Source organism: Bacillus cereus group sp. MYBK195-1, assembly GCF_051916605.1.
In the GTDB taxonomy this organism is placed as follows: Bacteria; Bacillota; Bacilli; order Bacillales; family Bacillaceae_G; genus Bacillus_A; species Bacillus_A cereus.
In genome coordinates, this window is record NZ_JBQAGZ010000001.1 from 1,721,168 (window position 1) to 1,778,838 (window position 57,671).

Here is a 57,671-nt window from a genome sequence, read left to right on the forward strand (position 1 = left end):
CTTGCAAATTCGCAACCAGAAATCGAAAATAATCCGGCAATCGTTACGAATTTAATACAGAATAGTGAAGCATCAATCAAAGAGTTAAAACGAAACATGCAAATGAAATCAGGGGTGGATGTACTTAATTTTATTTTGGAAGACATCCAGCAATTAAAAAAAGTATTATTTAACCCGCAAAGTATCGCTGTTATTATGGCAGGAATGAATGCTTCAGCATGGATGAATGAAAAAATGGAGCAATGGCTAGGCGAAAAAAATGCAGCAGACACGCTTTCTCAATCGGTACAAAATAATATTACATCTGAAATGGGTTTAGCATTAATGGATGTCGCTGATGTGATTCGGTCATATCCAGAAGTTATTACGTATTTACAACATGTAGAAAATGAGAACTTTTTGGATGAAATAGTTCAGTTTAAAGGTGGAGAAGAAGCTCGAGATGCCATTCTAACTTTTCTAAATAAATACGGAATGAGATGTAGCGGAGAAATCGACATTACGAAAACGCGCTGGAGTGAAAAGCCAACTACAATTATCCCGATGATTTTAAATAATATAAGAGATTTTGAATATGGTGCGAGTAAGCGGAAATTTGAAGAAGGACTGCAAGAAGCTTTAAAAAAAGAAGAAGAGTTAGTAAATCGATTACAGCACTTACCGGGTGGAAAACAAAAAGTAGAAGAAACGAAGCGAATGATTCGTAATATCCGTAATTTTATCGGCTATCGTGAATATCCAAAATACGGTATGATTAATCGTTATTTCATATATAAGCAAGCGTTACTGAAAGAAGCTGAGCAACTTGTGCAGAGCGGTGTCATTCATGAAGTTGATGATATATACTATTTAACTTTTGAAGAACTTCACGAAGTAGTTCGCACGAATAAACTAGATTATGAGCTTATCCAAAAACAAAAAAATGATTACAAATTATATGAAAAACTAATGCCTCCTCGTATAATGACGTCTGATGGAGAAATCATTACAGGTAAATATAAACGAGAAAACCTCCCAGATGATGCGATTGTAGGTTTGCCTGTTTCTTCAGGAGTGATTGAGGGGAGAGCTCGCGTTATTTTAAACATGGAAGAAGCGAATTTAGAAGAGGGCGACATATTAGTTACAGCTTTTACTGATCCGGGCTGGACACCATTGTTTGTGTCTATAAAAGGGTTAGTCACTGAAGTTGGCGGACTTATGACGCACGGAGCAGTAATTGCACGTGAATATGGATTACCGGCAGTTGTTGGAGTAGAGAATGCTACGAATTTAATAAAAGACGGACAACGAATTCGGGTACATGGAACAGAAGGGTATATTGAAGTGTTGTAATGAAATAAAAGAACATCCGCTATTATAGTGGATGTTCTTTTATTATATAGCTGAATTATTTCTTTAAGCCAGCTGCATAAAAAGGCCCATGAACTGCGATTGTTGATAAAAAGTGAGCAATTTCCTCTGGTGTTTCTTTTTGCCCGTTATTTAGCCATTGCTGAATCACACCAATATGAGCAGATGCCATATTTGTCATTGGGTTCGGTCTTACATGGATCGCGGATGGTATGGTAGGGGTAAATATTTCGAACTTCACAGATACGGCACTGTTTCTATCTATTACATCCTTTAGTTTCTTCTTAATGATATCGGCGGTACTTTCATTAGTTGGACTAAAGGGAATCGGTGTATTCGCTCTCTTACTATTCTTCGGGGCACCGTTATTATCGTTAGCACCGGAAATGTTGTTACCATTTTATCAAGACTGGGTGTACGCATGGTTGCCAATGCGATTTATGATTGAAGGGCTTAGAGAAATATTCTTCTTCGGAAAAGGATTAAGCTGGAGTACACCTCTTACTGTGCTCGTTTGGATTGGTGCAGTAAGTCTGATGATTATTTTAGCGACTGCTTTCAAACGTAGTGGAGTAAAGGAACAAAAAACTGAAGTGAATGCATAAAAATTAATAAAGGAAAAACCGTTTCACTAGTAGTGGAGCAGTTTTTTATGTTGAAATACATGTAAGTGTACAAAATATATTGATATAATGAAAAGGGAGTTAGTTGTTTGTTGAACTAACTGTCCCTTAGCTAGGCTTGGGATGTAGAAATCCTCCTGAAAAACCTGTTGTACTATATAATGATTATCTCTGATATGCTTTAATTTTGTTAGTTTTTCTGCATTTTCTACCACACAACGTGAAATCGTAGAGGGTGTTGCAAAGTTAACAAAATATAAACATGCAAAAATAAATGCATAAAGAAATATAGTACTCAAGATTATTTTTAAAAAGTAAGGATTTCATAATAAAGCTCTTTGAAGAGGGGATAAACAAATAGACTAGTTTAAAATTGAACGTATGAAAAAGGAATGAGAGGAAGAGTAAAATGAAGCAGATTTCAATATTAATAGCGGATGATGAGGTGGAAATTGCGGAGTTAATTGGGATACATTTAGAAAAAGAAGGTTATCATGTTGTGAAAGCTACTGATGGAGAAGAAGCAGTTCTTATCATTCAATCGCAACCAATTGATTTAGTTATTTTAGATATTATGATGCCAAAAATAGATGGTTATGAAGTAGCAAGACAAATTCGTATCAAACATAATATGCCAATCATTTTCCTAAGCGCGAAAACATCTGATTTTGATAAGGTGACAGGTCTTGTACTAGGTGCGGATGATTATATGACAAAGCCTTTTTCACCAATTGAATTAGTTGCACGTGTAAATGCACAATTACGCAGATTTCTTACGTTAAATCAACCGAAAGTAGAGGAGAAGAAATCCGTTTTAGAAACAAGCGGAGTGGCTATTAATCTTGATCAACGAAAGGTAAATGTATATGGCGAACAAATTGAATTAACTCCAAAAGAGTTTGATATTTTATATTTATTAGCGAGTCATCCGAAGAAAGTGTACAGTGTGGAACACATTTTTCAGCAAGTGTGGACGGGTGATTATTACGATGGTGGAAGTACGGTTGCGGTACATATTCGTACTTTACGAAAAAAAATTGGGGAGGATACAAGAAAGGATAAGTTAATAAAAACGGTATGGGGGGTAGGTTATACGTTCAATGGCTAACATGATGAGAAGTTTTCGTTTTAAAATGATTGCCTTGTTTGCGCTAAGCATGGTATTAGCAGCTGGTGGAACATATATAATTTATAAAGTATTACAGCTTTATTATAGAACGATGGTACGTTACGAAGATTATTTAGCTCAATTTAGACCAATTGTAGATATTAAATTCTTTTTAATGTGTTTTATCCCACTATCTGTTGTATTCTTTTTCTTTTTAACAAAACCATACTTAAAATATTTTAATGAAATTTCTAACGGTATTCACCATCTTGCTAACGGTGATTTTACAAAGAGAGTTCATATTACTTCAAATGATGAATTTGGCGAGATTGCGCGTGAAATAAATATAGCGAGTGAAAAACTAAAAGAGGCTGTTGAGAGAGGTGACTTTGCAGAAAGTAGTAAAGATCAGCTCGTTGTTAATTTAGCTCATGACTTAAGAACGCCTTTAACGTCTGTTTTAGGTTATTTAGATTTAATTCTTAAAGATGAGAGTTTATCGAAGGAGCAAATTAAACATTTTTCTATGATTGCATTTGCGAAATCGCAGCGACTTGAAAGTTTAATTGATGAGTTATTTGAAATTACGCGAATGAACTATGGCGTGCTAAAGTTAGATAAAAAAACAATTAATATAAGTGAATTGCTTATACAATTAGATGAGGAATTATATCCATTATTGGAGAAACATCATTTAGAAGCTAGGTTGAATGTTAATCCTCATTTATATATTTATGGTGACGGGAATTTGTTAGCTCGAGTATTTGAAAATCTTGTAACAAATGCGGTTAGATACGGAGATACTGGCCAATTTATTGATATGAATGGATATATTGAAAATGGAGAGGTTATCATACAAATTATTAATTACGGAGATAGCATTCCAGAAGAAGATTTGCCCTATCTTTTTGACATGCTTTATACAGGTGATAAAGCAAGAACAGGGCAACAAGGTGGTACAGGCCTTGGGTTATTTATTGCAAAAAATATTGTTGAACAGCATAATGGAACGATTTCAGCAGAAAGTAATGTAATTAGAACAATATTTGAAGTAAGATTGCCAAAAGAAGAGAGTTCAAGAATTTAATAAAAATTTAATGTTTACCCCACTTTTTATTTAATTAGTTTTTTCTATCCTATACGTATGTTAGGTCAAGGAGGAACTGGTAATGAAAAAGTGGGGCTTTTTATATTGTACATAGTATGTACGAGGCTTTATATATCATTTTCAAAAACGTTCAAAAATTATTAAAGAAAAGGACGTACAGTTTCTAAAAGTAAAACACATGAAAAAGTGAGGATATTATGATATGAAGAAAGCAAAAAAACTAGTCATCGTTGGTATGGTCACAATTGGTTTAGGAGTAGGGTCGTATATGACATTTGCAGGAGAATCTGAACCAGTTGAAACTTATAAAACATATGAAGTGACAGAAAAACAAATAGAGGAGGAGCAAAAATTAGGCGGAGAGGTTATCCCAAATGGTATAGAAACAATTTCATTCGATCCAACAAAAGGTACGTATGAAATAGCTGTTAAAAAAGGTGATGAAATAAAAAAAGGGCAACTTCTTTTTAAATATAATGACCCAATTACTAAACAAGGTGTAACAGAAGCGGAAATGCAAAAGAAAATTGCGCAAAAAGAAGTAACATTGCATCAGAAACAAATGGATGCAGCGAAGCAGAAATTAAAAAAAGATAAAAACGCTGGTCTTCCTGAGGGAACGTTAAAAGCGTCAGAAATCGAAGTACAACAATTAGAATCACAAATTGAAATGAAAAGGTTTGAAGTAGAAAAAGCTGATGAAATGATTAAAGCAGCAAAAGAGAAAGTAAACACACTTTCAGTAACGAGCCCGGCTGATGGTGTAATTGATGACATCGTCAAAAATAATGATGCTGGAATGAGTGGGATTACGCTTCGTCACGCTGGTCCATTTAAAGTAAAAGGTCAACTGTCTGAATATGAGCTTGCGAGTGTGAAAGTTGGACAAGAAGTAATAGTTTCATCAAAAACTGTATCTGGTAAGACGTGGTCAGGAAAAGTTACAGAAATCGGATCTACACCAGTAAAGAATATGGATGAAAACAAAAGAGTTTCTAGCTATCCATTCACTGTTACATTAAACGAGAGTGAAGGATTACAAAACGGTTTCCACGTAAACGTGACAAATAAAACAGGCGAAGCAACAGGTACAATCGTTCCGAAAAGCAGTATGGTGAAAAAAGGTGACAAAGATGTTGTATTCGTTGTCAAAGATGGAAAAGCGAAAGAACAAGTAGTTACGGTTGAATTTGAAACGGATCATGAAGCAAAAGTTTCTGGAGTGAAAAAAGGTGTACAAATTATCTCTGAACCTATGAAAAATGTAAAAGATGGTATGGAGGTTAACACAAAATGATTCATTTAAAAGACATCACGAAATCTTTTCAAAACGGTACAGAGTCCGTCCAAATATTACATGGAATCGATGTAATACTGAATCAGGGGGAATTCACTTCCATTATGGGACCATCAGGTTCTGGTAAGTCAACCTTAATGAACATTATCGGTTGTTTAGATAAACCAACTGCAGGTACGTATGAGCTAGCTGGTCAAAACATTTCAACTATGTCTGAAACAGAACTTGCACACGTACGTAATAAAGAAATCGGCTTTGTATTCCAAAATTTCATGTTACTACCAAGGCTTACAGCCCTTCAAAATGTAGAATTACCTCTTATTTATGCAGGAGTTGATAAAAAAGAAAGACGCGAGCTTTCGTTAGCTGCTTTAACGAAAGTTGGGTTAGCTGAACGTGCTACTCATCTTCCAAGTGAGTTATCAGGTGGTCAAAAACAGCGTGTTGCTGTAGCGCGTGCAATTGTAAATAATCCGAAATTTATTTTAGCCGATGAACCAACTGGTGCACTTGATACGAAAACGAGTGAACAAATTATGGAGCTCTTTTACGAATTAAATAAACAAGGTTCAACGATTATTATGATTACTCACGATCGTGAAATCGGAGAAGCAGCAGCACGTCAAATTGTAATTCGTGACGGCAATATCGTACAAGATTGGAGAGAATAAATTTGAATACGAATGAAAATATACGCATGGCCATATCTTCTATTTTTGCGCATAAAATGCGATCTATATTAACAATGCTAGGTATTATTATTGGAATAAGTGCAATTATTACAATTATTTCAATGGGAGATGGACAGACTGCAAAGATGCAAAAGGAACTTGCAGAGAATCAGCATATGGATGAACTTAAAATAGAATACTTCAACCCGGATTTTCCGACAGAAAAAGCAAAAATTACACCACATATGGTAAAGCAATTGCAAGTGATACGAGGTGTAAAAGATGTGTATCCCAATGTGCATAGGGACGTAAAAGTATATACGGGATCAAAAAATGTTTCCTTTAGTTTAAATGGGGGAACAGGAAACTTTATGCAGGACTTTAAAATGAAGATGGTGCATGGGCGAGAGTTAACAACGGATGAACTGAAAAAGCCAATTCCTGTTGTAATTGTAGCTGAAGATTTATTTAAAACACTATTTGATACTTGGAAAGATTATTTGTATATAGATATAAAAGGAAAACCATATAAAGTTGTCGGGGTGTACAAATATGAAGACGGTTTTCAACGTCAATTTAAATTGTATGAAGGATATACATCTATCGACAATGCATCTTTAATTGCAGGGATTGAGGAATACGATACAGTGAAAATTAAGTTATCTTCTCCAAGTGAGCGAGAGGCTGTAGAAAAACAAGCTATATCTGTATTGAATGAATTGAAATCCCCAGAATTTGAGCATTCTTTTACAGTGGAGGATACGAAAGCATATGGTCAAAAAATAGAAGAGTCAACACGAACGATGAAAATAGTATTTGCTAGTATTGCTGGGATTTCCTTACTTGTAGGTGGTATTGGTGTGATGAATATTATGTTAGTATCCGTTACAGAGCGTACACGTGAAATAGGTATTCGAAAAGCGCTCGGTGCAACGAGAGGAAAAATATTAACACAATTTCTCATCGAAGCATGTATTTTAACGTCATTAGGCGGGGCGATTGGTTTTGGATTAGGTATGTTTTTTGCTTGGATCGCTTCATCAATAGGTGAATGGCCACTAGTTATTTCTGTAAGTCTTGGATTACTCTCAGTTGGAATATCGATGTCAATTGGTATTGTCTTTGGCATACTGCCGGCTAATAAAGCGGCTAAATTAGATCCGATTGAGTGTTTGCGATATGAATAAGTGAAAAGGTAATTTTTTAGTAAGGTGTTTTCAAAAAGTCATTGATGTAATGTCTTCTATTTCTGGAGGGCTGGCTGGTGACCTTATCTAGCTGTGCCCTTTGTCATATTTTACATCAATTATTTCCTGGAGGTTCAGATAAATGAATTTATTTGATATAGTTCAACGTAACATACGGCGTAATTTTAAAGAGTATATACTTTATTTTGTATCGTTAGCTTCAAGTATGCTTATCTATTTTATATTTGCATCACTTCGATATAGTACTCAAATAAAAAAAGAAATGGTTAATAATGTGATGATTAATAGTGTTCTTCAATCTTCAAAAGTGATTCTCATTATTTTTATAGCCATATTTATTATTTATTCTACTAATTTTTTTATAAGGAAACGTAAAAAAGAGGTAGGATTATATTCTTTACTAGGAATAACTAAAAAACAAATTGGTACGATGTTATTTTGTGAGACTATGATAATGGGAGGCTTTGCTTTAGTAGTTGGCATACTGATTGGCAGTATGAGTTTTAAGTTATTTTTAGAGCTGCTAATGAGTTTAATGAAATTAAATGTACCTATTCATTTTGAGTTATCTATAAAAGCAATAATAGACACGTTCATCGTCTTTTTATCTATTTTATTATATACAGCATGGAAAAACTCTCGCATTATTTATAAATTTCCATTGATTGAAATGTTTCAAGCTAATCATCAAGGAGAACGGATGCCAAAAGGTTCTGTACTTAGGGCGTATATAGGTCTTATTTTAATGGGATTAGGATATATATTAGCAGGCTTCTTCCGTGAAGTAGTAAATATTGTGCGGAATCCCATTGATCCTATGAACCCTATTATAAATCCTATAATGATTCCAGTTTTTATTTTGCTTTTAGTTGTTTTTGGGACATATTTTCTATTCACTTCTTATACAGTTATTGTTTTAAAGAAAATTAGAAGTAAAAGAGAAATATTTTATAGCGGTATAAATATAATAAACATTTCGCAATTACTATACCGAGTAAAAGGGAACGCTAAGTTACTTGCAACAATTGCTATATTAAGCGCTACAGCTTTAACGGCAATTAGTACAGTCGCAGCAGGGTATTATGTAGGGCAATCTGAAACAAAAGGAGATTTTATGCAACTGTATGGAGTTGCGTTATTTATTGGAAGTTTTTTAGGGGGAATATTTGTTTTGGCGACAGGTTCAATTATATATTATAAACAATTATCTGAAGCGTATGCTAATCAGAGATATTATGAAACTCTTCGGAAAATAGGTGTTACGAAAAAAGAGGTAAGAAAGTCAATTTCGAAACAAGTTAGCTTTAGTTTTATTTCACCTCTAATAGTCGGACTTGTTCATAGCTTATTTGCGATACCGATAATTAACAATATACCTATAAATAACATCATTATTCCAATTTTAATTAGTAGTGGTGCATATTGCATAATTTACTTTGGGTATTATGTATTAACTGTTTATTCCTATTTTAAAGTTGTGTATAAATGAAATGTGTAAAAGATAAAACCGGTTCACTATTAGTGAACCGGTTTTTTTTGAATTCATTATTACTCTATAGGAAAATAAAGTAGTGATAGATAGGTTTTTTAATTGAAGAGTTCGGATTTGCGTTTTCCTTTTATATACATGCTCCTGCTATTTCAAATTGCATAAAATGTTATGTGAAATAATGGAGGGGATACGATGTATAATTCGAATGATTATGATTGGTATAGGCAAAATGATAAGTTGATTCGTGATATTGAGAAAGCAATTAATGGAGAGTTTAGTGCAATAAGTTGCTATGCGAAATTAGCCAACATGGCTCCAAATGCGGCGGAACGAAATCAAATTCTTGAAATTCGTAACGATGAAATAAAGCATTTCCATCATTTTGTACAGATCTATACAAATTTAACTGGTCAGCAGCCTAAACCACAAATTACAGAAGAATGTCCAAATACGTACTTACAAGGATTAGAATTCGCAATACAAGATGAACAGAAGACAGTAGATTTTTACTTGGAAATTTCAGATGAAGCATCGGATGCACATATGAAAGAGTTATTGCGCAGAATAGCTGCCGATGAACAAAATCATGCGGTGTGGTTTTTATATTATTTTGTGAAGACGAAGTGAGCATTAAGAATAAATGGCTGATGTGATGAATATATTAGAATTTATTTTAAAGCGCAGTGCAACAATTGCATGAAAAACTTAATAAGCATAAAGAAACCGTTTCATAAGTAGTGGGACGGTTTTTTTTCGCGGTGAAATACAAGTTACATAGATATCGACAAAATATGGTAATTGAATTTGGTATATAATGTATGAAATGAAAACGAAAATAAATAAGCTAGGAGCAAATAAATGAAAAGAGGAATTACAGTAGATATTCCAAATGAATATGATAATTTACTTTGGAAAGTGTTAAAGCCAATTGATATTTCTTCATATGATTGGTGGGTAGGGAGTGAGGAGTCATACTTAATAGCACGAGGTGGATTGGATGAGGCATTATTTCCAGAAGAACCAAGTATAGTGGAAGGATCAGATTTGAAAATATTATTTAAAGACAATATATATTATGTTATTTTTGCAGATTTAAAAGCGTATTCAAAAGGAGAGGAAGTAGTAGATATTGAAACATATGAAGAATTTAAAGAGAGTAAGTGTGAATTAGTTTTACTAGTTGCGGATTGTACATACGTCACAATTTACGCTAAAGATCAAAAACAGATTGAATTGATGTATGAAAACGCAAGGAATCAAGGTTATTATGTTGAATACGTTACCGACGAAAATGACGGTAGAACGCGTTTATCAGTATGATAGCGATAGGAAAGGGGAACAGCGATATGGAGAGAAATACAGTTAAAGAATATACAATTCGAACTGCTACTGAAGAGGAAAGCGATAGCATTATTACTCTATTAAAAGAAGTAGCACAATGGCTACAATATAAAGAAGTGGATCAGTGGCAGTATCTTTTAGGAGAGGAAGCTACGGCTGAAATACTAGAATGTATAAGAGAGAAATATACGTATATTGTTATGAAAGAAGATGAAATAGTTGGTACGATTACAGTTTCTCCTAAACAAAATGAATGGGATGAACATATTTTTGGTAAAGAGGAAGTTTCTAATTCATTATATATTCATAGATTTGCGGTGAAACGGAAGTATAAGGGGAACGGAATTGGAGAATGGATTTTACAGTGGATAGAAGAGAATGTGCAACATGACAAAGAGTATTTGAAGTTAGATTGCGTGGGGCATAATCGTACGTTAAATGATTTTTATAAGAAAAATGGTTTTGAATATGTTGGAAGTACGGATGGGCTTAGTAAGTTTCAAAAGAAAAGGAGAATGTGAATGCATCCAATTAACGTAAGTTTAGTTGAAAAGTTAATACAGGAACAGTTTCCCGAATGGGCCCATTTAGAAGTGAAACCTGTAAAGTTTAGTGGGCATGATAATAGGACGTTTCACTTAGGGTATGAGATGAGTGTAAGATTGCCAAGTGATGCGGCATATGCACCGCAAGTAGAGAAAGAAAATAGTTGGCTTCCTATATTAAGTAAGGGGCTTTCTTTACCGATTTCTACCCCACTTGCGAAAGGAAATCCGTCTGAAGCGTATCCATTGCCTTGGTCTATTAATAAGTGGATAGAGGGAGAAACAGTTACGAAACAAAACGTTCGGGATTTAAATGAATTTGCGGCGGACTTAGGATCTTTTTTAGTAGAATTGCAATCTATCAATGCGAGTAACGGACCTTTAGCTGGAACACATAATTTTTACCGAGGCGGACTTATATCTGTATATGATGAAGAGGCGAGAGTTGCTATTGAAAATAATAAGGATGTTTTTGACGAGGCATTATTAAAGCACCTTTGGAATGTAGCACTTAGTTCAACATGGGACCGTAAGCCAGTTTGGGTTCATGGAGATGTAGCACCGGGGAATTTACTCGTTAAAGAGGGAAAGCTTTGTGCCGTAATTGATTTTGGTATTTTAGGAGTAGGGGATCCGGCTTGTGATGCAGCGATGGCATGGACTTTTTTTGATAAGAATAGCAGAAACGTATTTAAAGAAGTGTTACGTATGAATGAAGAAACATGGAATAGAGCAAGAGGATGGGCACTTTGGAAGGCGTTAATTACATATGATACGAATAGGGATAGTAATGAAAAAGTAGCAGAAGAATCGTATCGTATCATTCAAGTGATTGTGGATGATTATGAGAGGTAATAGAAAAGCCTATTTTAAAATAGGCTTTTTCATATGATTAAATAGTAGAAATGGAAAGAAGGAATATAACATAATTATACAGAATATTTAGATAATAGGAGGTGTCGAATTTTGAGTGAAATTGAATTAAAGAGTAATGTAATTAAGACAGGGCGAGAGAAGGGGATTATTCTTCGGTTTATACTTGCTAGTCTCGTTGGAGTGTTTATGTTTTTCGTTCCTGTTACGATAAACGGTGCATCGTCTATTATGATTGATCATATCGTATCGTGGATTAGGGCTTCGGTTCCAGGCGTAGTACCTTATTATGCATTGTTCGTTATGGCGATTGGTGCGATTTATCCATTTTATACGAAGAAATGGAATGCATCTATCGTAGACATTTGTTTTTCTATTTTAAAAGTAGTTGGCGTTGTATTTGGCATATTATATTGTTTAAAAGTAGGACCAGCTTGGTTCTTTGCGCCAGATGTTGGACCGTTTTTGTATGAGAAGCTAGTCATATCAGTAAGTTTGCTCGTTCCAATTGGCTCGGCGTTTTTAGCGTTATTAGTCGGATATGGATTGCTTGAATTTATCGGTACATTTTGTCGGCCGATTATGAGGCCATTATGGAATACGCCGGGGAGATCGGCGATTGATGCAGTTGCGTCCTTCGTTGGAAGTTATTCGCTTGCTCTCCTTATTACGAATCGCGTGTATAAAGAAGGAAAGTATACGACAAAAGAAGCGGCGATTATCGCTACAGGATTTTCTACAGTATCCGCTACATTTATGATCATCATCGCAAAAACATTAGATATTATGCATTTATGGAATGTTTATTTTTGGACTACGCTTGTTGTAACATTCATCGTGACTGCTATCACCGTAAGAATCCCACCCCTTAGTAGAAAACCAGATACATATGTAACAGAAGAAGGGTTCCCAGAGCCTGTTTATAAAGAGAAAATGTTAGAACGTGCTTGGGAAGATGCGTTAGAAGTATCAAAATTTGCACCGAGCATTATGAAAAATATTGCAGTGAATTTAAAAGATGGATTTATTATGACGATGGGAATTTTACCATCTATTATGTCAGTAGGATTAATTGGTATCGTCTTAGCGAAGTTTACGCCAATATTTGATTGGATTAGTTATATTTTCTATCCATTTACATGGCTATTACAATTACCGGAAGCAGACTTAGCTGCTAAAGCCGCATCAGTTGGCATTGCAGAAATGTTTTTACCGTCATTATTAGTAGTAAGTGCACCAATTGTGACAAAGTTTGTTATTGCAGTTGTTTCCGTATCATCTATTTTGTTTTTCTCCGCTTCCATTCCTTGTATATTATCAACAGATATTCCGTTAAAAGTATCTGAACTTATTATTTTATATGTGCAGAGAACGATTTTAACGTTGCTTATTATTACGCCGATTGCTTATTTGTTGCTTTGAAGTTTTAATAAGGTAAAGTTAAACAAAAGAAGCCGTCTGTAAAAAGAGGGCTTTTTTTGTTTAAAAGCGGGATATTCTTATTTATTTTTCGTATACGACGTAACGCTTCTTAAGAAGATTCCTAGTCCCGCAAAAAAGAACCCTAAGCATAATAAGCTGCCTGGCGTTCCCCAAGTAATTTGATCTAGCATTTTTTATCCCCTCCCGTTTATCATTATATAGAATTTATTGGAAATTATCAAAAAATTATTTTTTTAAGGGTTACTGATAGGTCTTCCTACCTTATACGAGAAGAATATATTTGAAAAGAATTCTTTGCTCTATATTTTTTATATTCTTATAATACGTTTTATATTCTTATGATATAGTAACAACAAAGGGGGCTTAAAAATGGAAATTATTCACGAAAGAGCAAAGTTGCGGTTAATGGATAATACTGATGTCGAAACTTTGTTTTCGATTGTAGAAGGAAATCGGGCTATTTGGGCGTATTTAATCTCTAAAATGGATAGTGTGCAAGATATGCAACAATACGTTCAAAAAGCGATAAAAGGTTACGGAAGAGGTACTCAAATACCTTTCGTAACCGTAGATCAACAGTCGAATAAGATTGTAGGAAGTACACGTTTATATAATATTTCAGTAGAAGATAAGACAGTTGAGTTAGGGCAAACGTGGTATCATCCGAGTGTGCAACGTACGAGTATAAATTCAGAGTGTAAGTATATGCTTCTCCAGTATGCTTTTGAAAAACTGCATATGCTGAGAGTGCAAATTAAGACGGATGCAAGAAATGAAAAAGCACAACGAGCAATTGAAAGGTTAGGAGCAGTAAAAGAGGGTGTGCTTCGAAATGAAAGAAAATTACCGAATGGTTATGTGAGAGATGCGGTGGTGTACAGTATTATCTCGAGTGAATGGCCAGGCGTAAAAGAACAATTGTTAGAAAAATTAGAGTTATATAAAGAAAAGTTATAATTCGTGTTTTGAAAGGTATATTGTTCGTGACATATGAAAAATATACCTTTTTTCTTACAAAATGCTACTTTATTTTAATTCCTTTTGTTTCATCGTTCCCTTCTGAGAAAAAATTCGTTACAATGTAGTTGTATGGTAATAAACTTATGAATTTAAAAAATGTAATGAAAACCGCAAATGAAAATGAATTGATAATCCTCAATTTTAAATGAAAACCCTTTTATACATAAATAACAAGTAAAGTTCCTTCTTTTAAATAAACTCAAACAAAACGATTTGATATAAATGTTTTTTATAGAAGTATGGATGATGTACGGAGGCAATTACAAATGAAAGAAAATAAGAAGAGTAAGAAAAGACGAATCTTTCAAGTATTTTTACTAATGATTTGTTCTGCTATTTTATATGTAAGTTATGCAGCTTACGATATTTGGAGTTATCGTTTTAAAGCAAATGATGACGTGAAAACGGATGCTGGTATCGTACTAGGAGCAGCTTCGTGGAACGGAAAACCATCTCCTGTATTTAAAGAAAGAATTAATCATGCGATTTCTTTATATAAGAACGGAAATATTAAAAAGATTATTTTTACAGGTGGTACAAAGTTCGAAGCAGAACTTGAGGAAGCACGTACTGCAAGAGTATATGCAATGAAACAAGGTGTAAAAGAGGAAGATATTTTAATTGAAACTAAATCCCTTTTCACTGAAGAAAATTTAAAAAATGCGAAGCAAGTTGGAATAGAGAACGGAATACGCACATACACGATTGTAAGTGATCCACTTCATATGAAACGCGCAATGAGAATTGCAAAACATATTAATATTGAAGCGTATGCTTCACCAACGCCGACATCAGCATATAAAACGTTAGACACAGAAATTCCATTCTTCTTTAAAGAATTATTCTCGTATATTGGATATGTAACCTCTTTGCCATTAAAGGCATTGAAGGGAGATTAACATAAGAAAAGAACCTATCCTTAAATAGGAACTTTTCTTATTAGTCAAAAACATTGTATTTTTATCGGAATAGTGAAACAATAGAGAGGTAGCTTCATATAATCATAATGAAAAAGTGAGCGGTTGATGAATCGAACATAAAGGAGATTATAGTATGGCACTCTCATTTGTTGAAACAGAAGAACAATCTTTCATTATTGCACAAATAAATAAATTGATTCCGAAGTTCATGGAAAGGGAGCATCAGCTAAGTGAATTGGGATCATTTCCGTATGAAAATATAAATGATTTGAAAGATATCGGATATACGAAATTAACGTTACCGAAGGAATTTGGTGGTAGTGCGATTTCTTTATATGACTTTGTTTTATTTCAAGAGAAAATCGCGGAAGGCTGCGGAGCTACTGCATTATCGATTGGCTGGCATCTTGGCATTGTGAAAGAGCTAGCGGAAAATCGCTCTTGGAATGATGAGATGTTCAAATGGTTTTGCGAAGAAGTACGTAATGGTGCGCTCTTTAACAGGGCAGCAACAGAACCGAAAACAGGGAGTCCGACGCGTGGCGGCAAACCAGAAACAATAGCGGTTCAACAAGGCGAGAAGTGGGTTATAAATGGAAGAAAAACTTTTACAACGATGGCGCCAGTACTTGATTATTTTATTATTTCAGCAAGTATGGAAGGCCAAGAAGAAGTTGGTGAGTTTGTTATTCCAAGAAATACACTCGGTGTATCTATTGAAGAAACGTGGGATAGCGTTGCAATGCGAGGGACTGCTAGCCACGACCTTGTCTTACAAAATGTAGAGATAGAAAGTCGCTTTTTTACAGATATAAAAGGCGGGAAAGTAAAACAAAAGGGTGTTGGCTGGTTGCTACATATACCAGCATGTTATTTAGGAATTGCACAATCAGCAAGAAATTATGCAGTTCAATTTGCGGAATCATACAAGCCAAACAGTTTAAACCATTCTATTAGTTTATTGCCGAATGTTAGAAGATTAGTTGGAGAATTAGAACTCGAGCTTATGCAAGCTCGCGTCTTTTTATATCAAATTGCGAAAAGGTACGATGAGGCAGAAGATAAACTATCACTGCAAGCAGAATTAGCAGCCGTGAAATATGCTGTAACAAATGCGGCGATATCTATAGTGGATAAATCGATGCGCATCGTAGGGGCAAAAAGTTTATCAGAAAAAAATCCGCTCCATCGTTACTATTTAAACGTCAGAGCAGGACTGCATAATCCACCGATGGATGATGCAACATTGTCTATGTTGGCGGATGCGGCGTTTCGGTCGTAGTTTTTAAAGCTTACATTTTATTGTTTATGGATATTATAGTTGTTTTGAAAGCACGGGTTTGATTAGTAATCAAACCCGTGCTTTTTATGTGTATGAAGTACTTAGTTGAGATGTAGGTTTTTAATATAAATGATTATCATGGTTTTTTGATTGTTTCTTGTTGAAAAATTCTTATTGTAATGCCAGTTTGGAGGTTGTATAAACATTTTTCGTATTTAATCCCAAATTAATGGTCTTTCTAAGTTAACCATTCGTAAATATTGTAAAAATTGACCTGCATGGACCGCATCATGATAGGCAATTCGTAATAGCATATCGCCTAAATATCGTTGATAGCCAACATCGCTTCTATCAATAAGTCTTGAATCTAGCTCGGCTATGCTTATTGATTGAACATATTCTATGAAGTCAGTAAAGTATGATTGTGCCAATTCAATTTCTTTTTTTACACAAGTAATCGGCTCGTCATCATACGGGATACGTATGTCGTTTATTGAACCGTTGTTTTTTATAATCATATGATAGTAAAAAGTTGAACTCCACACATGACGAATCATCTCACCAAAGGACATAGCCTCAGGATCAGGCTTCCAATTAAGAAAATTATTAGGAAGAGAATTCCATAACTTTTCTGAGCGCCTTCTCGTTTCTTTCAAATTTAATATACTAAGATCAATTGCATTCATAATAAATTCTCCTTTACTATTAAACTTAAAATAATTGTATCAATTTAATAGTTAGGGTATCATCGAAATATGAATGTATATCCGAATATCTCATATATAGCTAAACTAATTGCTGAACCTACAAGAGCAATCATATTAGATTGTCTAATGAATAATCAGGCACTACCCGCTAGTGAATTGGCTTATATGGCAAAAGTGTCACATCCAACAATTAGTTCTCATCTTTCTAAATTAGTAGAAGGGAATTTACTTACAGTTGAACAACATGGTAGACATCGTTACTATCGACTTGCTAATCAAGAAGTTGCAGAAGTGCTTGAAAAGTTAGGGACAATCGCACCAACAGTTCAAGTTCGCTCTTTAAAACAATCAAGTCAACTAAAACAAATTCGTTATGCTCGAACTTGTTATGATCATCTTGCAGGCAAACTCGGTGTAGAGATAACTGAAAAATTACTAGATAGGCAATTTATAATTTTAGAGGATGGAGAATACATTGTAACGGAACAAGGTAAGCAATGGTTTCTGAATTTTGGAATAAATGTTGATGAGGCAGATACAAAAAGGAGGGTATTTGCAAAACCTTGCCTTGATTGGAGTGAACGGCGTTATCATATTTCTGGTTGGTTAGGGTCTGCAATTGCAAAACTGCTTTTTGAACAGGGATGGATTACGAAAATGGATAAGAACCGAGCTGTCCATCTTACAAAGAAAGGTGTAAAGTTATTGGAAGATCAATTAGGTATTGATATGAAAACTGAGGAAAGAAAAGCTTGAAATTAGAAAAGTCCGTCAAAATGACGGGTTTTTTCATTATGGTAGGAGTGTACATGAATAATAGGATGTTACCAATAATTGTTGCCAATAAAAAAATCTTTCTTTTCATTCTTCTTTTTTAAGTTTTAAAGGAGAAAGCTAGGCTTCTTATTTTTACTAATGTTATAATAAGAAAAAAGCACGAAAAGAGGTCATCTCATGCTAGAGGTTATTGCAACATGTTTAGAAGATGTAAAACGAATTGAAAGCGCTGGCGGGAAGCGGATTGAATTAATTTCATCTTATACAGAAGGTGGTTTAACACCGAGTTATGCTTTTATAAAAAAAGCGGTAGAAGCGGTAAGTATACCAATTCATGTTATGATTCGTCCGCATGCGAAGTCTTTTACATATACGGAAGAAGAAATTGAAATGATGAAAGAAGATATTATAGTTGCACAGAAGTTAGGAGCAGCTGGTGTAGTATTAGGCGTATTAAATGAACGAAATGAAGTGGATGAAGAGAAATTAGCGGACTTACTATCTGTTGTAGATGGAATAAATGTAACGTACCACCGTGCGATAGATGATATAGAAAATCCAGTAGAAGCGATGAGAACTTTAAAGAAGTTTCATAAAGTGACTCACGTTTTAACTTCAGGTGGACAAGGAAATATAGTAGAGAATATTCCGGTGCTTACAGAAATGCAAAAGGTAAGCGATGGTCAAATTCAGCTTGTAGCTGGAGCTGGCGTGACGAAAGAAAATATAAAGCGATTGCTAGATGAAACTGGAATCACGCAAGCTCATGTCGGTACAGCGGTAAGAGAAGGAAAATCATGTTTTTCTGAAATAGACCCTAATTTAGTACAAGAATTAGTTAAAATCATAAAATAAGTGCTTAAGAAAGAGGAGAAACGATGAAGGAAAATACGAAGAAAGAATTATTCTCTTGGGCTAAAACGATAGGTTTTACCCTTGTATTAATTGCTATTATTCGCGGTGTTTTATTTACACCTTCTTTAGTGCAAGGTGAATCAATGATGCCCACTTTAAAAAATAACGAACGAGTTCTCGTGAATAAGATTGGTTATAGTATAAGTGGATTAGATCGCTTTGATATTATCGTCTTCCACGGAAAAGAAGGATACGATTTAGTAAAACGAGTAATTGGTTTGCCAGGCGATACAGTTGAGTATAAAAATGATGTTTTATATGTAAACGGAAAAGCGATGGAAGAACCATATTTAAAAAAGTTTAAAGAAAAAGCAGTAGGCCGTGTATTAACTCCAGACTTTACGTTAGAACAAATCACAGGGAAAACGAAAGTGCCAGAAGGCCAAGTATTTGTTTTAGGGGATAATCGTGAAGTTTCTAAGGATGGTCGCATGTTTGGCTTTATTTCAGAAGATGAAATTGTCGGAAAAGGACAAGCTGTTTTCTGGCCGTTGGAACAAGTAAGAGCGTTATAAAGTGTGGTGAAGTATGGGAGAAATATTCTTCCATACTTTTTTATTTGCTTAAAATCTATTGATTGAATTGAAAGAATATTTTATAATTTTAAATTATATGTTTGTTTCGAAAAATGGAATTTAAGTTCCGTAATTTGGAACGAAAGGGAGATAGAATGAGTATAAATAAAACGGCAGTTAAGACAATGGATATTTTAGAGTTGTTTTATGAGCATGAAGAGCTAAGTTTAACTGAGATGGTTCGGCTTACAAATATGCCGAAAACATCTGTTTATCGTTTAATTGGCTCGTTAGAAGAGATGGCGTTTTTACAAAAAAACGAAAAGGGGAAATATCGTTTAGGGGTCGTATTTTTACGGTTCGGTCAACTTGTTTCACAACGATTATCAGTAAGAAATATAGCAATTCCTTATATGAAAGAACTTAGAGATAGTTTAGGACAGGCAGTTAATTTAATAATTCAAGATGGTAATGACGCAATTTATGTTGAAAAGATGGAGGGTGTTCAGCCGGTACGCGTGTATACGGCGGTTGGAAGAAGAGCACCGCTTTATGCTGGTGCATGTCCAAGAATTTTACTATCGTATTTCTCTGAGGAAGAGAAACGGAGATACATAGAGGAAGTGGATTTAAAACAGTTTGCAGATGGAACAATCGTGGATAAGGAACAATTGTTAGAAGTGTTGCAAATGGCAAAAAAGGAAGGCTACACAATTAGTTATTCTGAGTTAGAAAATCATACAGCCGCGATAGCAGCACCCATTTTCGCGAGCGATGGAACGGTTGTAGCAGGCATTAGTATTTCAGGATTAGCAATTGAGTACAGCGAAAGTAACATTTCATATTTTATTGCGAAGGTGAAAGAAACAGCGCATCGCATTTCGAAAGAACTCGGCTTTTTGGCATAGAAAGAGGGAGTAGGATGAAATTTTCTGCGTTAGGGGATCAAGCAATTATTGTTACATTTGGTGAAGAAATTAAGATGGGTATATATGAGAAAGTACAGCGGTTATTTAAAGCACTGCAGCAACATCCGTTTGCAGGAATGATTGAGTGTGTTCCGTCGTTTACTTCATTAGCTGTTTACTACAATGTATACGAAGTATGGAAGAGAAATGAGAGAAGTGAAAGGTCATATGATTACGTTCGCCAGTATATAAAGGAGCTGTGTGATTCTTATAAAGAAGAAGTAAAACATGATGTGAAACATATTTCTATACCAGTGTGCTACGGGGGAGAATATGGACCTGATTTAGAAGAGGTCGCGCATTATCACGGTTTACAAGTAGAAGATGTGATTCGAATACATAGTGAAACTACATATTTTGTATATATGTTAGGTTTTACACCAGGGTTCCCGTATTTAGGAGGACTATCAAAAGAATTAGAAACACCTAGAAAAGAAACACCACGGTTACAAATCTCTCCTGGTTCAGTAGGTATTGGCGGAAATCAAACAGGTATATATCCGCTTGAAACACCAGGAGGATGGAATATTATCGGCCGAACACCTATTACTCTATTTAATCCGAAAGAAGAAATACCAACATATATTCAAAGTGGTATGTATTTACGATTTATCCCGATAACGAAGGAAGAGTATGTATCTCTTGAGGGGGCTAAAGAATGGATGTAGAGGTTTTGCATGCAGGAATGTTTACAACAGTCCAAGATTTAGGGCGATCTTATTATCAACAGTTTGGTGTACCTGTTGGGGGTGCTATGGATAAAAATGCGCTTAGGCTCATCAATATGTTAGTCGGTAATGAAGAGAATGAAGCAGGATTAGAAATGACGATTTTAGGTCCTAAATTGTTAATAAAGAAAACGACTTTACTCGCAATTGGTGGGGCTGATATGGAACCGTTGTTAAATGGAGAACGTATCCCATTATGGCGTCCCATTTTAGCGGAAGAAGGTAGTATGCTTTGTTTTGGAAAAGTGAAAAGTGGTTGTAGAGCGTATGTGACTTTTGCGGGTGGTATACATATTGAGCGTACAATGGGAAGCAAAAGTACGTACATACGTGCTGCGATTGGTGGTATAGAAGGAAGAATGCTGAAAAAAGGAGATTGTTTTCAAATTGGTACGTACTCAGAAATGGCGAATCGTTTCATTCAAGACTTACAAAAAGATGAGCGAATAAAAACGAAATGGGTAATTAGCAACAGCGTACTACCAAAGTATAAGAAACATCCTAAGCTTCGTGTCATAACTGACTTTGAATACGATCAATTTATCGAAGAAAGTAGAAAGGCATTTTTTACGAAAGAGTATAAGGTATCTAATTATGCTGACCGTATGGGCTACAGGGTTGAGGGAGAAGTTTTAAATAGGATTGAAGAAAAAGAGATTTTATCGAGTCCTGTTACATTTGGAACCATTCAAGTTCCTAATGGTGGACAGCCGATTATATTAATGGCAGATAGGCAAACGACAGGTGGCTATCCGAGAATGGGAAATATCATTTCAGTAGATTTACCTCTTCTTGCCCAGCTAAAGCCGGGGGACTATGTTTCTTTTGAGAAAATTACGCTTGAAGAAGCGGAACAATTGTACATAGAACAAGAAGTAAATAGCAATCTATTAAAGAGATTTATCGCTTTACGAAGTTAAAATTAGGAGGAAAACAGTGTGACTACAATCGATTTAAACTGTGATTTAGGAGAAAGTTTTGGAGCTTATAAGATGGGGAATGATGGTGAAATTCTTCCGTTCGTTTCCTCTATAAACGTTGCTTGCGGTTTTCATGCGGGTGATCCGTCTGTTATGCGTCAAACTGTTGAAAAAGCTTTGGAGCATAACGTAGCAATAGGGGCGCATCCTGGATTTCCTGATTTAATTGGATTCGGTAGAAGAAACATGAATGTTTCAGCAAGTGAAGTATACGATTATGTTTTATATCAAATCGGCGCATTAGACGGGTTTGTAAAAGTGGCTGGCGGGAAGATGCATCATGTAAAGCCGCACGGTGCCTTATATAATATGGCGGCGTCTAATTCGGAAATTGCAGATGCAATCGCAAAGGCAATTTATCGTATAAATCCAAGTCTATTACTTTATGGATTAGCAAATAGCGTGGCATTTATACAGGCTGCAGAAAAATACAAAGTAACTCTCGTACAAGAGGCTTTTGCGGATCGTACATATAAGCAAGATGGTACATTAACGAGCCGTACAGAAGAAAATGCGCTTATAAAAGATGAAGACGAAGCGATAAAGCAAGTACTTCAAATGGTGAAAGAAGGCCATGTAAATTCGATCAATGGAGAGAAAGTAGCAGTTCAGGCGCAAACGATTTGTTTACACGGTGATGGGGAAAAAGCAGTGCAATTTGCAGAAAGAATATACAGAACATTCGAACATAATGGTATTTCTATATGTGCACCGAAATAAAAAATGAGGGGAAGTGTTGGAATTGGTGAAATTAATCGGAATATTATTAGTGGCAGTGGGCTTTTTATTTAGATTAAACACACTTTTAGTAGTTATGGTTGCAGGTATTGTTACTGGTATGGTTTCAGGATTAAGTTTTTATGATGTGATCAGCATGTTCGGTAAATTTTTCATAGAAAATAGATATATGTCTATGCCAATTATATTAACTTTACCTGTAATCGGAATTTTAGAGCGTTACGGTTTAAAAGAAAGAGCCGAAGCACTTATAACGAAATCAAAAGGAGCAACAACTGGAAGAGTATTAATGTCATATTTTACGATAAGAGAATCATCAGCAGCACTAGGGCTTAATATTGGTGGGCATGCGCAAACAGTAAGGCCGCTCGTTGCACCGATGGCAGAAGGGGCCGCGCAAGGTAAATACGGTAAACTTCCTGAAAAATTAAGAGAAAAGATTAAAGCAAACGCAGCTGCTGCGGAAAATACAGCTTGGTTTTTCGGAGAAGATATTTTCATCGCAACTGGTGCTATTTTATTAATGAAAGGATTCTTCGATTCAGTAGGTATGCATGTCGGTGTATGGGATATGGCACTTTGGGGCATTCCGACAGCAATATCTGCACTTATTGTAAGCTGGATTAGATTTAGAAGGTTTGACAAATATATAGAGAAAACAATGAAGGCAGAAGGAAAAGAAAAGAAGGAGGCAATCTAATATGAACATCATCACAATGGATACAATCTATTATGTATTAGGGATAATTGTTGCTTTTATCGCTGTTCGTATCGCATTCGATCGTGAACATCCAAACAGATTCGGTTCTAGTTTATTTTGGGCATTGTTTGCAGTTACATTTTTATTTGGAAATGTAATTCCTTCGTTTTACGTGGGCTGTATCGTGCTCGCTATGGTCGTTTTAGCCTCGCTAAATAAAGTGACAAAATCAGAGGAAAAAGAAGTTCCAGTACAAGAACGTGTGAAACATGCTGAGAAATTAAAAAATAAAATTTTTATGCCTGCACTATTAATTCCTATTTTTACAATTATCGGTACGTTAACGTTAGGGAAAATTAAATGGGGAAATGTCTCTCTTGTTGATCCAGATAAAGTAACGTTAGTAGCGTTAGCGCTTGGTGCATTACTCGCATTCGTCGCGGCGATGCGTATTACAAAATCAAAAATAACAACGCCTGTTCAAGAAGGAAGCAGACTATTACAAGCTGTCGGCTGGGCTGTCATTTTACCACAAATGTTAGCAGCACTTGGCGGTATTTTCGCGAAATCTGGCGTTGGACAAGTTGTTTCAGATTTAGTCGGTCAAGTATTACCGACAGAGTATCCGTTCGTTGCTGTTATGGCGTACTGTTTAGGCATGATGCTATTTACAGTCGTAATGGGAAATGCATTCGCAGCGTTTGCTGTTATTACTGGCGGAATTGGCTTACCTTTAATAGTTCAAATGCACGGCGGAAACCCAGCAATTATGGCAGCACTCGGTATGTTTGCTGGATATTGCGGAACGCTGCTTACACCAATGGCAGCAAACTTTAATATCGTACCTGCGATGCTTTTAGAGCTAAAGGATAAAAATGCGGTTATTAAAGCGCAAGTACCAATTGCTCTTTCAATTTTTATCATAAATATGTTTATTATGTACGGCCTTGTATATCGTTTTTAATTAGGAGGATAAAACTATGAAAACAGTATTATTAACAGGGTTTGATCCGTTTGGCGGAGAAAATATCAATCCAGCTTGGGAAGTAGCAAAAGGTTTGCATGAAAAAACAATTGGAGAATACAAGGTAATAAGCAAACAAGTACCAACTGTATTTCATAAATCAATAAGTGTATTAAAAGAGTATATAGAAGAACTAGCGCCGGAAATTATTATATGCATTGGACAAGCTGGGGGCAGACCAGATATTACGATAGAACGTGTTGCAATTAATATTGATGATGCAAGAATCGCAGACAATGAAGGAAATCAGCCGGTAGATATACCGGTTGTAGAAGAAGGAGCGATTGCGTATTGGTCTACACTTCCGATGAAAGCAATCGTAAAAAAACTTCGCGAAGAGGGCATACCGTCATCTGTTTCACAGACGGCAGGCACATTCGTTTGTAATCACTTATTCTATGGACTTATGCATGAACTAGAGAAACATGATAAGAAAATAAAAGGCGGATTCATTCATATTCCGTTTTTACCAGAACAAGCGAGTAATTATCCAGGGCAACCGAGTATGTCACTTTCTACTATTAGTAAGGGAATAGAATTGGCAATTGAAGTAACGATGACAGTTGAAGTAGATATTGTAGAGATTGGGGGCGCAACGCATTAAGTAAAATGAATTGTACAACACCTCCTGTAAACAACTGGTATAATAAGAATAGGAAAATACATAGAGGTGATTTTTGTGCAACAATTTGAAGAAGTACGTTCAATTTTAGAAAAAGCGAAGAAAATTACAGTATTAACAGGCGCTGGTGCAAGTACGGAAAGTGGTATCCCAGATTTCCGTTCAGCAAATGGATTGTATGCTGATGCGAATGTGGAGATGTACTTATCAAGAGGGTACTATAACCGAAGTCCGAAAGAATTTTGGAAGCATTATAAAGAAATCTTTCAAATTAATACGTTCCATCAATATAAACCAAATCGTGGACATCGTTTTTTAGCTGAGCTAGAAGAACAAGGGAAAGATATTACGATTTTAACGCAAAATATTGACGGTTTACATCAATTAGGTGGCAGTAAACATGTCATTGATTTACATGGAACACTTCAAACAGCACATTGTCCGAAGTGTAAAGCGGGATATGATTTACAGTATATGATTGATCATGAAGTGCCGCGCTGTCAGAAGTGTAATTTCATTTTAAATCCAGACGTTGTTTTATACGGAGATACACTGCCTCAATATCAAAATGCGATGAAACGTTTATATGAAACAGATGTACTTCTCGTTATGGGAACGTCATTAAAAGTACAACCTGTAGCTTCATTCCCACAAATCGCAAAGAGAGAAGTAGGGGCAACAACTATTTTAGTAAATGAAGAGTTAACAGGACAGGAATATAACTTTGATTATGTTTTTCAAAATAAAATTGGTGAATTTGTTGAAGAGGTATCTTTAATGAAATAAGTTATCGAAAAAACTGAGGTAGATACCTCAGTTTTTTATTTGAGTAATCGCTGTTTTAAGCCATATGAAAACATTTTGATAATGTAGTAACAACATCTCTATAATTTATAAAAATCAATTTGCCCCATTTTTCTTTTAGAATAATATTCATTTTATTGTGCATTAAGGGAATGGTAATAAATAGGGTATAAAAATAAAAAACTGAAAATTAAATCTTTTATTTCTTTTATAATTAATATAAAATTCTATATATATCATATAAATAAATTTGATACATAATGACTTTGCGTAGAAATGTTAATAGAATGAAGCGAGGGAGCGAAATGAGACAGAAAAAGGAGCAGAAAAAACTATCGAAAAAGAAAAAGACTCATATTCCATTTCGGTTAAATGTACTATTTTTTATTGTCTTTCTTTTATTTTCAGCTATTATAATTCAATTAGGTAAAGTACAAATCATTGATGGAGAAACGTATAGAAATGAAGTAAATAAAAAGGAAGATGTAACGGTAAGCACTCCCGTTCCTAGAGGGAAAATGTTTGATCGGCAAGGTCACGTTATTGTAAATAATAAACCATTGCGAACCGTTACATATACGAAAATGAGAGGAGTAGACTCGAAAGAAGTTTTACAAGTAGCAAGAGATTTAGCTAAGCTAATTGAAATGTCGCAAGAGGACATAGACAAGTTAACAGAAACAGATAAAAAGGATTTTTGGATGCAGTTAAATGAAAAGCGGGCAGCAGCGAAAGTAACGAAAGAAGATGAGAGTAAATTTAGAAAGCAGGAGATAGAAGGGAAAGAATTAGATAAAAAAGTTGAAGAGTTACGTAGGGAAAGAATTACACAAGAAGAATTAAGTGAACTTTCAAAAGAAGACCTAGAAGTACTAGCCATTAAAAGCAAAATGAATGCGGGATATAAAATGACGCCGCAAATCGTTAAAAAAGATGTAAGTCAAAATGAATATGCTGTCGTTAGTGAAAGGTTGGCAAGTTTACCGGGGGTAGATACAACAGTAGATTGGGAACGTGAATACCCAAATGATAAAATACTGCGCTCTATACTAGGTAGCGTTTCTAATGAAAATGAAGGGTTGCCAAGAGAACAATTAGATTATTATTTAGTTCGTGATTATAATCGAAACGACCGTATTGGTAAAAGTTACATCGAAAAACAATACGAAGATGCACTACACGGAACGAAAGAACAGTCTAAAAATATTATGGATAAAGCAGGGAAGATTGTTCGAACAGAAAAAGTGACTGAAGGAAAAAGTGGAAATAACTTGATGTTAACAGTCGATATGGATTTACAGAAAAGAGTAGAGGGAAGCCTTGAAAAGAATTTACGAGCCTTTCATGCTGCAGAGCCGATGATGGATCGTGCGTTCGTAGTAATGATGAATCCGAAAAACGGTCAAATTTTATCAATGGCAGGAAAGAAAATTGTAAATAAAGATGGCGGTATGCAAATAGAAGATTATGCATTAGGAACGATGACAAGTTCTTATGAGTTAGGATCAACTGTAAAAGGTGCTACTTTATTAACTGGATATCAAACAGAAGCGATTAAGCCGTATACACATTTCTTTGATGCACCAATGTATTTTAAAGGAAGTTCTAAGCCGAAGAAATCGTGGAAAGAATTTGGGGATATTGATGATTTAAGAGCTTTGCAAGTGTCATCGAACGTTTATATGTTTAATACGGCTTTAAAAATGGCAGGCATTAATTATGTCCCAAATAATCCATTAGACATTAAACAAGAAACATTTAATAAAATGCGCTACTATTTTAGACAATTTGGCCTAGGTGTGTCGACTGGTATTGACCTGCCAAATGAATCAATTGGTCAAGTAGGTAGAACTGATAACATACCCGGATTTTTACTTGATTACGCGATTGGACAGTATGATACATATACGCCGCTTCAGCTTGCACAATATATTTCAACCATTGCAAATGGCGGTTACCGAATGAAGCCACAAATTGTACAAGAAGTTAGAGAGCAACCGAATAGACCAGAGGATGTAGGAAAAGTCGTTCGGTCGATTGAACCAGTTGTATTAAATAGAGTGGATATGGACACTTCGTACATTAATCATGTAAAAGAAGGATTTAGAAGAGTTTTTCAAGAAGCTGACGGAACAGGTACCGGAACGTTTAAAGGTCTACCATATAAACCAGCGGGAAAAACAGGAACAGCTGAGACAGTATATGGTGGAGAAAGTGATATTGGAAGAGATGAGAACAACAACCGAAAAAAATGTTATAATTTAACTCTTGCCGGTTATGCGCCATATGATGCTGATCCGGAAATAGCCTTTTCAGTTGTTGTACCATGGGTGAATGATGATAAATCAGGAATTAATTCTGCCATTGGTAAAGAAATTTTGGATGCGTATTTTGAATTAAAAACAAATAGATCAAATACAAATTCAATTCCAGTAGAACAACCGAACAAGGCACAGTAAAAATAGTATCACTGCATGGAAACATATTGTGCAGTGATATATTTTTTGAGTTAAAAAGCGCTTTATAAGGTGGGAATGGATATGAAAAAGGAGATTAAGAGAGGCTGGGGAAAGTACATACTATTTATTTTGGTGATAGTCATAGGCTACCATTCTTTTACTTTATGTAAGGTGGAAGGGGAATCGATGCAGCCCACTTTATATGAAGAAGACTACGTATTTGTAAATAAAGCAGTAGTACGTCTTTCTAATTTACAACACGGAGAAATTGTCATTATAAAAGAAGAGGATGAATCGAAATATTATGTGAAACGTGTAATAGGGCTTCCTGGTGATGTAATTAACATAACGAACGGAAAGGTATATGTGAACGATAAAAAGCAAGAAGAACCATATACAAACAAAGATTTATTTAACAACACACAAGTGTTTTATAATTTTCAAAAGACAAAAATTCCGCCAAATAAGTTATTTGTAATGGGAGATAACCGCGAAGTAAGTAGAGATAGTCGAAATGGCTTAGGATATATTGAAGAAGATAACATAATTGGCAAGGTGGAATTTGTATATTATCCTTTTTCAAAAATGAAAATAATAGAATAAGTGGGAGAGGAGCAAAACCCCACTTATTAAAGTTTCACTTTATTTTCTTTAAAAAACCTTTTGGATTAAATGATATGAAAAATTTATGTTTAGACTCGTCGATTATGAAGTTATTATTTTTAGTTAAAAACTCATCCACAGCCTCCATCGGGCCAGAACCCCAATCGGGAAGAAGCGGATGTCCATTAATGGAGGTATCTTCTACAATCATATAACTGCCAGTAGTGACGATAGATTTATATAGTAATAGTTCTTTGGATACATGCTCTTTACTATGATCAGAATCTAAAATAACTAAAACCACATCATCAGGTTTGCGCATGCTTACTATTGTTTGGATGGCCTGCACAGAAACAGAAGATGCTGTTAAATACGTAATCCGATTATGTGATGGCCGATTTGGCTGCGGAGTTATATCGATAGTAAGTACGTGACCTTTTCCAATTAAATCTAACATAGAAGCTAAATACAGTGCACTACCACCGTGAAAAGTCCCGCATTCAATAATTAAATCGGGCTTTAATTCATAAATAATTTCTTGATACAAAAAGAGATCAGAGGGAAGTTTACAGATTGGAACCCCGAACCAGTGTGTATCGTTTAACCATACGAGGCTGTTGTAATATTGGTTTAGAAATTCATTGCTTATAGTATCGATTTTAAATTCTCCTTTCTAAAAAGGATTCTCTCGTTTGACGTAAAGTGTTTACGCATGAAAGTTGTACTATATATTATGTAGTAAGGAATTGTAAGGCGAGTGTTTTTACTTGAAAATAAGCCAAATAACTCATGTGGAAAATGAAAGGAAATGATCGTATGTACAAATACACAATTTGCTTTATTAGAAAAAGCGATAAAATACTGCTATTAAATAGAAATAAAAAGCCGAATATGGGGATGTGGAATGGTGTTGGAGGAAAAATAGAAGATAATGAAACGCCATACGAAGGAATAATTAGAGAAACATTTGAGGAAACGGGCATAGAACTTTCAAGTGTAACGTATAAAGGGACTGTTGGTTTTAAAGGTAAAGATGAGCCCCAGGCTAGTGAAGGAATGTATGTGTTCGTTGCTGATTTGCCAGATGGAATGCAAATGAATATACCATTACGTACGGCTGAAGGTCTATTAGAATGGAAAGAAATTGATTGGATATTAGATGGTGATAATAGAGGAGTAGTTAGCAATTTACCAAAATACTTACCGACAGTATTAACAGAAGAAAATAAGTTAGAACATACGTTTACGTATGATAACCGGAATATTATTCATTACACAACTGCATGTTTGACAGAAGATGATGCGAACAAGCGATATGAAAAACAACTCATTTCTCAATAGAAGAGGAAAGTGAAAAATCACGTTTTTGCTCTCATCATATATGCGAGGTGATTATATGTTTCAGAAATACAATTCATTGGTCATAATTGTAATATGCATGATATAACTTTTCTTATTATGAAAGAGTAGAGAACATATGTAAACGGAGCAAAAAGGAGGTGGCTTTGCCACCTCTTTTTGTTAGCTACAAATCGCCTTAATCATAAAACGATGTTGTTTCACATCAAAATATCCATTTTGCAAAATAATCTCATGTATACGATATAACTCCTCAAAGTACCTTTCGACAGTAAAATCAGGAACTTGCCACGGAATTGCTTTTAAATAATAGACGATAGCGCCAATATCATAAAAGCGTTGGAAAGGGAATTCCTCTTTTGCAGCTAAGATAGTAAATCCATTTTGCTTTAACTCACTGCATGTGGTTTCGAGAGACCAACTTGCAAATTCGCTATTTAGTGGTGAGCCAAACTGCTCATTAAGTTCCGCGCAATCAAGACTGCCAACTTGTTGTGTAAGAAAAACGCCACTTGGAGAAAGAATTCTGTTTACCTCAGAAGCAGCATACGATTCATGTTGATTTATAATTAAATTAAATTGACCATCTTGAAATGGCAAAGCAGTATCATCGGTCACTTCTACAACGGTAACCCCTAAAGGCTCTAATTTCTTTCGAGCAATTGGCACATTTGGAGCGTAGCCCTCAGTAGCGAATATAGTTGAAGGGAACGGTTGTAACATAGATAAAAACTCTCCGCCGCCAGTACCCATATCGAGCATTGATTCTGCACGTTGCATAAGCTGAAAAGCAGTACTGCCGTATGACCACGATAAAGGCTCGCTCTTCATTCGACCTGTTTCTGAAATGAAAGAAAAATCCCAGCCGCTAAAATGTGTATTTGCACTTTCTAATAAAGTTAAAAATAATGGATCACGTTTCATAATTATGTCCTCCTATTTTTTTAATGGATGATATGATGAGAAAAGAAAAAGGGAGGACCTCTTATTAAAGTGGAACGGTTTTATGTTTCGTGTTCGAATAGATTCATATAAAGTTACTCCTTGTGAGAATTGTTATTTATATATTCGGGTTAATTGAGTGAAAATCCTTTGAGGGTATAAAAGAAGGCAGTTGTTTAATGAAAAAATAAATTGAGTTATCTAATTTTATAGTGTAATTGTTCATCCATACGCATAAAAAAATTATTCTCTCCATAAAATAGTAAAATTATATTGGAGGTTGAATTATGAAAAAATTTAGTGTATTTTCAATAACATTGATGACTTTTGGAATGTTATTATTTGGATTAAATAGGATAATAGATAGCTATTCTGAGCCTATTATCCTATTAGGGTATATTTCTTTTTTAATTGGAGTGGTTCTGAGTATTATAGCGATTGCTAGACGTGAAGATGGAAGATTAAAATTCATATCACTTATCTCTTTCTTTGTTCTCCTGTTTTTCATTACTTGGTTTGAGTCGTTTCAGGTACTACGAATTATTACTTGGCTAAAAAATATCTATTAAAATTTAAATTGTTGGTAAAAATGGGAAACCTTAAATTTAGGTTTCTTTTTATTATATTCGATTATCAATATTAAAACTTATTAGAGCCATTAATAAAAGAAATAGATATATAAACCGAGTGTAAAAATATTTTAATTCTTTGAAAACATTCAGCGATTTAGTATTCTTTATATATGGAATATTTTGTTTATGCAAAAAGAGGGCAAGGTGCTATATGAAAAGAATGAAAAATGTAATGTTAGTATTGTTATGTTTCTTATGTTTAAGTGGGTGTAATTATAAAGATGACGATCAGGTGAAAAAATATGTGAAAAAAAAGCACGGAATTGATGTGATTGTAACACATTGGGGTGCTATAAACGAAGGGAATATGGGGCATACATATCATACTGTTCAAGCAAAAAATAACAAAAATATTCAATTTAGAGTAGAGGTAGATGGCTTCTTATATTCAAGAATAAAAGGTGATGAATATCAATACGGAAAAAAAACATATGAGGAATATAAGAAATTTAAACTAATGCTAGAAGAAATTAAAAAATTAGGTTACGTGGAACCTGAAAATAAAAATGTTTTTCAATATATAGTGGATGATGATATAGAGGAGAAACCAACGGATAAGTTATTATTAACTTTAAAAACGAGTGACAAGATTGATTACAGTCAATTTGAATCAAAAGAATTAGATCGTTTATATGCTCTAATTCAATTCATTCAGAAGAGTAATAGAAAGATAACAACACTTGAAATTGAGGATTATAATGGTGAATCTATAGGTTTCCCTTTTCAAAATGTGCAAAAAGCTATAACGAAAGAAGAACTGCTTTTAACAATGAAAAACACAGTAAGCGGTTATTGGACATATTTGATTCAAACTGAAACAAAAGTAGGCGTAAGGTTAAATGAAATTCAAAATGATCGTTTTGTAATTGAGGATATTACTTGTCCACACCCGAAAGACGGCAATTGTCTAGAGTATGAATTGACTTTAGTTTTCAATGACAGTGAGATAAAATATAGAAATGATCCATATGTAATAGATGATTTGAGAAAGGTAGTCACTATTCTTAAAGAAGAACTATATAATAAGGAATTTAACATATATTTAAGGAACAAGGATGGAACAAGTTATTCACTCTGGCTATCATCCGAAAAAATTAAGGAAAGTAATAACATAGAAGAGTTAGTAAAATAATGATATAAAGAAGAAATTTAAAGTACTTTTTATGTTTGTTATTTCTGTATTCAAAAGGAAAACCGCTTATGCTTCATTTTTGAAGCATAAGCGGTTTTGTTTAAAATACTTAAAAAGAAAAATTTTTTGGTAAAGTACCACTTTTTATTACTGTTCTTAGCCCATGTTTTATAATCCAAGGATTAATAGGATGCTGTTTATCACGTAATTGCTGTAACCACTGAAAAACGAGTTCTTTATCTTCTTTCGTAATATCGTTAATATGATTGGCTACAGATTTTTGAACATATTTAGAAGGGTCATTCATTAATGGTTCAAGAAGCTGTAAATTGTACTTAAAATCACCTTTTAGAGCTCCTGTTTTTTTAGCCCAAGGAAGTCTTGGTCTCGTACCTTCAGAAACTAATCTTCTAATGTGGCTGTTTTTATCATGAATCCACTTTTGTAATATGTTTAGTGTGTCTTCATGGTATGTTTGAAGAAAAGGCCGAATGGCATATTCAGCAGTATTCCTTTTTGTTATTTCATACATGGCGTTGAATGAGGTTTCAAAGTCGTTAAGTCCATATTTTTCAATGTATTTTGCAAGAGGCATGTACATATATCCGTTTGTAAATGTGCCTACTTCTGTAGTATTTTCTGGGCCTAATGTTTTTAGTAATATATGTATTGCTTCATTAAAATCTTTTTGTAATGCATTATGTAATTCATCTGCTATTACTTCAATAGGCTGCTTTAACTCTAAATTTTCAACTTTACATGTTACTGAAGATACAAAGTTTCTTTTAGAGAAAGTAGGATCGTGTTTACAAATAGAATCAGCCATTTTTTCTGCTAATTCTTCGTTAAATAAAAATTTTAACGGAACATATTTACCCATTTTTTCACCTCGGTGGTCAAATGAAAACAATTTTTATTTTTTAATCGACAATCCATAAACTAACGTCTCACTCGGAGTCGTAATACTAAAACCTGTCGTCTTATAATCAAGTTTCGCCGTATCACCAGTGTAGTCTTTCGTGAATGAATCCATTTGTACGATAAGATCTGCATCTTCATATACAACATCATCTGCGTTATATGTATCCAAAATTAAATCGACATCAACGAAAATACTACAAGAGTTCGTCATTGTTCCTCTAATGCGAACGATCTTTTTATCTTCAAGTTCTAATCTATGTATAGCTGCTTTCGCTTCATCAGTAATGCGAATGTTCATTGTATCCCAACCTTTATTTATATTTCCTTTATTATTGCAAAAACAGGAGCAATAGGGAAGCAAAGAGGTTTGCAACAAAAAACGAGCAAACAAATTTGTTTGCTCGTTTCACTTTATTTTAGTTCACATTTATCGAGTGGAATCACTTTTGTTTTTTTCGTAAATTTATATCCTAACCATAGTACTAAGAAGAGTGGTAAACCGATGTAAGAAACAAGTACGCCGTTCCAATCGATTGATTCACCCATAAATGCGCCATAGTTTTGTCCTAAAATTACGATAATACAAAGAGTAAATGCGAAGAGTGGACCGAATGGGAACCATTTTGCTCTATATGGTAAGTCATTTAAATCTTTCCCTTGTGCGATATATGCTTTACGGAAACGGTAATGACTAATTGCAATGCCAACCCATGCGATAAAACCAGACATTCCGGATGCGTTTAATAACCAAATGTATACAACTCCGTCACCGAATAAAGAAGCAATGAAAGCAATACTACCAACAATTGACGTTACGATTAACGCGTTAACAGGTACACCGCGGCTATCTAATTTACCAAGAAATTTTGGTGCTTTTCCTTGGCGAGCTAAATCCCAAAGCATACGAGTTGATGCATACATACCAGAGTTACCAGCAGATAGTACAGCAGTTAAAATAACAGCGTTCATAACAGAAGCAGCAAAGGCAACGCCCGCTTTTTCGAAAATAAGTGTAAATGGACTTACTGTTACATCACTTGCGGCAAGACTTTCAGTTGTATAAGGAATTAATAAACCGATAACGAGAATCGCAAGAATATAGAATAAAAGAATACGCCAAAAGATCGAACGAATTGCTTTCGGAATATTACGCTCTGGATCAGAAGTTTCACCAGCAGCTACCCCAAGTAATTCAGTTCCTTGGAAGGAGAAACCAGCTGCCATAAATACACCGATAATTGCCATGATACCACCGTTAAATGGTGCATCAGCAACAGTGAAGTTTTTGAAGCCAACAGTTTCGCCCCCCATAATTCCGAAAATCATCATAAAGCCGACAATTAAAAAGATAATAATTGTAACTACTTTAATAAGTGCGAACCAATATTCAGATTCACCAAACCCTTTAACAGATAAATAGTTTAAAAGGAAAATAATAGCTAAACATAATCCGCTCCAAATAAGAGAAGGGGTATCTGGGAACCAAAATTTCATAATTAATGTTACGGCCGCTAGTTCTGCCGCAATTGTAATCGCCCAGTTATACCAATAGTTCCATCCAAGTGCAAAACCAAGTGATGGATCAACAAATTTTGTTGCATACGTACTAAAAGATCCAGTAACAGGCATGTAAGCTGCAAGTTCAGCTAAGCTTGTCATTAAGAAATATACCATAATTCCAATTGCGGCGTATGCGATTAGTGCACCGCCAGGACCAGCTGAATGAATGACACCACCGCTGGCAAGAAATAGTCCGGTACCGATTGTACCACCGAGAGAAATCATCGTAAGGTGACGCGATTTTAATCCGCGTTTTAATTCACCTTGTCCTTGTGTAGTTTGCGTTTTAGAGGTAGATTGATTTGTTGCGCTATTCATGTTCAACACTCCTTTTCTTGTAGGTTAGGAAGGAGCGGGGGAGAAAAATACAAAAAACCGCCAAAGGAATTTGGCGGAACGTTTCACAAATAACCACCCCATCATACCCTTCCGTTAAGATAGCACCCCACGTTTACACGGTAATTTTGTAAACGTGACAGTTCTGTTCCTTTCGGAGACAGCCCCAGCTCATATTTCCAGAGAAGAAATATAAACTTCGGCAACTTTTCCTTTCAAACGGAGTCAGTGACATTCTCTGTGTCTCGTCCGTTTTACTATTAAAAGTCGCAACCTCTACCTCATCGGATTGATGAGGATTTATATATTGCTAAGATTTTTAATATATGGCAATTGTAATGACTTTCTGAATATATTGCAAGATATTTTGTTAGGAAAAGTCAAAAAATATCGGTTATTGTATAGGAAACGCTTGCAAAACTCCACCCGAACCTACTATTATGTAGCAATAAGCAAAGAAAAAATTGTTATACAAATGTTTCGCAAAAAATATTGAAAAACCCTCTAAATAAAAAGAAAATTCAGAAAAATATAATTCGACATTCATGATAAAGTCATATTATTTGTTATAATTAGAGTAACGTTTAAGCAAAAAGGGGAAATCAAAATGAAATTAGAAACAGAAAGGCTCTATATAGTGCCGTGTACAGAAGAGAGTATTCAAGTCGCTAACGAGCAAGGATATAATAGCGGTCCGCATATTGTAGGGCATGTAGAGAATGTAAAACAAGATTCGGCTTTATTACCATGGGGGGCGTGGTATGTTCTTCGGAAAGAAGATGATAGCGTTTTAGGTGATATTGGGTTTAAAGGGAAACCAAAAGAGGATCAAACAGTAGAAATTGGCTATGGATTCATTGAGAAATATTGGAATCAGGGCTATGCAACAGAAGCTGTAAGAGAACTAATCGATTGGGCTTTCAAAACAGGAGAGGTAGAAACAATAATTGCAGAGACACTCATAGATAACTATAGTTCGATGCGTGTTTTAGAAAAGTTACATATGAAGAGAGTAAATGCTACAGAAACGATGATTAATTGGAAAATAGAAAAATAAAAAATACCGCTCTAAATTGAGCGGTATTTTTTTATAGTTATGGTAGTATTTGCTTCTGATCATTTGGATACTCAGCCGTTGATGCGTTAGGACGATTGGAATGATTTCGAACAGCAATGAAAATAGAAATAATAACGACAAGACCAACTGCAACGTAAGAAAGTGAAATAACAGTTGGATCCACTTTAAATGTAGTAAGCAGTGTACGAATATTTGTAAAGATAATAAGACCACCAACTAATACGCCAAGTAAATGGGGTGGAACGATGCGGACTAACCATGCAGCAATTGGAGCTGCGACAATACCGCCGAGCATTAAGGCAAATACCCAAACCCAGCTTACTTGTTCCCAGCCAAGTGAAATGAAAAAGCCGATTGTTGCAGCGAGTGAAACAGGAAATTCACTCGTATCTACAGATCCAATAACTTTTCTAGCTTCATTTCCTCTTGCTAGAAGAACAGGTGTCGTAATGGGCCCCCAACCACCGCCACCAGTTGAATCAACGAATCCAGCGAATAAACCAAGCGGCACAAGTTGTTTTGCAGACATACGCTTATTTGAAGTGACAATTTGTTTTTGAATGATGAATCGTAATAAAATATAAACCCCTAAAGTAAATAAAAATACGGAAATGTATGGTTTGATTACATCTCCGGGCAAATTACTTAAAAAACATGCCCCAACAAATGCGCCGATTGCCCCAGGTAATGTAAGCCTGGAAACTGTATATTTATCAACGTTTCCAAATTTGATATGAGATGCGCCGGAAGCTGCAGTTGTAACGACTTCAGCTAAATGAACTGATGCAGATGCAACAGCTGGTGCAATACCAAACATTAATAATAAAGAGGAAGACGTTACTCCATACGCCATTCCAAGTGCTCCATCGATCAATTGAGCGAAAAATCCAATAATAGCAAAGACAATTAATTTCTGCATAAATAATCCCCCTGTAATAATAAATGAAAAAGACACTTTTCCCGTATGAGAAAAGTGCCTTTGGTTTTTCCAATCAGCAATAATTAAATTTGTTTCATTATAATACATATTAATCGTATAAATCAACTAGGTTTTAAAGTTTTTGAATTGAATGAAAGAAAAATAAAATATACAATAAAAGGATGGAGAGAAAGGGGAGAAAGACATGTTACGATTTGATCATCTCGTTCACGCAGTTCATGGTACACCGGAGGAAGCGGCAAAACAAATGCAGGAACTTGGATTTCATACTGTATTAGGCGGAGAGCATACGAATTGGGGTACTTGGAATAGTTTAAGTTATTTTGATTTATCATATATTGAATTTTTAGCAGTTCAACATGAAGAAAAAGCGAAAGAAGCAGAAAATCCATTAGTACAAGAAACAGTGGTGAAACTACAAAATGGAGAAGGAATGCTACAAATCGCGATCCGAACAGATGCAATTGAGGAGCTAGCAGTTAACTTTAATAAGTACGGCTTACATACGATAGGGCCATTTGAAGGGAAACGTATGAGAAAAGATGGCCGACTTTTAGAATGGAAAATGTTATTCGTTAAGCAAGAAGAGAACGGACCGAAATTACCTTTCTTTATACAGTGGAATGAAACGGACGAAGAAAGAAGAAACGATTTACGTAACAGTGGGACGATTACTGAACATAAAAACAAAGTGCAACAAATTGAAACGATTCATTACGCAGTAAAAAATGTTCGAGAAACAGTACGGAAATGGAAAGAAGTAATGGAGCTATCTACAAGCTTAGTTGTGAAAAATGAAAAATGGAATGCCGAGTGTCAAAGTGTAGTATTTGGAGATATTCATGTGCAGTTTTGTGAACCGATTGGAGAAGGGCTAGTACTAGAACATTTGAATAAGAATGGCGAAAATCTATTTGCAGTAGAGTTTAAAGGTGGAAATAAACGAGAACATGAAGTGCTAGGTAGTTTGTACATATATTAATAGAGGTGAACGTTGTGGAAGAAATGCTTAGAGAGATAGAGAGAATACTAGAATGGCCTCGTATTGCAACGTGTACAGCTATTTCAAAAGGTTTTTCACATGAAGAGAAGTATAAAATTGAATTAAAGAATCAAGAAACCTATTTTGTAAAAGTATGTGATGCTGTTCATTTTGAACGTAAACAAGAAGAATATACGTATATGAAACAATTAGAGTCATTACATATTCCAACACCCAAGTTAATTCATTTCATAATAATTGAGAAATTAAATAAATGTGTTCAAGTATTTGAATGGACCCGAGGTATAAATGGTGAAGAAGGTTTAACGAAGTTATCGGTGGAAGAACAGTATAAGGCAGGAAGAAAAGCAGGGGAAGTATTAAAGAGGATTCACTCAATTGAAAGAGAAAGTGCAAGTAATAAATGGGAAACATCTAGATGGAATAAATACGAAAGATACATAGAGGCACTAACAGATTACGAGGTGAATTTTCTGGATTTGAAGCCAGTATTAACCTTTGTAGAAAATCATAAAGATTTATTGGGAAATCGTCCAATAAGATTTTTACATGATGACTTCCATCCAGCAAATAGCATGATTCATAATAAGGAATTTATCGTTATCGATTTTGGTGGATATGATTTTGGTGATCCAATACACGATTTTTATAACGTAGCGATTTTTACTATAAGAATAAGTAAACCATTTGCGGTTGGACAAGTTCACAGTTATTTCGGAGGCGAACCATCGCTTCATTTTTGGAAACTGTATACATTGTACGTCGCGATGACATTCCCAGCGGATATCGTTTGGACGAATCGAAGTACACCGCATTTAGTAGATGATATGAAGGAAAGATTAAATGGAATTTTAGAAGAGCATAATCATTTTTCATCTTATATTCCAAAATGGTATCAATCAAGCGAATTTAATAAATAAAGGAGTAATTTATATGGATAAAATAGCAGTAATTTCAGATATTCACGGTAATATTCAAGCATTAGAATCCGTGTTGAATGATATTAAATTAAGAGGAATCGAGCGCATTATTTGCCTTGGAGATTTAGTAGGAAAAGGACCTCATTCCAGTGAAGCAATTGAAATCATTCGTAAAGAATGTGAAGTAGTCGTAATGGGAAACTGGGATGATTTTATTACAAAGCCGACTGAATTTGAAGCATTGAAATGGCATCAAAAACAATTATCGGAAGAACAAAATGACTATTTAAGAAACTTACCATTTTCAATCGAGTTTTATATGAGTGGGAAATTCATTCGTATGTTTCACGCTTCACCGAGAAGTTTATATGAAAGAATTCAACCACACGCTTCAAGAGAAGAACGTATTAGTATGTTCGAAAATAGTGATCTGACGGAAAATATAGAAGGGGAAAGAAAACCAGATGTCGTTTGTTACGGTGACGTTCACCAAGCATTCGTTCAAAATTTCAGAGGGAAAACGTTATGTAATGCCGGTAGCGTAGGAAACCCACTTGAAATAACACAAGCTTCCTATTTAATATTTGAAGGAACTTACAATGAAAAAGAAGCAGCGAGCTTTTCTATTCAACTTGTACGAGTACCGTATGATATTGAATTAGCTATCAGACTAGCAGAAGAACTCGAAATGCCAGAAATTGAAGAATACAAACAAGAATTACGGACTGCTTTATATCGGGGGTTTAAGGGAAAGTAAGCTAATAATATATCAACGATTTTTCAAATATATCTATCATAACTTAAAATATATCAATGATTTTTTCGAGATATCAGCGATTCGAGAAAGGATATCGATTTACCGACAAATAGTGACATGAATTATTATCTATAATTATATTATGTAAACTAATTATAAAGGGAGATATCATGAACCGAAAACAACGAATCAAAGAAATTGCAGATCATATTGTAAAGCTAAACTTAACCCATCCAATAAGAGTTGGAGTAAGCGGTATTACAGCCTCAGGAAAAACAACATTTGCAAACGAACTAGCGGAAAAAATAAAAAAACGAGGATTACCAGTAACACGCGCCAGCATTGATGATTTTCATAATCCAAGAGTGATTCGCTATACAAAAGGAAAAGAATCTGCAAGAGGGTATTATGAAGATGCACACGATTATACAGCTTTCAAAGAAAGATTATTAATGCCTTTAGGACTTAACGGAAATTTACAATATGAAACGATTTCTCATAACTTAATAACGGATATGCCTGTACATAATGAGCCACTATTGGCCACACAAAATATGATATTAATAGTAGATGGAACGTTTCTATTGAAAAAAGACGTTGCGCATTTATTTGATTACAAAATCTTTGTAGATACAAATTTTGAGATTGCGAGAAAACGTGGTGCTAAGCGGGAAACTGAAGCTTTTGGAAGTTATGAAGAAGCAGAGAAGATGTTTTTAAACAGATATCATGCTGCCTGTAAGATGTATATAGATGAGCATAATCCAAAAAGTTATGCGGATGTTGTATTTCGGAATAGTGATTTAGCAAATCCAGAAGTTATATTTCAAGAGCGAAAGTAATACATAATCAAAATTATATGTATAGCCTTTTATTTATAGTTATAATTCTCTTATAATTAAATTAACTTTAGAAAGTAAAAAACGGGGGATAAGGCAATAAAAAAACGTAAAAAGGGGACAGGGAATAGAATGAATGAAGTACTAGAACTAAAAGAAGAACTACTACAAATTAAAAATAATAATTATGCTGTACCAGAAGACGTAGATGCATATCCATATGCGCAGTGGATGCTAGATTATATCGGATCACCTGATGCTGAATTACGTGATGATTTAATTTATAGTACGCTTCACACATGGATTACAAATGATGTATTTAGACAAAAAGAGTTAAGAGGATTAATGTTACAAGCAATTAGTCCTGATTATTTATTTTATAAAATTGGTGAAAAGGGAACAGACTCTGTATTTAAACGTGCATTCTCCGTATTAATTCCACCGCTTATTTTATCTGTTCATGAAAGAGAACCGTTGTTATCCGAAGAACAACTGTACAGTGTAGCAGAACAAGTGCTGGAATATGTATATTTAGAAGAAGATGTAAGAGGTTACGTAGAAGGAAAAGGCTGGGCACACTCTACGGCACATGCAGCAGATGCGCTTGATGCGTTAGCACGTACAATCCAAAATCGTGAATTTTCGTATGCGATTCTTGCAGCTGTTCGTCAGAAGGTACGCTTACATGACTACGTATACATTCACTTTGAGGATGAGAGATTAGTAGCACCAATTATGTCGTTACGTAACCAAAATCTTTTAACTGAAGAAGAGTGGAGCAATTGGTTACATAGTATAGCAATTGTTGAAGACATCCCGCATCCTCAATATGATATTTTAGTACAAAATATTAGAGCTTTCTTAAGAAGTTTATATTTCAGAGCTTTAGAGACAGAGGGTAGTACAGCCTTTACAGATGATATATTGGAGACTTTGAAGGGTTTGCGTAGGTATTAAAAATTCGTTTTTCTAACAGAAAAGTACATAAAACCAACACCTCCCAACCATACTAATAAAATGTTTTGGAGGTGAGTTTAATGGACAAAAAAGACTTTGAAAAAGTATATAATGATTATTTACATCAAGGGGAAGAGCAAGCTCAATTTGAAATAGCTCAGGAAGTTACTTCAGGAGCAGAACAAATTGTTGCTGTTCGTAAAAATGATGAAGGTGATTTGATTGCTTTTAAAACAAGTAGCGGGAGAGAGTTAGATTATATGACTGCTCTTAGTGAAGCAAAATCAGGGAAGTTAGCTCATGTGGACGTATTTCATAAGTATGGCAGAGATATTATACGTAGTGAACCTGATGGAATAAAGGAAAATAACTTAGATAATTTACCTTCATTTTAAACGGGTAAACCTCAAGAAGAGAATGTTCATTACGATATTCTCTTCTTTGTGTTGCGAAGTTTTCCTTGCAAATAGACGATTCATTTTTAAAGAGCGATCATACTTTTAAAGAGCACTCTAAATTTCTCTTTATCTTCTGCTGTAAATGGTTTCGGTCCCTTTGTACGTTTACCACTTTTTCGAACCATTGCACTTAAATATCGTGTTTGTAACAATTGTTCAATGTTATCATTCGTATACTTATAGCCTTTATGGTGTAGAACGATACAGCCTTTTGCTAATGCAAGCGAAGCAAGACCGTAATCTTGCGTTACGATTAAATCTTCTTTTTTTGCTAATTGCATAATTCGGTAATCGGCAGCATCTGCTCCGGAATCAACATAAATTGTTTCCACACCTTTAGGTTGCTGAGCATTAGAATAATGAGAAAAGCTAGTAACGAGCGTTACAGGGATTTCTGCATTCGTAGCCTCAAAAATAATTACATCTTTTACAGGGCAAGCATCTGCATCAACGTAAATTTTCATCTTTATCACTCCTATAACTAGGTTCGTGTTGATAATAATGGTAGATTTAGGTTTTGTCAAACAAGTAATATCTTCCACAATTTAATACATATGTATTTGTATAAAATGAACGAATATTTCGAACTAAATAACGAATATACTATAGATTTTAATAAGTGGTTATATGTAGTGATTTGAAAATTTCTTAATACGAAAGTATTAGGAAGTTTTATTTGAATTTCATTCTGCGGATTGATTTTTAATAGTGTTTATTTGGATAAAATAGCAATAGAATATATATAAATAAAATGTATTTTAAATTAGAGGATCATTTCATGTTACTGCTCTATGCAATGGTTTCAAAAGATAAGTAAGTCTGAAATTAATCAGGAGGGCCGAATGAGGAGTTTCGATTTATCACAAACAACTATTAATATATCAAAAAATGATCTTATTCATAAAACGAATGATGATAAGTATTAGGTGTATGAAGTGATTTTTCAATCGCATGAAGGCATACCACCTCATAGCCATCCATTTGGAGAAGATTGTGCGGTTGTGTTGTCAGGTCATTTGAATTATTATATTTCAAATAAAATAATGATTCGTGCATCAAAAGGAGAGATAGTGTTTGGGTGGAAGAACCATATACATGGCTATAAAAATAATGAAACAGAACCATTGCATTTATTAATTTTTGTTGCGCCGAATAAAATTGGGCTAGAATATTTATCTGATGATGATCCGAAAATTGTGCACGTACTGGAAGAAAAGCGAATAATGAAGCTTTCCGAATATCAAGTAGTACATTTTCCTTTTTCTTCTTTTGAAAGAATAAAAATAGATGGTGAATATTCAGAAGCATATAATGAGAATGGACTTATGGCGTTTATTGATATCGAAAATAAACAAATGTATATATTTGAGGGTGAGAATGTGGAGATAAAAACTTCAAATCCCATAATATTTATTAAGTATACAGCTAGATTGTGAGAATGGAGAGTTGCTTTTCTCTATTTATAATAAATGTGTAGTTAAGAATATTAAAGAGGAATATTTTACAGAAAATAGGGGATGAGTTTTATTATTTAACTTGTAGATAACGAAATAGAAATGACCATTTATTGAGGAGAGCGATATTTATATGCAGTTATATTTTTATAATGAAAACTTCAGAAATATAATAAATCAATATACATTGTCAGAAGAGCAGCTTTGTTATACAGGTTTACCTAAAAAGCTTGTAAAACTATCGAGTGAGGATTCAAATCGGCATTCAATTTTAGCTATGAAAGATAATGAGCTTGTAACGTTTTTTATTTTACATAAAAATGACGGGGTTAAACCATATACAAATAATGAAAAATCTATTTTAATAAGAGCATTTTCAACAGATTTTCACCATCAAGGGAAAGGATATGCAAAACAAGCTTTAAAGATATTACCTGACTTTGTCCGAAATAACTTCTTAGGTATAAATAAAATTATTTTAGCAGTAAACGTTAAAAATGTAGCTGCACAATCTTTATATAAAAAATGTGGTTTTTGTGATAATGGGGTTAGAAGGATGGGACGGAAAGGTGAATTAATCATAATGAGTTACAATTTATAAGAATCATTCTTAGAAGTAGGGAAGAAAGATAAAGAAAAACGAAAAATTTCGAAAAGAAAGCCCCTGTATCAATCATCAGGAGCTTTCTTATAATTTAATTTTGGAATTAAGCTTCTTTTCATTATTTTTTGCTTATTTATTATCTGGAGTCAATGAATAAAGAAGTTTTAAATGTATTAAAAAGTTATTTTATTTCCCACAAACCAAAATAGCCTCCCGCAAACGAGAAATACCTTCCTCAATTTGATCAATATCCACTTTTCCATAAGATAAACGAATATAACCATCTTTCGCGCCGAAAATACTACCAGGCATAAAAGCAATTTCTTGTTTTAAGCTTTGCATAATGAGTTGTTTTTCGTTTATCGGTTCTTTTAATTTTCCCCATATGTAAATACCACCAGTAGGGTTTGAAAAAGAGATTTTATCATGAAGTTGCTCGTTTAGAGCACGAACAATAACGTCTCTTTTTTCTGCTAGTTGTTTTCGTAACGGTACGATATGCGACTGAAATGGTACAGTTTCGAAAAACTGCTGCATAAGCCACTGCGGGAATATGCTCATACCTAATTCCATTTGGTGCCGTGCGTCGGATAATCTTTCTACTACAGATTGCGGAGCAACGAGCCAGCCGACTCGTAATCCTGGCGCAATCATTTTTGATAAAGAATGTACATAAATAACTGTTCCGTTTTCATCTATTGATTTCAAAGTAGGACAAGGCTGTTTCTTTTCTAGCGTCAGCAAGCTGGATGGATCATCTTCAACGATTGCAATTCGTAAATCTGCGCAAAGTGATAACAGTGTTTTTCTACGGTTTGGATGAAGCATCGTTCCCGTAGGGTTTTGGAAATTTGGATTTAAAAAGATCATTTTAATACGGTGTTTTCTATATAACTCCTGTACATCGTCTGGATTAATCCCATGTTCATCGACAGGTAATGGGAAAATACGAATACCTGCTGATTGGAATAGAGGCAGGGAATAACAGTGTGAAGGACTTTCGAAAGCAACAGCATCACCGGGATTTAATAAACATTGTACGATAAGGTGAAGTGCTTGCTGTGCACCAGATGTAATCATAATGGATTGTTCAGTCGCCTCAACTTTTAAATATTCTTTCATATATTTTACGACCGCTTGTCTTAGCGGGAGATAGCCTTGCGGATGATCATAACTTAATGAATGCGTTAACGGTTGTTCTCGTAAAATCGTTTGTAGTTGATCGTGAGGATAAAGATTACAGCCGAGCTCTCCGTTTGCAAAATCTATAATATTTTCATTTTGTTGTATTTCTGCCCGAATATGGCGAAGTAACGGTAAGTTTGGTAAAAACGTACCACCTTCTACGAAATTTCTCCAGTTCGGCGTTAATGTTGGAGAAACGCCCCACATATGTGTACTTACACGTGTACCTTTACCAGTCGTACTTTCTACAATTCCCATAGCACGTAACTCATTATAAGCAGTCGTTACTGTACTACGGTTTACATTTAACTGCGTAGCTAATTTCCGTTCGGAAGGTAGGAAGCTTCCTGGAGGAAGTTCTCCGTATGTAATACGTTTCTCAATAAAGTCAACAACTTGCTGATAAATAGGGATTTTACTGTCATTATCTAGCTTCCATTCCATAAAAAACGCCTCCGTATCTCTTATATAAATCCAGTATAGCAAATTGGCTGGGTAAAAAAACAGCCAATTGGACGGTGTTATATCCAGCCAATTTTACTATGCTAAATATGGAAGGGGAGATTCGGATGAAACGATGGCAAATGGAATGGCTCCTAGTATCAGTTGCGTTAGTATGGGGAGCAAATTATACAATAGGAAAGTATGGCGTGGCATTTATGTCATCCATTCAATTTAATAGTTTACGATTTTTAGTAGCATCACCGGTATTATTACTTATTACTTTTATGATGGAACGCTCATTACGTATTGAAAGAAAAGATTGGTTACGATTAGTAGCAGTCGGCATCGTTGGTACGACAATGTATCAAACGATGTTTATGCTATCCGTGAAATATACTTCAGCAACGAACGCCTCATTATTAATTGCGATGTCCCCTATTTTTACAGGGATATTAGCAGTATTGCACAAACAAGAACGTTTTTCGATGAAAGTACAAATTGGTTCAATCGTAGCGTTTATTGGTGCAGCATTCGTTTTATTAACAGGACACACAGGAGGAGCTACTTACGAGTATGCGTGGCTCGGAAATATAATTGGATTAGTCGCAGCAATTGCGTGGGGATGGTACCCAATTTTAGCACAACCTCTTATTACAAAGTACTCCGCAATGAGAGTCACATCATGGTCTACTTTAATTGGAATTGTACCTCTCGTTATATACTGTTTATTCAACGTAAACACACTAACGTGGCCAGTAGATACACCAAGCTGGGAATCACTAGCATATTCAATCGTCTTTGCGACCATATTCGGACTTGCAATGTGGTATGTCGGTATTAGTAAAATAGGCTCAACGAAAGTAATGGTTTATATGTATCTTGTGCCATTGTTTGCAGTGATCTTTGCGGCAGTAACCATTGGAGAGCAAATTAATTTGATGCAACTAGTTGGCGGGCTTATTATCTTCATCGGTTTATATGTTGTAAAAAAAGGCGGAATGAAAAAGCCTGCTCTCAATTTGAAAAAAGTAAGTTAACAGTAAAAATGATCTCTTTCATATAGAAGGAGATCATTTTTTATTTCGTAATAAAAGCGCGTGTTGAACGGCCCATTTTTGATGATCGTGAAGGAGAAGTTCTACAGCAAGTAAAGAGACATCCACTTTAGCACGTGATCATCCTCACAGTTTGCAGTTTGTTTCTGTACCATATTTGCAATGTAAAAGAACCCAACATTCAAATAATATGTATCTTCCTTTTCTGCATAAAAATATCGAGCTGCATTACCGATATATTGATCAATTTCAATCGCCCATCCTAATTCCTCTAGTAGTTCACGGTGCAAACATTCTTCTTTTGTTTCATTACCTTCCATACCGCCACCAGGTAAAAAGTAACGGTCACCTTTTTGGATAACAGCAATCTTTGAAGAAGTTGAGTTGAAAATAATTGCATAACAACTAGGTCGTAATACATATTGCTCAGTAGGCTTTTTATAGCCAAAAGTAAGTTTAGATATCATAAAACACGTCACCTCTCTATAAAATACATAAAAGGAATAATAAGGTAAAAACAAAATTGTATAAGTATAATCTTACGAGATTGGAGTGATAACAAAATGATAAATCGAAAGTGTACGCGCTGTAAAGAAATTACAGGTACATTGCACGGTGGTAAAAAAATTAAGGAAGAATTTCTATGTGAGGACTGTTTGCAAAAAGGAATTAAAAGCGGGGAAATCGAATTATCACAAGTGGAGCAAGAACAAACTTCGTATCTTTCTATAAAAATATTAAAAATAATGAGTGTGATTTATTTAATAGTATCTATTATAATCGCTATTTCTGCTGGAGCATTTATACAGGATCCAGGGTTTGGTGGAATATCCTTTTCAATAACAGGTGCAGTTGGTGTTATGATAATTGGATCGATATTCCAGTCTGTTCTCGTATTTTGCGGGATATGGGTATTTATCCTTTTAGTAGAAACAGTCATTAAAATTTATGGAAAAATGAAGTGAGTGAGAGGGAGAAACATATGCGAGTAAGAAACATCCAAGGGGAAGATTATGTAAAGATTCATTCTGTTTTAAATGATTGGTGGGGCGGGAGAGACATGGCTGCCATGTTGCCAAAATTGTTTTTCGTTCACTTTCAAGAAACGAGTTTTATCATTGAAGAAGAAGGAGAAACGTTAGGTTTCTTATGTGGATTTTTTTCACAAACATATAAAGATGAAGCATACGTTCATTTTATCGGTGTAAATCCGAAGTATAGAAGAAGAGGAATCGCATCGACATTGTATTCTTATTTCTTTGATGTCGCTCGTGCAAATAATCGTAAAGTTGTAAAAGCAATTACGTCACCAACTAATAAAAAGTCGATACAGTTTCATCAAGAAATCGGTTTTCGAATTGAGGCTGGGGATGATGAAGTAGAGGGTGTATCGGTACATACAAATTATGATGGGAATGGCTTGAGTAGAGTTTTATTTTTGAAAAATGTGTAGATAAAAGGGGAATGATTGCATGGATATGCAGCAACGGAGAATGTTAGTAGCAGGAATTGTTTTAGCAGTAGTGTTAGGGGTAGGCTATTTTTCGACAAACGTATTACAAACTTTCTCAATCGTATGTTTAGCAGTAGCGATTGTATTTGGGGTTATAGGTAGCATACAAAAGAAACGTCAAAACAAGAATTAAAAATTTGAAAATTTTATGATACCTCAAAATTTCTCGTTTTAGGGTATTTGTTTTTCTTAGCTTAATGGCGATTGGATTGTATCACAAATTCTATTAAATTAAGTTTATATCAAAACACCATGCTTGCCCTGTTGTTGCAGACATAATGATATCCTTTTTTATTTTGTTAATTTAATAGAAGTGAGTGGGATGTCAAAAGCAATTTCTGTAAAATAATTTCATCAAAAGAAGGGGATTTATATGCATTTTGAAAGAGATAGATATTTTTTGGAGATGGCATTGGAAGAAGCAGAAAAGGCATTAAAAGAAAACACATATCCAGTAGGAGCGGTTATTGTTGATGGAAATAATAATGTCATTGCAAGAGGAAGAAATAGAGTGCATCCACAAAAAGACATAACAGCTCACGCAGAGATAGACGCTATTCGCAATGCAGGGGAAGCAATGTTTGATGCGAAAATAAAAAATGAGAAGTTTACTATTTATAGCACGTTGGAACCGTGTCCAATGTGTACAGGTGGTATTTTATTCGCAAAAATACAGAGAGTAGTCTGGTTACTAAATGACGACTTAGGTTTTGGTGGATATAAAAAGATAAAAAATGCTTTAGTTTTCGAAGGAAATTTAATAAAATCGACATAGGGGAAGAACCATTTGAAGACTTAAAAACAAGACAAAAAGAACTTATGAGACAATGGGAGCTAAATCCCAATAATATTATTAATTTGCGTAGGGCTATAAAAAAATAGTTGTTTCTTTCAATTAAATCGGGATACTGCCACATTACCATCAATTTAAAAAATATAGTGAAATTATATCGATTTAACAATAGAATATGGAAGAATCTATTACGAATAGAAAGCCGTCCTAAAAGTATTCTAGGATGGTTCTTTTTGTTGTGAGGAGATAAAGAGTATGGAGAATAAACAGAGTAGAAATGAGTATGTAAGACGCATACATAAGGTTCAAGATTATATAGAATCAAACATAGACAGTTCACTATCCATTGAAGAGCTAGCTGATATAGCAGGATTTTCGAAGTATCATTTTCATCGGATTTTTAAAGGAATAGTTGATGAGCCATTATCTCGGTATGTGAATCGCTTGAAACTAGAAAGGGCAACACATCTACTTACATATCGCGCAGATATGACGATTACAGATATTGCGTATCACTTCGGATTCACAGATTCAGCAGTTTTCTCCCGAACATTTAAAAATTATTACGGCGTAAGTCCGTCTCAATATCGAAACGATAATAGCAAGAATTGCAAAGACGTAAGGGGAATTCCTCAATACAATGAATGTAAGAAGGTTCGAGGAAATGTTGAAATTGTAACAGCGGATAATATAAACGTCGCATACATAAGACATACAGGTACATATGAAGAGTTAGCTATAGCTTTTCCAGAAATGATAGAAAAATTATTTCGTTACGCGGCGAAGAAAAACTATCATGTATTTGAGGATACGAAAGTATTAACCATTTACCACGATCATCATGAATTTACTGAGGACTATCATTTAAGAACAAGTTTATGTATAACAATTCCGGATGCGTCCGCAGTAGAAACGAGTGATATTGGAATAATGATAATACCTTCAGGCAAGTATACAGTAGGACATTTTGAAATATTCCAAGATGAATATAAGGGAGCGTGGGACTTTATATATGGTGAGTGGCTGCCAAATAGCGGATATAAACCGAGAGACTCGTATCCTTTTGAAGTATATAGAAATGACCCAAAGCAGCATCCAAAGCATAAACATATAGTTGATATATATGTACCTATCGAACCTTTTTAATTACAGGTTAAAGGGGAAAGAATAATGAAAACTGCTGAAAAGTTAGATCAGATTATAAAAGAAGAATATGAAAATATGAATGGTATGTTAGTAATGCAGAAAGGTAATGTTATTTTTGAAAAATATTATAACGATTACGGACAAAATGATACATTTCATGTAGCGTCAGTTACAAAAACGATAATCTCTGCGCTAATTGGAATATGTATAGATAAGGGCTATATAAAAAGTGTTGATCAAAAAGTAATAGAGTTTTTCCCTGAATATAAAGTAAAGTCATCTGAAGTAACAGTGCGACACCTACTTACAATGACAGCTCCATACCCTTTTGTAGACTGGCAGGAACCGTTAGAAGAATTATGTACACAACTAGACTGGGTACAGTATACACTTCATAGAATGGGGAACGGTGGAGAGATTGGAGCTTTTAAATATTCATCTGCAGGAGCTCATATACTATCAGCGATCATAACGAACGCAATAGGAAAAAATGCGCGTGAATTTGCGAATGAATACTTATTTCAGCCACTCGGCATGAGAGAAATTCCAAACTATAATATGAAAGCATTTGGATTTGATGACTTATTCGGAAAAGATGTGAAAGGATGGGTTCACGATCCAAATGGTATTTCGACGGGCGGCTGGGGACTAACGTTAACGGTTAGGGATATGGCTAAGTTTGGACAGATGTATTTGAATGAAGGTATTCATAATGGAAAACAAATACTATCAAAATCATGGATAAAAGAATCAATAGCGATGAATTCAAATCAATATGGTTACTTATGGTGGTTACGAGAAGAAGAGGGTGTCTATTCGTATTGTGCAATGGGTGATGGTGGGAATATGATTTGTTGTATTCCAGAGAAGGAATTGGTGGTGGTGATGGCTTCTGAAGTTGTGCCAGAAACAAAGGATAGATGGAGATTAATCAAAGAGTATATACTTTTAAAAGAGTAATGGTGAACTTGTAGAAAAATTTAAACGCTCCCCGTAACTTTCCGCAATAAAAAATCGTTAAACATTAGGAAGGGTTATTAATCACGAATGGGGGAGAACCATGAAAATTCTAATTCTAGGCGGTACACGATTTTTGGGAAGAGCATTTGCAGATGAGGCTTTACAGAGAGGGCATGAAATTACGTTATTTAACCGAGGAACAAACAAAGAAGTTTTTCCTGAAGTGGAGCAGCTGATCGGTGACAGAAATGGTGATGTATCAAGTTTAAAAAATCGAAAGTGGGATGTTGTCATAGACACGTGTGGATTTTCTCCACATCATATTAGGAATGTTGGAGAAGTGCTTAAAGATAATATTGAACACTATATATTCATCTCAAGCCTTTCCGTATATAACGATTGGATTCCTCATGACATAAAAGAAGACTATATATTACAACCTGAACCGACGGAAGAGCAAATAAAGGCTGTAGAGAATGGTGAAATATCTCATTATGAGCATTATGGTGCGCTGAAAGTATTATGCGAAAAAGAAGCAGAGAAGTATTGGCCGGGGCGTGTTTTACACGTAAGAGCAGGACTTCTTTCAGGAATGTTCGATTATACAGATCGACTTCCATACTGGATTCAGCGTGTAGCAAAAGGAGGTAACGTGTTAGTTCCAGGAAGAAAAAATCGTCCAGTGCAGATAGTTGATATAAAAGATGTCGCGAGATTTGGACTCAACATGGCAGAAAATAATAAAGCAGGTACATTCAATATAACAGGTCCGAATGATGAATTGACGATGGAAGAGCTATTAAATACGTGTAAAAAAGTTACGAATAGCGATGCTGAATTTGTTTGGATAGACGAATCGTTTATGAGTGAACACAATGTGCAGCCTTGGACAGAAATGCCTTTGTGGATTCCAGAAACTTTCCCATTAGATGGTGAGACGAAGCCGTGGAGAGGCGGGTTTTCTATTTGTATCGAAAGTGCGGTTAATGAAGGACTTACTTTTAGAAGAATAGACGAGACAGTTACAGATGTGTATGAGTGGATGGAGAGTACGGAAGAATGGGAATTAAAAGCAGGTATTTCAGGCGAGAGGGAGAAGGAATTGTTAGAAAGATGGTATCAATAAATTTAGCGGAGTTCTTTGAATATGCTTGATTGCACATAAGGAGGAAAAGGTGATGTGGAAAGACACCATTCACAGTATCTCATTAAATTTAAGCTTGAAAAACCCAGCTACGAAGGATGAACTTACTGATATACAAAAATGTTTACATGTGGAGTTACCGAATGATTTATATCAATTATTACAGGAAACAAACGGTATAGAAGGTGAATACGGTGACTTTATATGGTCTGCTTCAAAAATTAAAACTGAAAATATGAGTATAAGAAATATAGTTGATTTTAAGGATTTATACATGCCTTTTGACTGTTTATTATTTTTTGCTGATGGGGGAAATGGTGATTTGTTTGGCTATTCCATTTTGAATGGAAAAGTACAAAGAGATGATATATATGTATGGAACCATGAAAATGATAGTAGAACGTGGGTTGCTCCTTCTTTAAAGACTTTTATGGAGTGGTGGGAGAGTGGAAAGATGATAATTTAAATATAGTATCAAAAAAAGTGCCTTGTTACTAAAGAAACAAGGCACTTTTTCATGAATAATTAATCTACCACTCAATCGGTTCTTCTCCGTACATCTCCCATAGCTTAGGAAACATCTTTTTTAAACCTTCCTCATCGTCTTCATCCCAATCTAACTCGATATCAACTTCCTCAAACTCTTCATTTGTTAAGACATGGTAAAGTGTAAAGTAAGTATCATCTTCGTCACCAGTTTTTTCTGCATATACAGTGAAACCGAAATATAAAGAAAGTTCTTCTATTTCTGGGACGTCATACTCACTCAAATTTTCTAATACAGGAATTAATCGTTCTGGATCTTCAATACAAGCTTCGTATGTCTCTTTTCCTTGATATAATAACCATCCGCGGAAGTAATCGAAAGTATCATCTGAACAGCCACCCATAATAATATAGGCTGCTGCCCATAAACGGGAGGTATAGGAGTCTTTCAAAAGGCGATGCATATGCGTATCAAAAGCTACAATTTCATGTACTGTACGTTTAGCAAGGTGAGAAGTAAGCCATTCTATTTGTTCTTCTTGGTCCTCACCTTTCGTTTTTGCACGATGAAGTAGCTCCCAAAATTCTTCTTCGGTTATCGTTTTTTCTTTTATGTAATCTTCCCCAGGCAACGGGTCTGTATATCCTTTTTTACGTTTGGAAGCAACTAGTTTATTAGCTTCTTTCATACATTCTTCTTCTGTTTCAAACTCTTTCGCTTTCACACTGCCAGCTGTGCCAATTTTTCCGTAAAACACAACATAGTCTTTTTCTTTCACAACGATTTTCCAAAACTTATTTGATTTCTCAGTTTGCTGGATTAATAACGTTTCCATCCGTACCCCCATAATGTTTTCTAGTGTGCAATATGATTGTAACATATGTATATACACTTGTAATGATGAAAAATAATAGTTCAGAAAATTCAAAAATAATTGAATGGAGTGGATAAATTTAGTAACCTTATTTGTACAGTAATTACATAATTGTTTTGTAATAATTCGATATTTATATAAGGGGGCGTTACGGATGGATCTTACGTTTAAAGTTGAGGAAACATGTTTTAATTACCGCGTTGGAGCAATTTGTAAACATGATAATAAAATACTCATTCTGCAAGGTGACGGTGAAGATTTTTGGTATGTACCCGGCGGTAGAGTAAAAATGCTAGAGAATAGTGAAGATGCATTAAAACGAGAGCTTGCGGAAGAGATAGGTGTTCCTATTAAAAGGAAAAGGTTAATATGGTCAGTAGAAAATTTCTTTACACTTTCTGAGCGAAAGTTTCATGAAATTAGTTTTTATTATGAAGTAGAGCTACATGAGTTACCTGCGAGTGGAGCGGATCAATATATTTTGGAAGAAGAGGGTAGAACGTATTTGTTTAGATGGGTGCCAGTAGAAGAACTGCATACATATAACTTACAGCCTGCATTTATAAAAGAGAAAGTAAAGGATGTATCAGTTCACACAGAACATATCGTATTACAAAAGTAAATGTATTCGGAGGGGAAAATGGTGAAGGGAACTAAAAAAGAGGTACATATAAATGACAAAGTAATTTATTACACACATATCGAAAAAGGTTCTAGTACCGTTTGCTTTATGTTTTCAGGTTCAGGATACAATTATGATAAACCGTTATTTTATTACGCAACGATGTTAATGCTTGAACATAAAATAGATGTTGTACATATTCATTATTCTTATGATGGACAATTAATGAATAAACCAATGGAAGAAGTAACGAAAGTAATGATGGATGATATTAATCCTGTAATAAATGAAGTATTAAAAGATGAGCAATGCAACGAGACTATGTTTTTAGGGAAGTCACTCGGAACAATTCCGATTGCAAATGATTTAATGAGGAGAGAAGAATTCGCGCAGTCAAAAATGATACTATTTACACCTTTACTGACGTTTGATACAATTTTTGATTCTATCTTACATAGTCGACAAGTAGGGTCTTTAGTTATTGAGGATAAAGATCACCAATACAATGCAGATCAAATTGATCAGTTACATAAAACAAATTTAACGATTGATGTTGTTAAAAACGCAAATCATTCTGTAAATGTTGGGGAATATGAAACAAAGAATTCAATTGAAGCGATAGCAAATATAATAGAAAAGCTTAAAGAAGTTGTTAGGAAAAAATAACTTATCAATACATGCAAAAAGAGGTGCGAATTACACCTCTTTTACTTTAATAAGCCTTCAAAACATGAAGTAAATAATCCTTACGATTCAGCGGATTATAATCAACACGTTTTCGAGTAGGGAAGGGAGCCATAAGTTTTGTGAAACCAGCTGGCTTCGTTGTAAATATGCCTTCTCCTTCTGTAAATGAATGTAGTATTCGTTTGAAACTCTCTGTTTTCGCAACAGGTAATGATCCTGTTAACTGATAAGAATTGTTATTGAATATAGGCTCTGCAAAAGTTGCTGGAACGGCAGCAAGCTTATACATTGCAGTACTAATTGCGTGCTCCGGTACAGTTAATTCAAATTCATTTACTGGTTCATATACATATGTTTCAGCTTGCTTTAAAGCATCCATTAATACGATCGGTGTCAAATTTCTAAAGTCACTCGCTGTTGTAACAGGACTAGCATAACCAGTATGTGTTAACGTGACGATAATATCTGTAACTTCCCATCCATATAATCCTTGTTTTAACGTTTGAAATACCGTATCTTCAATCGCTTTATGAAATGCTAAAGGTAGTGAGCCGAGCTCAACACCTAATTTATATGTTATACCGCAATTAAGTTCACCACGTTCAACTTTGAATCCGATTGTTGCGTAAAATGGATTCTCTTTTTCACCCATTACTTCAACAGAATTGCCTACGCCAATTGGTTTCTCGATACATACAACTCGCGTATTTGAAAAAGTAACCTGCAAATTATATTTCTCATAAAGTGTTGTTTCAATTACTTCTTTTTGTACCTCACCGAAAAGGCGAATATATAGTTCATTATGAACATCGTCTTTCCAAACTTTAATGAGCGGATCTTCTTCACATAGTTCCATAAGAACAGCGTATAAATTATGAATTTGCTCTTTAGGTACCGCATCAATGGCAGCTTCCATTTGTGGTTCGGCAAAGTGAATATCTTTTATATAATCCGTACGTTCACCGATAATATCACCAATTTTAATATCATTCAGCCCCCACACTTTACAAAACTCACCGCTAGGAACGGTAGAAGTTTGAACGGTATCTCCATTATGAAATAGGCACATTTTTTTTATCTTTTCTTTATGGAATAGAGACTTACTGCGCTGTATATTAACATATTTTCTAACATGTAAGCTACCTGAAAAAACTCTTATATAAGCAACCTTTTCTCCAGAAGGTTCACGTTCAATTTTAAAAACAACACCGGATAATGGTTCCTCTTGTGCCGATGTAAGAGCTGGAATGAGAGCCGGAAGTTTTTCAAGAAGTTCTGTTACGCCCATACCAGCCATTGCTGAACCGAAAAAGATTGGATACACATTCGCTTGCTGTATTTGCTGTTCTAGTTTTTCTCTTAATAGTGCGTCCGGTATTATTTCGTTATTTACATATGATTCAAGTAATGATTCATTAAATGGTGCTAACAGTTCCATACAATCGTCATATGATTTGTATTCAATGATCCGGGCTTCTTTCGTTCCTTCGTTTAGAACAGAGTAGAAGGGGAATGCTTCATTTGAAAGAACCTCTTTTATTTGTTTCATAACTTTTTCACTGTTTGCGCCACTACGATCAATTTTATTAACGAATAAAATAGTCGGTATGTTTAGTTTCTGTAATGTTCGCATTAAAATTTTTGTTTGTGCTTGCACACCTTCAACGGCAGAGATAACTAAAATCGCACCGTCTAGAACGCGGAATGATCGCTCCACTTCAGCGATAAAATCAGCGTGTCCAGGTGTATCAATGACATTTACTTTTACATCATCAATAAAGAAAGAAACGACAGATGCTTTAATCGTAATTCCGCGTTGTCTTTCTAATTCCATTGAGTCAGTTTGTGTATTACCACTATCTACTCGGCCAATTTCTTTAATCACATTCGTTTCATAAAGAATACGCTCAGTCAAACTCGTCTTGCCAGCGTCTACGTGCGCGACAATCCCTATATTTATTGTTGTCATTTGTGAATATCCTCATTTCATTTTCCATTTTCAATTCCTCATTTCTATTTGTATATTGCCGCATTATCAATCACTC

Annotated in this window: 60 protein-coding genes, 5 pseudogenes and 1 riboswitch (1 of these 66 cut by a window edge); of the genes and pseudogenes, 52 read left to right on the forward strand and 13 right to left on the reverse strand. The window is 34.8% G+C overall.

Going from position 1 to position 57,671, the window contains the following annotated elements:
• Positions 1-1,335, forward strand: the 3' portion of a protein-coding gene (gene ppsA, locus ACTFRY_RS08920) for a phosphoenolpyruvate synthase (RefSeq protein WP_098616797.1). Its footprint begins 1,272 nt before the window's first position; the window shows 1,335 of its 2,607 coding nt (coding positions 1,273-2,607); the start codon falls outside the window, past its left edge; it ends in the stop codon at positions 1,333-1,335.
• 55 nt (positions 1,336-1,390) lie between these two features.
• Here ppsA and ACTFRY_RS08925 read toward each other — a convergent pair.
• A pseudogene (locus ACTFRY_RS08925) lies at positions 1,391-1,525 on the reverse strand (TetR-like C-terminal domain-containing protein); the annotation flags it as partial.
• On the opposite strand from ACTFRY_RS08925, the pseudogene ACTFRY_RS08930 reads away from it, so the two are divergent.
• From ACTFRY_RS08930 to ACTFRY_RS09000, 15 genes and pseudogenes are all read left to right on the forward strand, one after another.
• Positions 1,515-1,958: pseudogene (locus ACTFRY_RS08930) on the forward strand (phage infection protein); the annotation flags it as partial. The pseudogenes ACTFRY_RS08925 and ACTFRY_RS08930 sit on opposite strands and share 11 nt — an antisense overlap.
• 427 nt (positions 1,959-2,385) lie before the next feature.
• Positions 2,386-3,084 carry a response regulator transcription factor gene (locus tag ACTFRY_RS08935; RefSeq protein WP_000809865.1) on the forward strand — a complete coding sequence of 233 codons (699 nt, stop codon included), beginning with the start codon at positions 2,386-2,388 and terminating at the stop codon, positions 3,082-3,084.
• Positions 3,077-4,171 carry a HAMP domain-containing sensor histidine kinase gene (locus ACTFRY_RS08940; protein WP_000002612.1) on the forward strand — a complete coding sequence of 365 codons (1,095 nt, stop codon included), beginning with the start codon at positions 3,077-3,079 and terminating at the stop codon, positions 4,169-4,171. The genes ACTFRY_RS08935 and ACTFRY_RS08940 overlap by 8 nt, the downstream gene beginning before the upstream one ends.
• 223 nt (positions 4,172-4,394) lie before the next feature.
• The gene (locus ACTFRY_RS08945) at positions 4,395-5,489 is read left to right on the forward strand and encodes an efflux RND transporter periplasmic adaptor subunit (RefSeq protein ID WP_000709395.1); all 1,095 of its coding nucleotides are present in this window, start codon (positions 4,395-4,397) and stop codon (positions 5,487-5,489) included.
• Entirely contained in the window at positions 5,486-6,160 is a 675-nt protein-coding gene (locus tag ACTFRY_RS08950; RefSeq protein ID WP_000581539.1) for an ABC transporter ATP-binding protein, read from the forward strand. The genes ACTFRY_RS08945 and ACTFRY_RS08950 overlap by 4 nt, the downstream gene beginning before the upstream one ends.
• Before the next feature lie 2 nt (positions 6,161-6,162).
• Positions 6,163-7,347, forward strand: a complete 1,185-nt coding sequence (locus tag ACTFRY_RS08955; RefSeq protein ID WP_086392027.1) for an ABC transporter permease — start codon at positions 6,163-6,165, stop codon at positions 7,345-7,347.
• 142 nt (positions 7,348-7,489) lie between these two features.
• Positions 7,490-8,857 (forward strand): FtsX-like permease family protein, encoded by a 1,368-nt coding sequence (locus ACTFRY_RS08960; protein ID WP_440032320.1) that lies wholly within the window; start codon positions 7,490-7,492, stop codon positions 8,855-8,857.
• A 195-nt stretch (positions 8,858-9,052) separates the two neighbouring features.
• The gene (locus tag ACTFRY_RS08965; RefSeq protein WP_000282808.1) at positions 9,053-9,487 is read left to right on the forward strand and encodes a ferritin-like domain-containing protein; all 435 of its coding nucleotides are present in this window, start codon (positions 9,053-9,055) and stop codon (positions 9,485-9,487) included.
• Between the two features lie 231 nt (positions 9,488-9,718).
• Positions 9,719-10,180, forward strand: coding sequence for a DUF2691 family protein (locus ACTFRY_RS08970; protein ID WP_000820206.1), 462 nt, complete (start codon positions 9,719-9,721; stop codon positions 10,178-10,180).
• Between the two features lie 26 nt (positions 10,181-10,206).
• Positions 10,207-10,722 carry a GNAT family N-acetyltransferase gene (locus tag ACTFRY_RS08975; protein ID WP_098616796.1) on the forward strand — a complete coding sequence of 172 codons (516 nt, stop codon included), beginning with the start codon at positions 10,207-10,209 and terminating at the stop codon, positions 10,720-10,722.
• Positions 10,723-11,601: an aminoglycoside phosphotransferase family protein gene (locus ACTFRY_RS08980; protein ID WP_000553371.1), complete on the forward strand. Its 879-nt coding sequence runs from the start codon at positions 10,723-10,725 to the stop codon at positions 11,599-11,601. It begins immediately after the preceding gene.
• 111 nt (positions 11,602-11,712) lie between these two features.
• Positions 11,713-13,041, forward strand: coding sequence for a YjiH family protein (locus tag ACTFRY_RS08985; protein ID WP_098616795.1), 1,329 nt, complete (start codon positions 11,713-11,715; stop codon positions 13,039-13,041).
• A 390-nt stretch (positions 13,042-13,431) separates the two neighbouring features.
• The gene (locus ACTFRY_RS08990; RefSeq protein WP_000402581.1) at positions 13,432-14,019 is read left to right on the forward strand and encodes a GNAT family N-acetyltransferase; all 588 of its coding nucleotides are present in this window, start codon (positions 13,432-13,434) and stop codon (positions 14,017-14,019) included.
• A 329-nt stretch (positions 14,020-14,348) separates the two neighbouring features.
• Positions 14,349-14,981, forward strand: a complete 633-nt coding sequence (locus tag ACTFRY_RS08995) for a YdcF family protein (protein WP_000662216.1) — start codon at positions 14,349-14,351, stop codon at positions 14,979-14,981.
• 154 nt (positions 14,982-15,135) lie between these two features.
• Positions 15,136-16,284, forward strand: a complete 1,149-nt coding sequence (locus ACTFRY_RS09000) for an acyl-CoA dehydrogenase family protein (RefSeq protein WP_098616794.1) — start codon at positions 15,136-15,138, stop codon at positions 16,282-16,284.
• Positions 16,285-16,499: 215 nt separating this feature from the next.
• On the opposite strand, the gene ACTFRY_RS09005 is transcribed toward ACTFRY_RS09000, so the two are convergent.
• Complete coding sequence (locus ACTFRY_RS09005) at positions 16,500-16,970, reverse strand: DinB family protein (RefSeq protein ID WP_000991283.1); 471 nt, start codon at positions 16,968-16,970, stop codon at positions 16,500-16,502.
• A gap of 69 nt (positions 16,971-17,039) precedes the next feature.
• On the opposite strand from ACTFRY_RS09005, the gene ACTFRY_RS09010 reads away from it, so the two are divergent.
• The 13 genes from ACTFRY_RS09010 to lepB (ACTFRY_RS09070) all read left to right on the forward strand — a co-directional run bounded on the left by ACTFRY_RS09010 (position 17,040) and on the right by lepB (ACTFRY_RS09070) (position 28,824).
• The gene (locus tag ACTFRY_RS09010; RefSeq protein ID WP_044796870.1) at positions 17,040-17,747 is read left to right on the forward strand and encodes an ArsR/SmtB family transcription factor; all 708 of its coding nucleotides are present in this window, start codon (positions 17,040-17,042) and stop codon (positions 17,745-17,747) included.
• Between the two features lie 198 nt (positions 17,748-17,945).
• Positions 17,946-18,623 carry a copper homeostasis protein CutC gene (locus ACTFRY_RS09015; RefSeq protein ID WP_098616793.1) on the forward strand — a complete coding sequence of 226 codons (678 nt, stop codon included), beginning with the start codon at positions 17,946-17,948 and terminating at the stop codon, positions 18,621-18,623.
• Positions 18,624-18,646: 23 nt separating this feature from the next.
• Positions 18,647-19,198 (forward strand): signal peptidase I, encoded by a 552-nt coding sequence (gene lepB / locus ACTFRY_RS09020; protein WP_000662498.1) that lies wholly within the window; start codon positions 18,647-18,649, stop codon positions 19,196-19,198.
• A 155-nt stretch (positions 19,199-19,353) separates the two neighbouring features.
• Positions 19,354-20,106 (forward strand): IclR family transcriptional regulator, encoded by a 753-nt coding sequence (locus tag ACTFRY_RS09025; protein ID WP_086410315.1) that lies wholly within the window; start codon positions 19,354-19,356, stop codon positions 20,104-20,106.
• Positions 20,107-20,120: 14 nt separating this feature from the next.
• The gene (pxpB, locus tag ACTFRY_RS09030) at positions 20,121-20,834 is read left to right on the forward strand and encodes a 5-oxoprolinase subunit PxpB (protein ID WP_098299827.1); all 714 of its coding nucleotides are present in this window, start codon (positions 20,121-20,123) and stop codon (positions 20,832-20,834) included.
• On the forward strand, positions 20,825-21,814 hold the full coding sequence (locus ACTFRY_RS09035; protein WP_098616792.1) for a biotin-dependent carboxyltransferase family protein: 990 nt from the start codon (positions 20,825-20,827) through the stop codon (positions 21,812-21,814). The genes pxpB and ACTFRY_RS09035 overlap by 10 nt, the downstream gene beginning before the upstream one ends.
• Before the next feature lie 18 nt (positions 21,815-21,832).
• A complete protein-coding gene (gene pxpA, locus ACTFRY_RS09040) occupies positions 21,833-22,594 on the forward strand; it encodes a 5-oxoprolinase subunit PxpA (protein ID WP_000207352.1) in 762 nt (253 codons plus the stop codon).
• A gap of 22 nt (positions 22,595-22,616) precedes the next feature.
• Complete coding sequence (locus tag ACTFRY_RS09045) at positions 22,617-23,312, forward strand: DUF969 domain-containing protein (RefSeq protein WP_000239811.1); 696 nt, start codon at positions 22,617-22,619, stop codon at positions 23,310-23,312.
• A 1-nt stretch (position 23,313) separates the two neighbouring features.
• Positions 23,314-24,276 (forward strand): DUF979 domain-containing protein, encoded by a 963-nt coding sequence (locus ACTFRY_RS09050; protein WP_001021658.1) that lies wholly within the window; start codon positions 23,314-23,316, stop codon positions 24,274-24,276.
• A gap of 16 nt (positions 24,277-24,292) precedes the next feature.
• The gene (pcp, locus tag ACTFRY_RS09055; protein WP_000859713.1) at positions 24,293-24,940 is read left to right on the forward strand and encodes a pyroglutamyl-peptidase I; all 648 of its coding nucleotides are present in this window, start codon (positions 24,293-24,295) and stop codon (positions 24,938-24,940) included.
• A 75-nt stretch (positions 24,941-25,015) separates the two neighbouring features.
• Positions 25,016-25,744, forward strand: a complete 729-nt coding sequence (locus tag ACTFRY_RS09060; protein WP_001183800.1) for an NAD-dependent protein deacylase — start codon at positions 25,016-25,018, stop codon at positions 25,742-25,744.
• A gap of 323 nt (positions 25,745-26,067) precedes the next feature.
• Positions 26,068-28,221 carry a peptidoglycan D,D-transpeptidase FtsI family protein gene (locus tag ACTFRY_RS09065; protein ID WP_098616791.1) on the forward strand — a complete coding sequence of 718 codons (2,154 nt, stop codon included), beginning with the start codon at positions 26,068-26,070 and terminating at the stop codon, positions 28,219-28,221.
• 81 nt (positions 28,222-28,302) lie between these two features.
• Positions 28,303-28,824 (forward strand): signal peptidase I, encoded by a 522-nt coding sequence (lepB, locus tag ACTFRY_RS09070; RefSeq protein ID WP_033682956.1) that lies wholly within the window; start codon positions 28,303-28,305, stop codon positions 28,822-28,824.
• 34 nt (positions 28,825-28,858) lie between these two features.
• Here the strand turns inward: lepB (ACTFRY_RS09070) and ACTFRY_RS09075 are convergent, their stop codons facing one another.
• A complete protein-coding gene (locus ACTFRY_RS09075) occupies positions 28,859-29,482 on the reverse strand; it encodes a cephalosporin hydroxylase family protein (protein WP_098616790.1) in 624 nt (207 codons plus the stop codon).
• A gap of 158 nt (positions 29,483-29,640) precedes the next feature.
• Here ACTFRY_RS09075 and ACTFRY_RS09080 point away from each other — a divergent pair, with 158 nt between their 5' ends.
• Positions 29,641-30,165 (forward strand): NUDIX hydrolase, encoded by a 525-nt coding sequence (locus ACTFRY_RS09080; RefSeq protein WP_033683900.1) that lies wholly within the window; start codon positions 29,641-29,643, stop codon positions 30,163-30,165.
• Positions 30,166-30,345: 180 nt separating this feature from the next.
• On the opposite strand, the gene ACTFRY_RS09085 is transcribed toward ACTFRY_RS09080, so the two are convergent.
• A complete protein-coding gene (locus tag ACTFRY_RS09085; protein ID WP_044796876.1) occupies positions 30,346-31,107 on the reverse strand; it encodes a class I SAM-dependent methyltransferase in 762 nt (253 codons plus the stop codon).
• Between the two features lie 305 nt (positions 31,108-31,412).
• Between ACTFRY_RS09085 and ACTFRY_RS09090 the strand changes: the two genes are divergently transcribed.
• Together ACTFRY_RS09090 and ACTFRY_RS09095 are read left to right on the forward strand one after the other, a co-directional pair.
• A complete protein-coding gene (locus tag ACTFRY_RS09090; protein WP_000714730.1) occupies positions 31,413-31,694 on the forward strand; it encodes a hypothetical protein in 282 nt (93 codons plus the stop codon).
• Between the two features lie 214 nt (positions 31,695-31,908).
• The gene (locus ACTFRY_RS09095; RefSeq protein ID WP_061664452.1) at positions 31,909-32,889 is read left to right on the forward strand and encodes a hypothetical protein; all 981 of its coding nucleotides are present in this window, start codon (positions 31,909-31,911) and stop codon (positions 32,887-32,889) included.
• Between the two features lie 109 nt (positions 32,890-32,998).
• On the opposite strand, the gene ACTFRY_RS09100 is transcribed toward ACTFRY_RS09095, so the two are convergent.
• The 3 genes from ACTFRY_RS09100 to ACTFRY_RS09110 all read right to left on the reverse strand — a co-directional run bounded on the left by ACTFRY_RS09100 (position 32,999) and on the right by ACTFRY_RS09110 (position 35,688).
• Positions 32,999-33,769 (reverse strand): DNA alkylation repair protein, encoded by a 771-nt coding sequence (locus tag ACTFRY_RS09100; protein WP_098616789.1) that lies wholly within the window; start codon positions 33,767-33,769, stop codon positions 32,999-33,001.
• A 33-nt stretch (positions 33,770-33,802) separates the two neighbouring features.
• Complete coding sequence (locus tag ACTFRY_RS09105; RefSeq protein ID WP_044796879.1) at positions 33,803-34,108, reverse strand: iron-sulfur cluster biosynthesis family protein; 306 nt, start codon at positions 34,106-34,108, stop codon at positions 33,803-33,805.
• A 113-nt stretch (positions 34,109-34,221) separates the two neighbouring features.
• On the reverse strand, positions 34,222-35,688 hold the full coding sequence (locus tag ACTFRY_RS09110; RefSeq protein WP_001083387.1) for an amino acid permease: 1,467 nt from the start codon (positions 35,686-35,688) through the stop codon (positions 34,222-34,224).
• Positions 35,689-35,800: 112 nt separating this feature from the next.
• A riboswitch (Lysine riboswitch) is annotated at positions 35,801-35,993 on the reverse strand.
• Between the two features lie 320 nt (positions 35,994-36,313).
• Here ACTFRY_RS09110 and ACTFRY_RS09115 point away from each other — a divergent pair.
• A complete protein-coding gene (locus tag ACTFRY_RS09115) occupies positions 36,314-36,763 on the forward strand; it encodes a GNAT family N-acetyltransferase (RefSeq protein ID WP_000764633.1) in 450 nt (149 codons plus the stop codon).
• Positions 36,764-36,800: 37 nt separating this feature from the next.
• Here the strand turns inward: ACTFRY_RS09115 and ACTFRY_RS09120 are convergent, their stop codons facing one another.
• Positions 36,801-37,703 carry a sulfite exporter TauE/SafE family protein gene (locus ACTFRY_RS09120; protein ID WP_098616788.1) on the reverse strand — a complete coding sequence of 301 codons (903 nt, stop codon included), beginning with the start codon at positions 37,701-37,703 and terminating at the stop codon, positions 36,801-36,803.
• 205 nt (positions 37,704-37,908) lie between these two features.
• Here ACTFRY_RS09120 and ACTFRY_RS09125 point away from each other — a divergent pair, with 205 nt between their 5' ends.
• The 6 genes from ACTFRY_RS09125 to ACTFRY_RS09150 all read left to right on the forward strand — a co-directional run bounded on the left by ACTFRY_RS09125 (position 37,909) and on the right by ACTFRY_RS09150 (position 42,595).
• On the forward strand, positions 37,909-38,706 hold the full coding sequence (locus ACTFRY_RS09125) for a VOC family protein (RefSeq protein ID WP_098616787.1): 798 nt from the start codon (positions 37,909-37,911) through the stop codon (positions 38,704-38,706).
• A gap of 14 nt (positions 38,707-38,720) precedes the next feature.
• A complete protein-coding gene (locus tag ACTFRY_RS09130; RefSeq protein ID WP_098616786.1) occupies positions 38,721-39,647 on the forward strand; it encodes an aminoglycoside phosphotransferase family protein in 927 nt (308 codons plus the stop codon).
• A gap of 13 nt (positions 39,648-39,660) precedes the next feature.
• Positions 39,661-40,404, forward strand: a complete 744-nt coding sequence (locus ACTFRY_RS09135) for a metallophosphoesterase family protein (RefSeq protein WP_000357653.1) — start codon at positions 39,661-39,663, stop codon at positions 40,402-40,404.
• Positions 40,405-40,574: 170 nt separating this feature from the next.
• Positions 40,575-41,246 carry a uridine kinase gene (locus ACTFRY_RS09140; RefSeq protein ID WP_098616784.1) on the forward strand — a complete coding sequence of 224 codons (672 nt, stop codon included), beginning with the start codon at positions 40,575-40,577 and terminating at the stop codon, positions 41,244-41,246.
• 129 nt (positions 41,247-41,375) lie between these two features.
• Complete coding sequence (locus ACTFRY_RS09145) at positions 41,376-42,200, forward strand: DUF2785 domain-containing protein (RefSeq protein ID WP_001006672.1); 825 nt, start codon at positions 41,376-41,378, stop codon at positions 42,198-42,200.
• Between the two features lie 80 nt (positions 42,201-42,280).
• Positions 42,281-42,595 carry a DUF3892 domain-containing protein gene (locus ACTFRY_RS09150; RefSeq protein ID WP_000358163.1) on the forward strand — a complete coding sequence of 105 codons (315 nt, stop codon included), beginning with the start codon at positions 42,281-42,283 and terminating at the stop codon, positions 42,593-42,595.
• Between the two features lie 86 nt (positions 42,596-42,681).
• Here the strand turns inward: ACTFRY_RS09150 and ACTFRY_RS09155 are convergent, their stop codons facing one another.
• The gene (locus tag ACTFRY_RS09155) at positions 42,682-43,122 is read right to left on the reverse strand and encodes a YaiI/YqxD family protein (protein WP_030026255.1); all 441 of its coding nucleotides are present in this window, start codon (positions 43,120-43,122) and stop codon (positions 42,682-42,684) included.
• A 378-nt stretch (positions 43,123-43,500) separates the two neighbouring features.
• Here ACTFRY_RS09155 and ACTFRY_RS09160 point away from each other — a divergent pair.
• Together ACTFRY_RS09160 and ACTFRY_RS09165 are read left to right on the forward strand one after the other, a co-directional pair.
• A pseudogene (locus ACTFRY_RS09160) lies at positions 43,501-44,094 on the forward strand (cupin domain-containing protein).
• A 151-nt stretch (positions 44,095-44,245) separates the two neighbouring features.
• Complete coding sequence (locus ACTFRY_RS09165) at positions 44,246-44,713, forward strand: GNAT family N-acetyltransferase (protein ID WP_001177780.1); 468 nt, start codon at positions 44,246-44,248, stop codon at positions 44,711-44,713.
• A 189-nt stretch (positions 44,714-44,902) separates the two neighbouring features.
• Here the strand turns inward: ACTFRY_RS09165 and pdxR are convergent, their stop codons facing one another.
• Complete coding sequence (gene pdxR / locus ACTFRY_RS09170; protein ID WP_000454889.1) at positions 44,903-46,345, reverse strand: MocR-like pyridoxine biosynthesis transcription factor PdxR; 1,443 nt, start codon at positions 46,343-46,345, stop codon at positions 44,903-44,905.
• Between the two features lie 125 nt (positions 46,346-46,470).
• On the opposite strand from pdxR, the gene ACTFRY_RS09175 reads away from it, so the two are divergent.
• Positions 46,471-47,382 (forward strand): DMT family transporter, encoded by a 912-nt coding sequence (locus tag ACTFRY_RS09175; protein WP_000832958.1) that lies wholly within the window; start codon positions 46,471-46,473, stop codon positions 47,380-47,382.
• Between the two features lie 33 nt (positions 47,383-47,415).
• Here the strand turns inward: ACTFRY_RS09175 and ACTFRY_RS09180 are convergent.
• A pseudogene (locus ACTFRY_RS09180) lies at positions 47,416-47,867 on the reverse strand (NUDIX hydrolase).
• A 96-nt stretch (positions 47,868-47,963) separates the two neighbouring features.
• Between ACTFRY_RS09180 and ACTFRY_RS09185 the strand changes: the two are divergent.
• The 8 genes and pseudogenes from ACTFRY_RS09185 (at position 47,964) to ACTFRY_RS09220 (ending at position 53,422) form a co-directional block, all read left to right on the forward strand.
• Positions 47,964-48,365, forward strand: coding sequence for a DUF3980 domain-containing protein (locus tag ACTFRY_RS09185; protein WP_098616783.1), 402 nt, complete (start codon positions 47,964-47,966; stop codon positions 48,363-48,365).
• Positions 48,366-48,382: 17 nt separating this feature from the next.
• Complete coding sequence (locus ACTFRY_RS09190) at positions 48,383-48,853, forward strand: GNAT family N-acetyltransferase (RefSeq protein ID WP_001266058.1); 471 nt, start codon at positions 48,383-48,385, stop codon at positions 48,851-48,853.
• Between the two features lie 19 nt (positions 48,854-48,872).
• On the forward strand, positions 48,873-49,046 hold the full coding sequence (locus tag ACTFRY_RS09195) for a hypothetical protein (RefSeq protein WP_000367555.1): 174 nt from the start codon (positions 48,873-48,875) through the stop codon (positions 49,044-49,046).
• A 240-nt stretch (positions 49,047-49,286) separates the two neighbouring features.
• Positions 49,287-49,795, forward strand: a pseudogene (locus ACTFRY_RS09200) (nucleoside deaminase).
• 166 nt (positions 49,796-49,961) lie between these two features.
• Positions 49,962-50,852 (forward strand): AraC family transcriptional regulator, encoded by an 891-nt coding sequence (locus ACTFRY_RS09205; RefSeq protein ID WP_098616782.1) that lies wholly within the window; start codon positions 49,962-49,964, stop codon positions 50,850-50,852.
• 24 nt (positions 50,853-50,876) lie between these two features.
• Positions 50,877-51,812, forward strand: a complete 936-nt coding sequence (locus tag ACTFRY_RS09210; protein WP_098616781.1) for a serine hydrolase domain-containing protein — start codon at positions 50,877-50,879, stop codon at positions 51,810-51,812.
• A 100-nt stretch (positions 51,813-51,912) separates the two neighbouring features.
• Positions 51,913-52,938 (forward strand): SDR family oxidoreductase, encoded by a 1,026-nt coding sequence (locus ACTFRY_RS09215; protein ID WP_098616780.1) that lies wholly within the window; start codon positions 51,913-51,915, stop codon positions 52,936-52,938.
• 52 nt (positions 52,939-52,990) lie between these two features.
• Positions 52,991-53,422, forward strand: coding sequence for an SMI1/KNR4 family protein (locus ACTFRY_RS09220; protein ID WP_136986208.1), 432 nt, complete (start codon positions 52,991-52,993; stop codon positions 53,420-53,422).
• A gap of 64 nt (positions 53,423-53,486) precedes the next feature.
• Here the strand turns inward: ACTFRY_RS09220 and ACTFRY_RS09225 are convergent, their stop codons facing one another.
• Positions 53,487-54,278: a DUF4240 domain-containing protein gene (locus ACTFRY_RS09225; protein WP_098616778.1), complete on the reverse strand. Its 792-nt coding sequence runs from the start codon at positions 54,276-54,278 to the stop codon at positions 53,487-53,489.
• 193 nt (positions 54,279-54,471) lie between these two features.
• On the opposite strand from ACTFRY_RS09225, the gene ACTFRY_RS09230 reads away from it, so the two are divergent.
• Both ACTFRY_RS09230 and ACTFRY_RS09235 read left to right on the forward strand, forming a co-directional pair.
• Positions 54,472-54,939 (forward strand): NUDIX hydrolase, encoded by a 468-nt coding sequence (locus ACTFRY_RS09230; RefSeq protein WP_000366230.1) that lies wholly within the window; start codon positions 54,472-54,474, stop codon positions 54,937-54,939.
• A complete protein-coding gene (locus tag ACTFRY_RS09235) occupies positions 54,940-55,605 on the forward strand; it encodes an alpha/beta hydrolase (RefSeq protein ID WP_136986209.1) in 666 nt (221 codons plus the stop codon).
• A gap of 46 nt (positions 55,606-55,651) precedes the next feature.
• On the opposite strand, the gene ACTFRY_RS09240 is transcribed toward ACTFRY_RS09235, so the two are convergent.
• Complete coding sequence (locus ACTFRY_RS09240; protein ID WP_098616777.1) at positions 55,652-57,595, reverse strand: elongation factor G; 1,944 nt, start codon at positions 57,593-57,595, stop codon at positions 55,652-55,654.
• Between the last annotated feature and the right edge of the window lie 76 nt (positions 57,596-57,671).

Coding starts and splice junctions, on each gene's coding strand:
- ACTFRY_RS09140 (WP_098616784.1), top strand. CDS start 40,575: ATGAACCGAAAACAACGAATCAAAGAAATTGCAGATCATATTGTAAAG.
- ACTFRY_RS09115 (WP_000764633.1), top strand. CDS start 36,314: ATGAAATTAGAAACAGAAAGGCTCTATATAGTGCCGTGTACAGAAGAG.
- ACTFRY_RS09090 (WP_000714730.1), top strand. CDS start 31,413: ATGAAAAAATTTAGTGTATTTTCAATAACATTGATGACTTTTGGAATG.
- ACTFRY_RS08945 (WP_000709395.1), top strand. CDS start 4,395: ATGAAGAAAGCAAAAAAACTAGTCATCGTTGGTATGGTCACAATTGGT.
- ACTFRY_RS09100 (WP_098616789.1), bottom strand. CDS start 33,769: ATGGGTAAATATGTTCCGTTAAAATTTTTATTTAACGAAGAATTAGCA.
- ACTFRY_RS09010 (WP_044796870.1), top strand. CDS start 17,040: ATGAATGTATATCCGAATATCTCATATATAGCTAAACTAATTGCTGAA.
- ACTFRY_RS09105 (WP_044796879.1), bottom strand. CDS start 34,108: ATGAACATTCGCATTACTGATGAAGCGAAAGCAGCTATACATAGATTA.
- ACTFRY_RS09120 (WP_098616788.1), bottom strand. CDS start 37,703: ATGCAGAAATTAATTGTCTTTGCTATTATTGGATTTTTCGCTCAATTG.
- ACTFRY_RS09110 (WP_001083387.1), bottom strand. CDS start 35,688: ATGAATAGCGCAACAAATCAATCTACCTCTAAAACGCAAACTACACAA.
- ACTFRY_RS09015 (WP_098616793.1), top strand. CDS start 17,946: ATGCTAGAGGTTATTGCAACATGTTTAGAAGATGTAAAACGAATTGAA.
- ACTFRY_RS09165 (WP_001177780.1), top strand. CDS start 44,246: ATGCAGTTATATTTTTATAATGAAAACTTCAGAAATATAATAAATCAA.
- ACTFRY_RS08980 (WP_000553371.1), top strand. CDS start 10,723: ATGCATCCAATTAACGTAAGTTTAGTTGAAAAGTTAATACAGGAACAG.
- ACTFRY_RS09095 (WP_061664452.1), top strand. CDS start 31,909: ATGAAAAGAATGAAAAATGTAATGTTAGTATTGTTATGTTTCTTATGT.
- pxpB (WP_098299827.1), top strand. CDS start 20,121: ATGAAATTTTCTGCGTTAGGGGATCAAGCAATTATTGTTACATTTGGT.
- ACTFRY_RS09215 (WP_098616780.1), top strand. CDS start 51,913: ATGAAAATTCTAATTCTAGGCGGTACACGATTTTTGGGAAGAGCATTT.
- ACTFRY_RS09125 (WP_098616787.1), top strand. CDS start 37,909: ATGTTACGATTTGATCATCTCGTTCACGCAGTTCATGGTACACCGGAG.
- ACTFRY_RS08970 (WP_000820206.1), top strand. CDS start 9,719: ATGAAAAGAGGAATTACAGTAGATATTCCAAATGAATATGATAATTTA.
- pcp (WP_000859713.1), top strand. CDS start 24,293: ATGAAAACAGTATTATTAACAGGGTTTGATCCGTTTGGCGGAGAAAAT.
- ACTFRY_RS08950 (WP_000581539.1), top strand. CDS start 5,486: ATGATTCATTTAAAAGACATCACGAAATCTTTTCAAAACGGTACAGAG.
- ACTFRY_RS09230 (WP_000366230.1), top strand. CDS start 54,472: ATGGATCTTACGTTTAAAGTTGAGGAAACATGTTTTAATTACCGCGTT.
- ACTFRY_RS08965 (WP_000282808.1), top strand. CDS start 9,053: ATGTATAATTCGAATGATTATGATTGGTATAGGCAAAATGATAAGTTG.
- ACTFRY_RS08975 (WP_098616796.1), top strand. CDS start 10,207: ATGGAGAGAAATACAGTTAAAGAATATACAATTCGAACTGCTACTGAA.
- ACTFRY_RS09195 (WP_000367555.1), top strand. CDS start 48,873: ATGGATATGCAGCAACGGAGAATGTTAGTAGCAGGAATTGTTTTAGCA.
- ACTFRY_RS08960 (WP_440032320.1), top strand. CDS start 7,490: ATGAATTTATTTGATATAGTTCAACGTAACATACGGCGTAATTTTAAA.
- ACTFRY_RS09025 (WP_086410315.1), top strand. CDS start 19,354: ATGAGTATAAATAAAACGGCAGTTAAGACAATGGATATTTTAGAGTTG.
- lepB (WP_033682956.1), top strand. CDS start 28,303: ATGAAAAAGGAGATTAAGAGAGGCTGGGGAAAGTACATACTATTTATT.
- ACTFRY_RS09235 (WP_136986209.1), top strand. CDS start 54,940: ATGTATTCGGAGGGGAAAATGGTGAAGGGAACTAAAAAAGAGGTACAT.
- ACTFRY_RS09145 (WP_001006672.1), top strand. CDS start 41,376: ATGAATGAAGTACTAGAACTAAAAGAAGAACTACTACAAATTAAAAAT.
- ACTFRY_RS09205 (WP_098616782.1), top strand. CDS start 49,962: ATGGAGAATAAACAGAGTAGAAATGAGTATGTAAGACGCATACATAAG.
- ACTFRY_RS09240 (WP_098616777.1), bottom strand. CDS start 57,595: ATGACAACAATAAATATAGGGATTGTCGCGCACGTAGACGCTGGCAAG.
- ACTFRY_RS08995 (WP_000662216.1), top strand. CDS start 14,349: ATGAAAGAAAATAAGAAGAGTAAGAAAAGACGAATCTTTCAAGTATTT.
- ACTFRY_RS09185 (WP_098616783.1), top strand. CDS start 47,964: ATGATAAATCGAAAGTGTACGCGCTGTAAAGAAATTACAGGTACATTG.
- ACTFRY_RS08990 (WP_000402581.1), top strand. CDS start 13,432: ATGGAAATTATTCACGAAAGAGCAAAGTTGCGGTTAATGGATAATACT.
- ACTFRY_RS09210 (WP_098616781.1), top strand. CDS start 50,877: ATGAAAACTGCTGAAAAGTTAGATCAGATTATAAAAGAAGAATATGAA.
- ACTFRY_RS09155 (WP_030026255.1), bottom strand. CDS start 43,122: ATGAAAATTTACGTTGATGCAGATGCTTGCCCTGTAAAAGATGTAATT.
- ACTFRY_RS09085 (WP_044796876.1), bottom strand. CDS start 31,107: ATGAAACGTGATCCATTATTTTTAACTTTATTAGAAAGTGCAAATACA.
- ACTFRY_RS09135 (WP_000357653.1), top strand. CDS start 39,661: ATGGATAAAATAGCAGTAATTTCAGATATTCACGGTAATATTCAAGCA.
- ACTFRY_RS09150 (WP_000358163.1), top strand. CDS start 42,281: ATGGACAAAAAAGACTTTGAAAAAGTATATAATGATTATTTACATCAA.
- ACTFRY_RS09065 (WP_098616791.1), top strand. CDS start 26,068: ATGAGACAGAAAAAGGAGCAGAAAAAACTATCGAAAAAGAAAAAGACT.
- ACTFRY_RS09005 (WP_000991283.1), bottom strand. CDS start 16,970: ATGAATGCAATTGATCTTAGTATATTAAATTTGAAAGAAACGAGAAGG.
- ACTFRY_RS08935 (WP_000809865.1), top strand. CDS start 2,386: ATGAAGCAGATTTCAATATTAATAGCGGATGATGAGGTGGAAATTGCG.
- ACTFRY_RS09000 (WP_098616794.1), top strand. CDS start 15,136: ATGGCACTCTCATTTGTTGAAACAGAAGAACAATCTTTCATTATTGCA.
- ACTFRY_RS08940 (WP_000002612.1), top strand. CDS start 3,077: ATGGCTAACATGATGAGAAGTTTTCGTTTTAAAATGATTGCCTTGTTT.
- ACTFRY_RS09035 (WP_098616792.1), top strand. CDS start 20,825: ATGGATGTAGAGGTTTTGCATGCAGGAATGTTTACAACAGTCCAAGAT.
- ACTFRY_RS09220 (WP_136986208.1), top strand. CDS start 52,991: ATGTGGAAAGACACCATTCACAGTATCTCATTAAATTTAAGCTTGAAA.
- pdxR (WP_000454889.1), bottom strand. CDS start 46,345: ATGGAATGGAAGCTAGATAATGACAGTAAAATCCCTATTTATCAGCAA.
- ACTFRY_RS09175 (WP_000832958.1), top strand. CDS start 46,471: ATGAAACGATGGCAAATGGAATGGCTCCTAGTATCAGTTGCGTTAGTA.
- ACTFRY_RS09080 (WP_033683900.1), top strand. CDS start 29,641: ATGTACAAATACACAATTTGCTTTATTAGAAAAAGCGATAAAATACTG.
- ACTFRY_RS09050 (WP_001021658.1), top strand. CDS start 23,314: ATGAACATCATCACAATGGATACAATCTATTATGTATTAGGGATAATT.
- lepB (WP_000662498.1), top strand. CDS start 18,647: ATGAAGGAAAATACGAAGAAAGAATTATTCTCTTGGGCTAAAACGATA.
- ACTFRY_RS09190 (WP_001266058.1), top strand. CDS start 48,383: ATGCGAGTAAGAAACATCCAAGGGGAAGATTATGTAAAGATTCATTCT.
- ACTFRY_RS09225 (WP_098616778.1), bottom strand. CDS start 54,278: ATGGAAACGTTATTAATCCAGCAAACTGAGAAATCAAATAAGTTTTGG.